At 71.6% G+C, this 56,870-nt stretch carries 47 protein-coding genes and 1 pseudogene (1 of these 48 running past the window's edge); 13 read left to right on the top strand and 35 right to left on the bottom strand.

All coding sequences use genetic code 11. The features are described from left to right. Together ACZ5VC_RS09185 and ACZ5VC_RS09180 are read right to left on the bottom strand one after the other, a co-directional pair. A protein-coding gene (locus tag ACZ5VC_RS09185) for an endo-alpha-N-acetylgalactosaminidase family protein (protein ID WP_469119437.1) crosses the window boundary here: on the bottom strand, positions 1–519 show its beginning. The gene continues 3,360 nt to the left of window position 1, outside the view; only the first 519 of its 3,879 coding nucleotides appear in the window; it begins with the start codon at positions 517–519; its stop codon lies off the left edge, out of view. A 140-nt stretch (positions 520–659) separates the two neighbouring features. Continuing rightward, entirely contained in the window at positions 660–1,169 is a 510-nt protein-coding gene (locus tag ACZ5VC_RS09180) for a hypothetical protein (protein ID WP_469119436.1), read from the bottom strand. A 229-nt stretch (positions 1,170–1,398) separates the two neighbouring features. Between ACZ5VC_RS09180 and ACZ5VC_RS09175 the strand changes: the two genes are divergently transcribed. Further along, on the top strand, positions 1,399–2,022 hold the full coding sequence (locus ACZ5VC_RS09175) for a YceI family protein (protein ID WP_469119435.1): 624 nt from the start codon (positions 1,399–1,401) through the stop codon (positions 2,020–2,022). Between the two features lie 196 nt (positions 2,023–2,218). Further along, positions 2,219–3,316, top strand: coding sequence for a DNA polymerase III subunit beta (gene dnaN / locus ACZ5VC_RS09170; protein WP_469119434.1), 1,098 nt, complete (start codon positions 2,219–2,221; stop codon positions 3,314–3,316). Positions 3,317–3,364: 48 nt separating this feature from the next. Here dnaN and ACZ5VC_RS09165 read toward each other — a convergent pair whose 3' ends face one another. Both ACZ5VC_RS09165 and cimA read right to left on the bottom strand, forming a co-directional pair. Continuing rightward, positions 3,365–4,723, bottom strand: a complete 1,359-nt coding sequence (locus tag ACZ5VC_RS09165; RefSeq protein ID WP_469119433.1) for a hypothetical protein — start codon at positions 4,721–4,723, stop codon at positions 3,365–3,367. 559 nt (positions 4,724–5,282) lie between these two features. Then, the gene (gene cimA / locus ACZ5VC_RS09160; RefSeq protein ID WP_469119432.1) at positions 5,283–6,881 is read right to left on the bottom strand and encodes a citramalate synthase; all 1,599 of its coding nucleotides are present in this window, start codon (positions 6,879–6,881) and stop codon (positions 5,283–5,285) included. A gap of 320 nt (positions 6,882–7,201) precedes the next feature. Here cimA and ACZ5VC_RS09155 point away from each other — a divergent pair, with 320 nt between their 5' ends. Beyond that, positions 7,202–8,077: a hypothetical protein gene (locus ACZ5VC_RS09155; protein ID WP_469119431.1), complete on the top strand. Its 876-nt coding sequence runs from the start codon at positions 7,202–7,204 to the stop codon at positions 8,075–8,077. Positions 8,078–8,111: 34 nt separating this feature from the next. Here the strand turns inward: ACZ5VC_RS09155 and ACZ5VC_RS09150 are convergent, their stop codons facing one another. From ACZ5VC_RS09150 to ureA, 6 genes are all read right to left on the bottom strand, one after another. Beyond that, a complete protein-coding gene (locus tag ACZ5VC_RS09150) occupies positions 8,112–9,440 on the bottom strand; it encodes an MFS transporter (RefSeq protein ID WP_469119430.1) in 1,329 nt (442 codons plus the stop codon). Between the two features lie 80 nt (positions 9,441–9,520). Next, positions 9,521–10,123: a TetR/AcrR family transcriptional regulator gene (locus ACZ5VC_RS09145; RefSeq protein WP_469119429.1), complete on the bottom strand. Its 603-nt coding sequence runs from the start codon at positions 10,121–10,123 to the stop codon at positions 9,521–9,523. Between the two features lie 9 nt (positions 10,124–10,132). Then, on the bottom strand, positions 10,133–10,636 hold the full coding sequence (locus ACZ5VC_RS09140; RefSeq protein WP_469119428.1) for a hypothetical protein: 504 nt from the start codon (positions 10,634–10,636) through the stop codon (positions 10,133–10,135). A gap of 56 nt (positions 10,637–10,692) precedes the next feature. Further along, a complete protein-coding gene (locus tag ACZ5VC_RS09135) occupies positions 10,693–11,706 on the bottom strand; it encodes an agmatine deiminase family protein (protein ID WP_469119427.1) in 1,014 nt (337 codons plus the stop codon). An 8-nt stretch (positions 11,707–11,714) separates the two neighbouring features. After that, positions 11,715–13,397 (bottom strand): urease subunit alpha, encoded by a 1,683-nt coding sequence (locus tag ACZ5VC_RS09130; RefSeq protein WP_469119426.1) that lies wholly within the window; start codon positions 13,395–13,397, stop codon positions 11,715–11,717. Next, entirely contained in the window at positions 13,397–14,092 is a 696-nt protein-coding gene (gene ureA / locus ACZ5VC_RS09125) for an urease subunit gamma (protein ID WP_469119425.1), read from the bottom strand. The genes ACZ5VC_RS09130 and ureA overlap by 1 nt, the downstream gene beginning before the upstream one ends. A gap of 131 nt (positions 14,093–14,223) precedes the next feature. Here ureA and ACZ5VC_RS09120 point away from each other — a divergent pair, with 131 nt between their 5' ends. Beyond that, positions 14,224–15,675 carry a cytosine permease gene (locus tag ACZ5VC_RS09120; RefSeq protein WP_469119424.1) on the top strand — a complete coding sequence of 484 codons (1,452 nt, stop codon included), beginning with the start codon at positions 14,224–14,226 and terminating at the stop codon, positions 15,673–15,675. On the opposite strand, the gene ACZ5VC_RS09115 is transcribed toward ACZ5VC_RS09120, so the two are convergent. The 3 genes from ACZ5VC_RS09115 to ACZ5VC_RS09105 form a co-directional block, all read right to left on the bottom strand. Further along, a complete protein-coding gene (locus ACZ5VC_RS09115) occupies positions 15,645–16,142 on the bottom strand; it encodes a tetratricopeptide repeat protein (protein WP_469119423.1) in 498 nt (165 codons plus the stop codon). The two genes, ACZ5VC_RS09120 and ACZ5VC_RS09115, sit on opposite strands and share 31 nt — an antisense overlap. Before the next feature lie 94 nt (positions 16,143–16,236). Beyond that, positions 16,237–17,343 (bottom strand): branched-chain amino acid aminotransferase, encoded by a 1,107-nt coding sequence (locus ACZ5VC_RS09110; RefSeq protein WP_469119422.1) that lies wholly within the window; start codon positions 17,341–17,343, stop codon positions 16,237–16,239. A 241-nt stretch (positions 17,344–17,584) separates the two neighbouring features. Continuing rightward, on the bottom strand, positions 17,585–18,625 hold the full coding sequence (locus ACZ5VC_RS09105; RefSeq protein ID WP_468706698.1) for a 3-isopropylmalate dehydrogenase: 1,041 nt from the start codon (positions 18,623–18,625) through the stop codon (positions 17,585–17,587). Positions 18,626–18,702: 77 nt separating this feature from the next. Here ACZ5VC_RS09105 and ACZ5VC_RS09100 point away from each other — a divergent pair. After that, positions 18,703–19,563, top strand: a pseudogene (locus tag ACZ5VC_RS09100) (metallophosphoesterase); the annotation flags it as partial. A gap of 18 nt (positions 19,564–19,581) precedes the next feature. Here ACZ5VC_RS09100 and ACZ5VC_RS09095 read toward each other — a convergent pair. After that, positions 19,582–19,710 (bottom strand): hypothetical protein, encoded by a 129-nt coding sequence (locus tag ACZ5VC_RS09095; protein ID WP_468706700.1) that lies wholly within the window; start codon positions 19,708–19,710, stop codon positions 19,582–19,584. Positions 19,711–20,019: 309 nt separating this feature from the next. On the opposite strand from ACZ5VC_RS09095, the gene ACZ5VC_RS09090 reads away from it, so the two are divergent. Then, positions 20,020–20,358, top strand: a complete 339-nt coding sequence (locus tag ACZ5VC_RS09090) for a PadR family transcriptional regulator (RefSeq protein ID WP_469119421.1) — start codon at positions 20,020–20,022, stop codon at positions 20,356–20,358. Further along, positions 20,355–21,098 carry a hypothetical protein gene (locus tag ACZ5VC_RS09085; RefSeq protein ID WP_469119420.1) on the top strand — a complete coding sequence of 248 codons (744 nt, stop codon included), beginning with the start codon at positions 20,355–20,357 and terminating at the stop codon, positions 21,096–21,098. Before ACZ5VC_RS09090 ends, ACZ5VC_RS09085 begins: the two co-directional genes overlap by 4 nt. Before the next feature lie 45 nt (positions 21,099–21,143). Here the strand turns inward: ACZ5VC_RS09085 and ACZ5VC_RS09080 are convergent, their stop codons facing one another. Further along, positions 21,144–21,689: a GNAT family N-acetyltransferase gene (locus ACZ5VC_RS09080; protein WP_469119419.1), complete on the bottom strand. Its 546-nt coding sequence runs from the start codon at positions 21,687–21,689 to the stop codon at positions 21,144–21,146. A 110-nt stretch (positions 21,690–21,799) separates the two neighbouring features. Here ACZ5VC_RS09080 and ACZ5VC_RS09075 point away from each other — a divergent pair, with 110 nt between their 5' ends. Next, entirely contained in the window at positions 21,800–22,690 is an 891-nt protein-coding gene (locus tag ACZ5VC_RS09075; RefSeq protein ID WP_469119418.1) for an alpha/beta fold hydrolase, read from the top strand. Between the two features lie 68 nt (positions 22,691–22,758). Then, positions 22,759–23,598, top strand: a complete 840-nt coding sequence (locus ACZ5VC_RS09070; protein WP_469119417.1) for a DUF1206 domain-containing protein — start codon at positions 22,759–22,761, stop codon at positions 23,596–23,598. A gap of 12 nt (positions 23,599–23,610) precedes the next feature. On the opposite strand, the gene ACZ5VC_RS09065 is transcribed toward ACZ5VC_RS09070, so the two are convergent. From ACZ5VC_RS09065 to ACZ5VC_RS09055, 3 genes are all read right to left on the bottom strand, one after another. Then, a complete protein-coding gene (locus ACZ5VC_RS09065) occupies positions 23,611–23,850 on the bottom strand; it encodes a hypothetical protein (RefSeq protein ID WP_469119416.1) in 240 nt (79 codons plus the stop codon). A gap of 109 nt (positions 23,851–23,959) precedes the next feature. Beyond that, positions 23,960–25,591 carry an L-glutamate gamma-semialdehyde dehydrogenase gene (gene pruA / locus ACZ5VC_RS09060; RefSeq protein ID WP_469119415.1) on the bottom strand — a complete coding sequence of 544 codons (1,632 nt, stop codon included), beginning with the start codon at positions 25,589–25,591 and terminating at the stop codon, positions 23,960–23,962. A gap of 36 nt (positions 25,592–25,627) precedes the next feature. Continuing rightward, positions 25,628–26,554 carry a proline dehydrogenase family protein gene (locus tag ACZ5VC_RS09055; RefSeq protein WP_469119414.1) on the bottom strand — a complete coding sequence of 309 codons (927 nt, stop codon included), beginning with the start codon at positions 26,552–26,554 and terminating at the stop codon, positions 25,628–25,630. A 173-nt stretch (positions 26,555–26,727) separates the two neighbouring features. Here ACZ5VC_RS09055 and ACZ5VC_RS09050 point away from each other — a divergent pair, with 173 nt between their 5' ends. Beyond that, positions 26,728–27,963: a PucR family transcriptional regulator gene (locus ACZ5VC_RS09050; protein ID WP_469119413.1), complete on the top strand. Its 1,236-nt coding sequence runs from the start codon at positions 26,728–26,730 to the stop codon at positions 27,961–27,963. 3 nt (positions 27,964–27,966) lie between these two features. On the opposite strand, the gene ACZ5VC_RS09045 is transcribed toward ACZ5VC_RS09050, so the two are convergent. The 9 genes from ACZ5VC_RS09045 to ACZ5VC_RS09005 all read right to left on the bottom strand — a co-directional run bounded on the left by ACZ5VC_RS09045 (position 27,967) and on the right by ACZ5VC_RS09005 (position 41,064). Further along, the gene (locus ACZ5VC_RS09045; protein ID WP_469119412.1) at positions 27,967–29,919 is read right to left on the bottom strand and encodes a nucleic acid/nucleotide deaminase domain-containing protein; all 1,953 of its coding nucleotides are present in this window, start codon (positions 29,917–29,919) and stop codon (positions 27,967–27,969) included. Further along, on the bottom strand, positions 29,916–30,443 hold the full coding sequence (locus ACZ5VC_RS09040) for an SUKH-4 family immunity protein (protein ID WP_469119411.1): 528 nt from the start codon (positions 30,441–30,443) through the stop codon (positions 29,916–29,918). Before ACZ5VC_RS09040 ends, ACZ5VC_RS09045 begins: the two co-directional genes overlap by 4 nt. 135 nt (positions 30,444–30,578) lie before the next feature. Beyond that, positions 30,579–31,154 carry a TetR/AcrR family transcriptional regulator gene (locus ACZ5VC_RS09035; RefSeq protein ID WP_469119410.1) on the bottom strand — a complete coding sequence of 192 codons (576 nt, stop codon included), beginning with the start codon at positions 31,152–31,154 and terminating at the stop codon, positions 30,579–30,581. A gap of 98 nt (positions 31,155–31,252) precedes the next feature. Continuing rightward, a complete protein-coding gene (serA, locus tag ACZ5VC_RS09030) occupies positions 31,253–32,845 on the bottom strand; it encodes a phosphoglycerate dehydrogenase (RefSeq protein ID WP_469119409.1) in 1,593 nt (530 codons plus the stop codon). Positions 32,846–33,071: 226 nt separating this feature from the next. Next, positions 33,072–34,073 carry a ketol-acid reductoisomerase gene (gene ilvC / locus ACZ5VC_RS09025; protein WP_468706728.1) on the bottom strand — a complete coding sequence of 334 codons (1,002 nt, stop codon included), beginning with the start codon at positions 34,071–34,073 and terminating at the stop codon, positions 33,072–33,074. Positions 34,074–34,193: 120 nt separating this feature from the next. Next, on the bottom strand, positions 34,194–34,718 hold the full coding sequence (ilvN, locus tag ACZ5VC_RS09020) for an acetolactate synthase small subunit (RefSeq protein WP_469119408.1): 525 nt from the start codon (positions 34,716–34,718) through the stop codon (positions 34,194–34,196). Positions 34,719–34,744: 26 nt separating this feature from the next. Continuing rightward, complete coding sequence (locus ACZ5VC_RS09015) at positions 34,745–36,625, bottom strand: acetolactate synthase large subunit (protein ID WP_469119407.1); 1,881 nt, start codon at positions 36,623–36,625, stop codon at positions 34,745–34,747. A 221-nt stretch (positions 36,626–36,846) separates the two neighbouring features. Beyond that, a complete protein-coding gene (locus tag ACZ5VC_RS09010) occupies positions 36,847–39,798 on the bottom strand; it encodes a putative bifunctional diguanylate cyclase/phosphodiesterase (protein ID WP_469119406.1) in 2,952 nt (983 codons plus the stop codon). A gap of 315 nt (positions 39,799–40,113) precedes the next feature. Then, a complete protein-coding gene (locus tag ACZ5VC_RS09005) occupies positions 40,114–41,064 on the bottom strand; it encodes a 2-hydroxyacid dehydrogenase (RefSeq protein WP_469119405.1) in 951 nt (316 codons plus the stop codon). A 47-nt stretch (positions 41,065–41,111) separates the two neighbouring features. Here ACZ5VC_RS09005 and ACZ5VC_RS09000 point away from each other — a divergent pair, with 47 nt between their 5' ends. From ACZ5VC_RS09000 to ACZ5VC_RS08990, 3 genes are all read left to right on the top strand, one after another. After that, positions 41,112–42,110, top strand: a complete 999-nt coding sequence (locus ACZ5VC_RS09000) for an aldo/keto reductase (RefSeq protein WP_469119404.1) — start codon at positions 41,112–41,114, stop codon at positions 42,108–42,110. 152 nt (positions 42,111–42,262) lie between these two features. Next, positions 42,263–43,393 carry a PQQ-dependent sugar dehydrogenase gene (locus tag ACZ5VC_RS08995; RefSeq protein ID WP_469119596.1) on the top strand — a complete coding sequence of 377 codons (1,131 nt, stop codon included), beginning with the start codon at positions 42,263–42,265 and terminating at the stop codon, positions 43,391–43,393. A gap of 292 nt (positions 43,394–43,685) precedes the next feature. Next, positions 43,686–44,768: a tetratricopeptide repeat protein gene (locus tag ACZ5VC_RS08990; protein WP_469119403.1), complete on the top strand. Its 1,083-nt coding sequence runs from the start codon at positions 43,686–43,688 to the stop codon at positions 44,766–44,768. Positions 44,769–44,797: 29 nt separating this feature from the next. Here the strand turns inward: ACZ5VC_RS08990 and ACZ5VC_RS08985 are convergent, their stop codons facing one another. The 8 genes from ACZ5VC_RS08985 to ACZ5VC_RS08950 form a co-directional block, all read right to left on the bottom strand. Then, entirely contained in the window at positions 44,798–48,349 is a 3,552-nt protein-coding gene (locus ACZ5VC_RS08985) for a CHAT domain-containing protein (RefSeq protein WP_469119402.1), read from the bottom strand. A 168-nt stretch (positions 48,350–48,517) separates the two neighbouring features. Beyond that, a complete protein-coding gene (locus tag ACZ5VC_RS08980; RefSeq protein WP_469119401.1) occupies positions 48,518–49,474 on the bottom strand; it encodes a hypothetical protein in 957 nt (318 codons plus the stop codon). Between the two features lie 7 nt (positions 49,475–49,481). Beyond that, positions 49,482–49,874, bottom strand: coding sequence for a hypothetical protein (locus tag ACZ5VC_RS08975; RefSeq protein WP_469119400.1), 393 nt, complete (start codon positions 49,872–49,874; stop codon positions 49,482–49,484). Between the two features lie 21 nt (positions 49,875–49,895). Next, on the bottom strand, positions 49,896–53,012 hold the full coding sequence (locus ACZ5VC_RS08970) for a helix-turn-helix transcriptional regulator (RefSeq protein ID WP_469119399.1): 3,117 nt from the start codon (positions 53,010–53,012) through the stop codon (positions 49,896–49,898). Between the two features lie 7 nt (positions 53,013–53,019). Then, positions 53,020–53,193, bottom strand: coding sequence for a hypothetical protein (locus ACZ5VC_RS08965; RefSeq protein ID WP_469119398.1), 174 nt, complete (start codon positions 53,191–53,193; stop codon positions 53,020–53,022). A gap of 175 nt (positions 53,194–53,368) precedes the next feature. Beyond that, entirely contained in the window at positions 53,369–53,917 is a 549-nt protein-coding gene (locus ACZ5VC_RS08960; protein WP_469119397.1) for a hypothetical protein, read from the bottom strand. A gap of 117 nt (positions 53,918–54,034) precedes the next feature. Further along, positions 54,035–56,293, bottom strand: a complete 2,259-nt coding sequence (locus ACZ5VC_RS08955) for an MMPL family transporter (protein WP_469119396.1) — start codon at positions 56,291–56,293, stop codon at positions 54,035–54,037. Between the two features lie 121 nt (positions 56,294–56,414). Continuing rightward, the gene (locus ACZ5VC_RS08950; RefSeq protein ID WP_469119395.1) at positions 56,415–56,693 is read right to left on the bottom strand and encodes a hypothetical protein; all 279 of its coding nucleotides are present in this window, start codon (positions 56,691–56,693) and stop codon (positions 56,415–56,417) included. Positions 56,694–56,870 lie beyond the last annotated feature (177 nt).

Raw genomic sequence — 56,870 nt, 5'->3', positions numbered from 1 at the left:
GGACGAGCCCACCGAGACCAGGTCGTGGCCGGGTATGTCGAGGGTGGAGAGCCGGAAGGCGTCGGTGTCCCGGACCGCGGTGACCCTGAAGGTGGTGGTCCGGCCGGTGACGGTGAGGGAGGCGTCGATCTCGACGCCCGGCAGGTCCGGGAAGAGCAGGGTGTAGGCGGCCCGGCTCGCGGTGACCGTGGGCGCGGCCTTGGCCCGTACGGCATACGGCGCGCCGTTCAGGACGACCTCGGTGACCGGGCGGGTACTGCCGAGGAGGCGGGCGCCGCCCGCGCGCTCGGTGTACGACACGACGCGCGGAAAGTCCTTGGCGACGGCGACCGAGAGCTGCGGGGAACCGATGAGGGCGGTGGTGGCGGGATCGTCCGCGGCGGCGGAACCGGCCGGTCCGGCGGCCTCGGCGGCTCCGGCCGGGGGCGCGGCTGCGGCCGGCAGGGCGGGCCCGGCCAGGGCGAATACGGCGGTGGAGGCGGCGATGAGGGCGCACCCCGTACGGATTCTTCGCGACATGGGGACTGAGTAGTCCCTGGCGCGGGGCACGGTCAACGAGATCGCGCGGCAGCGGCCGCGCCAGTCCAACAACCCCCTTCGGTTAGTCCAAGTCGCTCCGGGACCGGGCCGAAGGGGGCGTCGCGAGGGCGGCTGCGAGGTCAGCAGCCGCCGCAGTTGTAGTACGTGACGTCCCAGTGGTTGCCCTCGTCGGCGTAGACGTTGCCCGAACCGGACTTCCACTGCGGGGCACCGTCACCACGCGGCCCGATGTACGTGAACGTGTTCTTGATGTAGTTCCCGACGCAGGTGTACTTGCTGAAGTCGAGCTTGTAGCCGTTCCAGTGCGAGTACGTGCCGCCCGCGTGGCCCGTCTCCGTGCCGCCGGTGATGTTGAGCGCGCAGCCGCTGGCGCTCCGGAGGGTCTGGGCGCCCTTCGCGGTGGCGAGGTTGAGCTGCTCGAAGGACGTACAGCTGGGGTTGTTGCGATCGGAGCAGCCGCCGGACGAGGACCAGGTGATCCCGGACGAGCGGAACATCGAGGTCGCGGTGGCGTGGCTGATCTTGGTGACGGCGTGGGCGTCGGTCGCGCCGCTGATGACGCCGAACCCGGGGGCGAACAGGGCGCCGAGGACGAGGGCGAGCGCGCTGAGGACGGAGCGGAGCTTCATGGGGATTCCCTCCTGCTGTGAACCGTGGTGGGGCCGTGCAGGTGGAGCAGGGAGATGGTGCCTGAGTTCTACGCGCGTCCGCCAGAGGGGCCGCGCGCCTTTCGGATGAACGGAGACCAAAGAAGTTGAATTTTGAACGGAATGGACTTAGAGTCGATGTCGTTGAAGGTTCAACAAGAGCCGATCAGCCGCAGCGGCGCCATCCCGGCGCCCGTCCCAAGGAGCAGTCATGGGCCTCTTCACCCGCAAGAACGACGTCACCGGCACCACCGCGACCGCCACCGCCACGCTTCCCGCCGTGGCCCCGGCGCTGGCCGCCCTGACCGGCGACTACACCATCGACCCGGCGCACAGCAGCATCGGATTCACCGTCCGCCACGCCATGGTCACCAATGTGCGCGGCACCTTCGGTGAGCACGAGGGCACGCTGCGGCTCGACGGCGCCGACCCGGCCGCGTCCGCCGCGTCGATCGACGTCAGGATCGCCAGCGTCGACACCGGCATCGCGGACCGCGACGGCCACCTGCGCGGCGCCGACTTCTTCGACGCCGAGCGGTTCCCGCTGATGACCTTCCGCTCCACCGGCGCCGAGCAGCTGGGCGGGGACGACTACCGCATCACCGGTGACCTGACGATCAAGGACGTCACCCGTCCGCTCTCCATCGACCTGGAGTTCAACGGCTCCGCCACCGACGTGTACGGCAACGAGCGCGTGGGCTTCGAGGGCAGTGCCGAGATCCTGCGCTCCGAGTGGGGCCTGACCTGGAACGCGGCGCTGGAGACCGGCGGTGTGATGGTCAGCGACAAGGTGAAGCTGAACTTCGACATCTCCGCCATCAGGTCCGCCGCCTGAGCCGACAACCGAGCGCGCCCGCCCTCCGTCCCCCGGACGGAAGAGCGGGCGCTCGGCGTATCCGGTCACAACCCCGCTGTGAACGGTCACCTGTCGGCCGTCGGCGGCCGCTCGCAGCACGGCCTGCCCGGTGGCGGAGGGCCGGTATGCCAGTGGTGGCCCGTGCGTTGTCAGTGGTGGCCCGTACGGTCGGCCCATGGAATTCCGTATCGACAGCGGCGAGTTCGGCGATGCCGTCGCCTGGGCCGCCCGCGTGCTGCCCGCCCGCTCCCCCGTCCCCGTGCTCGGCGGTCTGCTCCTGGAGGCTGAGGACGGTCTGCTGCGGATCTCGGGGCTCGACTACGAGGCCTCGGCGCGGATCGAGGTGGAGGCGCAGACCGCGCGGCCCGGCAGGGTGCTGGTCATGGGGCGGCGGCTGCTCGACATCTGCCGGGTGCTGCCGAAGGCGCCGGTGGAGTGCGCGGTGGAGGGCTCGCGGTTCGCGGTGGTGGGCGGGGAGGCCCGTTTCGGTCTGTCCGTACTGCCGCTGGACGACTACCCGGCCCAGCCTCCGCTGCCCGGCTTCCTGGGCGTCGTGGACGGGACCGCGTTCGCCTCGGCCGTGGCGGCGGTGGCCGTCGCGGCGGGCCGTGACGACGCGCTGCCCGTACTGACCGGGATCCGGCTGGCGCTCGACGGCGACGCGATGACGCTGGCCGCGACCGACCGCTACCGCTATGCGGTCCGTACGCTCGACTGGAAGCCAACGTCCGCGGGCGCCCGTGCCGACGTGGTGGTCCCCGCCCGCCGTCTCACCGAGATCGCCCGCTCCCTGGCGGCGGCCGGGCCGCTGCGCATCGCGCTGGACGGCGGATCGATCGGCTTCGAGAGCGCCGGGATGCGTACCTCGACCCGTCTCCTCGACGGCCGGCTGCCGCGCCACGACAAGCTGTTCGCCCTGGACGGTCCGGCCACCGCCGTGACCGACCGGGCTCCGCTCGTCGAGGCCGTCAAGCGCGTCGCGGTGGTCGCGGAGGGCGACAGCCCGCTCCAACTGGCCTTCTCCGCCGACTCGGTGCATCTGCGCGCGGGGTACGAGGACGATGTCGCCTCCCAGCGGCTGCCTGCGGCGCTGGAGGGCGGCGAGGCTCTGACGGTCGCCTTCAACCCCGCGTATCTGATGGACGCGCTGGGGTCCTTCCAGTCGTCCGCCGTGCGCTTCCATCTGCTGGGGCCGGGGCAGCGCGCGCTGATCACCGAGTTGTCGGGCCGGGCGCACGAACATCTGTTGATGTCGGTGAAGCCCCTGATGTGAGCGGTGGGGCGGATACGCCGACGGCACCGGCCTCACGGCCCGCTCGGCCTAGAAGCCGCCACCGCCGTCGAAGCCGCCGCCACCGCCGAAGTCGCCGCCTCCGCCGAACCCGCCGGAGTCGCCGCCCCCGAAGTCCCCGGAATTGAAGTCGGCGCCGGAGTAGTCGCCGCCCTGGAAGTCCTGGTAGTCGGCGCCGCCGTAGTCCGCCGCGTAGGCGGGGGTGGAGAGCATCGAGCCGAGCATCGTGCCCACCAGCAGGCCCGGCAGCATGCCGCCGCCGAAGTAGCCGCCGGCCCAGGGCCCGTAGGCCGGACCCGCCTCCCAGTACGGGCGGCGCCCGGTCTCCGTGTCGACGGTGCGGGCCACGGGGTCGAGGCCGTCCTGGATCCGGGTCGCGTCCGCCGCGCAGACCGGGACCTCGCGGGCCGAGCCCCCGGCCGGGGTCCAGGTGACGTCGGCGTCGGAGGGGCCGTGGCGCGGGTCGAAGAAGCAGGGAGGACGGCGCTCCGGCAGCGGGCGGCCCTCGCGGCGGGCGGCGAGGACGGCGAGGGAGAAGCGGCCGTCCTCGAGCGCCTGGGTCACCGCGCGCACATCACCGGGGTGTTGGGCGGCGCCCATCCTGGACTTGGCGGTGTCGTAGGCGTCGAGGGCGCGTTCGTAGTCACCGCGCATGGCGTCGTCGGCGCCGGCCTCGGCGGGGTGGAAGTCGAGCCGGTCCAGCTCCTCGCCGAAGGCGGTGATGTCCTCGTCGACGACGACGCGGAGCCTGTCGAGCGCGGCCCGCTCCTCGGCCTGCTTGCGGCCGCGGTTGCGGCGGACCACGGCGTAGGCGCCCGCGCCACCAGCGGCCACGACCGCGCCGAGGGTGATCAGGGCGCCGGTGGAGGCGCCGCCCTCGTCCGCGCCGCCGCCGCTCCAGGAGGCGGGGGCGGAGCCGCGGGTCTGCGGCAGGGCCTGGTCGACGAAGTTGTTCAGCTCGGTCGCGGTGTCCACGCCGGGCTGGCGTACCGCGTTCACCAGGTTGCGCACGGCCTGGTTCGGCATGACCACCGCGTCGGCGCCGGCGTTGAACCCGCCCCCGAGGCGGACGGCGTAGAGGCCGGTGATGCCGGTCTCGGTGCGCAGATTGCGCAGCAGGTTGTCCGGCGGGAAGGCCGAGGTCGCGGGGAGCACCGCGACGAAGACCGGCTTGTCCGCGTCCTTGATCTTCCGGGCGAGGGCGTCCGCCTCGGCCCCGGAGAGTTGGGAGGACGCGCCGGGGTCGACATAGACCGGGCCCTGCTTGAAGGCCTGGGCCACGTCCGAGAGACCCGTGGCCTTGGCGGATACGCCAGGAGCCAGAGCCAGGAGCAGCAGGAGCGCCAGCCCGGCGAGGGCCGACAGAAGGGAAAGCGGCCTGGTCCTCATACTTCGACGCTACCCGAAAGCGGCCAAAGCAGACCATGGAGACGAGAGGGACCGGGGAGGCGGGGGAGACGGCGCCCCGGTCTCGCAAGCCCGCCCGGCCTCCGGAACCTGCCCCGCCTGCGCCGCCGGCCCCGCCTTTCCCGTCCAGCCCCGCCTGCCCCGCCTGCGCCGCCGGCCCCGCCTTTCCCGTCCAGCCCCGCCCGCCCCGCCTGCGCCGCCGGCCCCGCCTTTCCCGTCCAGCCCCGCCCGCCCCGTCTGCGGCCTCCGAGTCCGCCTCGGCTCCCCTCCCCCGGGGCGGGAATCGCTCAGCCCGCCGCTCGCCTCGGCGAAGGGCTTCGACAGGGCCGGCGCCATGGCCTGCGCTCCCCGCTGCTGGTCCTCTCCTGCGTCAGCCCCGGAGCTCGAAGTACGCGCCGGGCTCCCGCTCGGCGGTGCGGTGAGGCACCCGGTGAGCACGACGGCGGCCACGCCGGCCGCCGTCGTCCCGCGGGTTCTGATCAACGTCCTGCCCATATCCCCCACGCTGGGGCGTACGGGGGCTACAGGCCGGTACGACGCGCTACTCGGCCGGGTCGATCCCCGCCCGCAGCAGCCCGTACGTGTAAGCGTCCTCCAGCGCCTGCCACGACGCGGCGATGACGTTCTCGCCGACACCGACCGTCGACCACTCTGCATTGCCGTCGCCCGTGGTGATCAGGACCCGGGTGGTGGACTCGGTGCCGTGGCGGCCCTCCAGGATGCGGACCTTGTAGTCGACCAGCTCGAACTTGGCCAGCTGCGGGTAGATCCGCTCCAGCGCGACCCGCATCGCCCGGTCCAGGGCGTTGACGGGGCCGTTGCCCTCGGCGGTGGCGACGATGCGCTCGCCCTTGGCCCAGAGCTTCACGGTCGCCTCGTTGGCGTGGGTGCCGTCCGGGCGGTCCTCGACGATCGCCCGCCAGGACTCCGTACGGAAGTACCCGCGGGCGCGCCCCTCGGCCTCGGCGCGCAGCAGCAGCTCGAAGGAGGCGTCGGCGGCCTCGTAGGTGTAGCCCCGGAGCTCGCGCTCCTTGACCCGCTCGACGACCCGGCCGACCAGCTCACGGTCGTTGCCCAGGTCGACGCCGAGCTCCTTGCCCTTGAGCTCGATGGAGGCGCGGCCCGCCATGTCGGAGACGAGCATCCGCATGGTGTTTCCGACCCGCTCGGGGTCGATGTGCTGGTACAGGTCCGGGTCGACCTTGATCGCGGAGGCGTGGAGCCCGGCCTTGTGCGCGAACGCGGAGACACCGACATAGGGCTGGTGCGTGGAGGGCGTCAGGTTGACGACCTCGGCGATGGCGTGCGAGATGCGGGTCATCTCGGCCAGCGCGCCGTCGGGCAGCACACGCTTGCCGTACTTGAGCTCCAGCGCGGCGACGACAGGGAAGAGGTTGGCGTTGCCGACCCGCTCTCCGTAGCCGTTGGCGGTGCACTGGACGTGCGTGGCGCCCGCGTCGACGGCGGCGAGGGTGTTGGCGACGGCGCAGCCGGTGTCGTCCTGGGCGTGGATGCCGAGGCGGGCGCCGGTGTCGGCGAGGACGGTGGCGACGACGGCCTGGATCTGGGCGGGAAGCATGCCGCCGTTGGTGTCGCAGAGGATGACGACATCGGCGCCGGCCTCGGAGGCGGCCCGGACGACGGCCTTGGCGTACTCGGGGTTGGCCTTGTAGCCGTCGAAGAAGTGCTCGCAGTCCACGAAGACCCGGCGGCCCTGCTCGCACAGGAAGGAGACGGTGTCGCGCACCATCTCCACGTTCTCGTCCAGGGTGGTCCGCAGCGCCAGTTCGACATGGCGGTCGTGCGACTTGGCGACCAGGGTGATGACCGGGGCCCCCGACTCCAGGAGCGCCCTGACCTGCGGGTCTTCGGCGGCCTTGCCACCGGCCCGACGGGTGGAGCCGAACGCGACGAGCTGGGCGTGCTTGAAGTCGATCTCCTGCTGGGCGCGGGCGAAGAACTCCGTGTCACGCGGGTTTGCGCCCGGCCAGCCGCCCTCGATGAAGCCGACGCCGAAGTCGTCCAGGTGGCGGGCGATGGTCAGCTTGTCGGCGACGGTGAGGTTGATGCCCTCGCGCTGGGCTCCGTCGCGGAGCGTGGTGTCGAAGACATGGAAACTGTCGTCGGTCTCCGTGGTCATGGCTGTGTTGGCTCCTGTCGGATGTGGCTCCGGAAGGTCTGGATCCACTTGCCCCCATTTTCGCGCGCGTTCCGTGTCCGGTCTGGGTGGGTCCGGAAAATGAAAAAACCCCTCGCGGGTGCGAGAGGTCTGCGCGCGGGTCTGAGGCACGGTGTCCACTGCCGCGGGGGTCCTGCCGCGGGTCAGTGGTCACTGCGGACCGGCGCGCTACTGCCCATAATCATGGTGGTAGCAAGCACGGCGGCAGTCTGCCACATCTGTACGGGTGACGGGACCGCGGTCTCACGATGCGGGCGGACCTCCGGTGGTAGGTCACTGGTGTGAGTTCCCAGCCGCCCTCAGGGCCACCCACAGGACCACCCACAGGACCACCGCGCGGACCGGTCTCCCATCCACCGGGACCCGGCCCCGAACCGCCCCCCGGGCGGGGTTCGACACCGGGCACCCCCACCGGCCCGGCCGGCGGACGCTCCCCCCGCACGCTCGCCCTCGTCGTCGGCGGCGCGGTGGTGGTGGTGGGCCTGGCCGTCCTCCTGGTGTTCCTGCTCCGGGGGGACGACAAGGGCAGCGACCGGGCGACGGGTGACGCCTCGGCGTCGGCCCCCGGCGACACCGCGTCGGCGAAGGCAGAGGCCCTGGTCCTCGCCAAGCGGGTGGCACTGACCCCGGCGGACTGGGGGCCCGGCTACGAGAAGGCCCCGACGTACGAGATCACGCCCGTCGACGAGTCCGATGTGCTGAGCAGCTGCGAGTTGACCGGGAAGGGAAGCCGCACCGGCACGCTGGCCTCCCTCTCCCGCACGGCCGTCCACAATCCGTCCCAGATCACGGGCTACTCCGAGGTCCGGGTGTACGCCGACGAGCCCACGGCACGGATGTACCTGGACGAGGTCGCGGACGCCATCCACCGCTGCCCCAGCCAGCACAGCGGCAAGAGCCGCTGGACCGGCGTCCGGGAGGCGACCGCGCCGACGGTGACCGGGTTCGACGCGATCGTGTCCGAGGAGGGACGGCAGGTGGTCGACGAGAACGGGAAGAAGGTGAACTCGCTCTACGTCCTCCTCACGGGCCGGGCCGGCGAGCACGTCCTGAGCGCGAGCACGATCGGGGACCCCAAGAAGGAGGCGCGGCTGCGCGAGCAGGCGGCCACCGCCCTGCAGAAGCTCCAGCAGCGGATGGCCGCCGAGGGGCGGTGACCACCCGCGTCGGCCCCTCGCGTCGGCCCCCGTGTCACCGCGCCTCGGCGGACTCCCGGGTCCTGGGGGTCTGCGCGGATGCAGGCGGGGCGCCGACGCGGCCCAGATCGATGTCCCGGGTCTCGCGCATCGTGAGGTAGACGACCAGGGAGACGGCGGCGCAGCCGGCCACGTACCAGTAGTAGCCGGACTCCAGGCCTGCGTCCTTGAACCACAGGGCGACGTACTCCGCCGTGCCGCCGAAGAGCGCGTTGGCGATGGCGTACGGCAGGGCGACGCCCAGCGCGCGGATGCCGGTCGGAAAGAGCTCGGCCTTCACGCACGCGTTGATCGAGGTGTAGCCGGTGATCACTACCAGGGCCAGCAAGGAGAGGCCCAGCGCCGGCCAGAACGAGCCCGCGTGCCGGAGCAGCGTCATGATCGGGACGGTCAGGAAGGTCGAGCCGACCGCGAAGGTGATCAGCAGCGGGCGGCGGCCGATCCGGTCGGAGAGGCGCCCGGCGAGCGGCTGCAGACAGGCGAAGACGATCAGCGCACAGAAGGAGACCAGCGTCGCGGTCTGCTTGGAGAGCCCGGCGGAGTTGGACAGGTACTTCGTCAGATAGGTGGTGTACGTGTAGTACGCGACGGTGCCGCCCATGGTCAGCGCGATCACCAGGAACGCCTCGCGCTTGTGTGCCCACAGCGCCTTCAGGGTGCCCTTGGCCTCGGCGGGGGTGTCGTCGGCCGTCTTCTCGTACACCTCCGTCTCCAGCATCGTGCGCCGCAGATAGAAGACGACGGCCGCGCCGAGCGCGCCGACGATGAACGGGATGCGCCATCCCCAGCTGTGCAGGGCGTCGGCGGACATGGTGCGCTGGAGGATGATCTGCAGGCCCAGGCCGAGGATCTGACCGGCGGTCATCGAGACGTACTGGAAGCTGGAGGCGAAGCCCCGGTGCTCGGGTGCGGAGGCCTCGGTGAGGTAGGTGGCGCTGGCGGCGTACTCGCCGCCGACCGACAGGCCCTGGAGCAGCCGGGCGACGAGCAGCACGGCCGCGCCGCCGTATCCCGCGACCGCGTAGGTCGGCGCGACGGCGATGAGGACGGCCGACGCGGACATGAGGGTGACGGTGAGGGTCAGCGCCGCCTTGCGGCCCCTGCGGTCGCCGACGCGTCCGAGGAGCCAGCCGCCGACGGGCCGCATGAAGAAGCCGACGGCGAAGATGCCGGCGGTGTTCATGAGCTTGGCGGTGTCGTTGCCCTCGGGGAAGAAGGCCCCCGCGAAGTACGTGGCGAAGCTCGCGTAGACGAACCAGTCGAACCACTCGACCATGTTGCCGGCCGAGCCGACCCAGATCTTTTTCCAGTGCTCTCGTCCCATGAGCCGAACCGTGCCAACAGGCCCGCCGGCCGGACAAGGGTGAACTCGGCAACGATCGGGAGTACTTGCGTGCGTTACGGTCACGGGATCAGCGTTTGCTTGAGGAACTCCCTCACGTGGCCGAGGACTTGTTCGCGTCCGGTGCCCGGTATCCCCACCGCGACATGGACGCTGAAGCCGTCGAGGAGGGCGCGCAGACGGGCGGCGTAGCGGTCCGGGTCGACGGTGAGGAGCTCGCCGCGCGAGATGCCCTCCGCCAGCAGGGCGACCAGGTCGCGGTGCCATGCGCCCTCGATGGCCGCCTGCCGGGCCCGAGCGTCGGCGTCCGCGTTCTGCGAGCGGTTCCAGACCTCCAGCCAGAGGGTCCAGTGCGGGTCGCGGGGACCGTCGGGGACGTACAGATCGACGTAGGCGGTCAGCCGCTCCCGTACCGGAGCCTGCCGGGACAGCAGCGCGCTGCGCTCGGCGCCGAGCTGCGCCTCGCTCCACTCCAGGGTCTGCAGCAGCAGTTCGTCCTTGGTGCGGAAGTAGTAGAGCAGGTGCCCGCTGCTCATCCCCACCTCGCGCCCGAGCCCGGCCATGGTGAGCCCGTCGAGGCCGCGCTCGGCGATGGTGGCCATGGCGGCGGCGAGGAGCTCCTCGCGGGGCGGGGCGGTGTTGCGGCGGCGATGATTGCTGGTCACTCGTACGTTTTACCCGATCGTCCAGCCGTCCTCGGCCATGCGGTCCCGCAGGGCCGTGACCTGCTGCGGGGTGGGTTCGGCGAGCACCCCGAGGTCTGCCCCGAAGGCGCCTTCGACGACCGTGTCGAGGTCCTCCGGCGGGACCGAGGCGCGCAGCAGCGCGAGGAGGGCGGGGAAGTCGTCACGGATCACGCCGTCCTGGTGCATCTCCCGCAACGCGCGGATGATCCGCACCAGTTCGGGACGGAGGTCCATCCAGCCGCGGCTCGCGCGGATCTCCCGGTCGACCTCGTCCATGAACCAGCGCATGACGTCGTACGGGACGTGATGGTGGGTCTCGGCCTCGATCAGGCAGACGGCCGGCTCGCGGTCGGGGTCCTCGTCGGGCACGATCCCGATCGCGAGGGTCGCGTCCCGGGCGAGGTCGTTCAGCTCCAGGTACCAGGCGTCGTCCGGCAGCGCGTACATCAGCCGGATCGCGTAGTCGCCGCCGGAGTGTTCGATCAGGGGCATGGCCGCAGGCTGTCACACCGCCCGCGGCCGCCCCCACCCGATATCCGCCTCGGGGATCAGACCTTCGGCTGCTGCTGGGTGATGCAGTGGATGCCGCCACCGCCCGCGAAGATCGCCCTCGCGTCGACCAGCGTCACCGTGCGGTCCGGGAAGAGCCGGCGGAAGATGCCCGCCGCTATCTCGTCGCGCGGGTCGTCGAAGCCGCACAGCACCACTCCGCCGTTGCAGATGTAGTGGTTGATGTACGAGTAGTCGACCCATTCGCCGTCCTCTTCGAGGACGGTCGGCGCCGGGATCTCCACGACCTCCAGGCGGCGGCCCCTGGCGTCCGTCTGGGCCCGCAGGATGGCCGCGTACTCCTTGGAGCGCTCGTAGTCCGGGTGCGCCGGGTCCTGCTGTGCATGGACGACGACGACACCGGGCCGGGCGAAGGCCGCGACGATGTCGACATGGCCCTGGGTGCCGTAGGTGCCGTAGTCGCCGGCCAGGCCGTGCGGGAGCCAGATCGCCTTGGTGGTGCCGAGCTTGGCGTGGATCTCCGCCTCGACCTGCTCACGGGTCCAGTCGGGGTTGCGGCCGGCGCCGAGCTGGACCGTGTCGGTCAGCAGGACCGTGCCCTCGCCGTCGACGTGGATGGCGCCGCCCTCGTTCACCAGGTCACTGCTCAGGACCGGGACGCCCGCGAGATCGGCGACATGGCGCGCGATCTTGGAGTCGTGCTCCCAGCGCGCCCAGTCCTGGGCTCCCCAGCCGTTGAACACCCAGTCCACCGCGGCGAGCTGTGTGCCGTCGGTGACGAAGGTCGGGCCGATGTCCCGCATCCAGGCGTCGTCCAGGTCCCGCTCGACCAGGTCGATGCCGTCGCCGAGGAGCGCGCGGGCGGAGTCGCCCTGACCGGGGCCGTGGACCACGGTCACCGGCTCGAAGCGGCGTACGGCGCGGGCGACGGACGCCCACGCGGCACGGGCCTCGGCCAGCTCCTCGTCGTTGGTGAAGGTGGGGTTGGGGCCGGGCCAGGCCATCCACGTGCGCTCGTGCGGCGCCCACTCGGGCGGCATACGGAAGGTCATGTCGTTCCTCAGAGGAAGTAGAGGCGGTTGAGGGAGATGGAGTCGGCGGGCTCGGAGCGGATCGGATCGCCGTCGAGGGTGACCAGTCCGGTCCTGCCGTCCACGGACACATCGCCGATGCGGGAGTTGAGCAGCAGGTTCCCGGGGCCGATGCCGCGGGTGCCGCGGACGGCGACCCGGCGGCGGCGCGTCGGCATGTGGTCGGAGCCGAGGTCGACGGCCGCCTGGGCCACGAAGGCGACGGAGATGTCGGCCGGGGTGGCGCCGTACGCGCCGAACTGCGGGCCGAGGACGAGCGGCTCGCAGGTGTCGGTGGCCGCGTTGGGGTCGCCGACGACTCCGTAGGCGGGGAAGCCCGACTTGAGCACGAGCTGCGGCTTGGCGCCGAAGTACTGCGGCTGCCACAGCACGACGTCGGCCATCTTGCCGACCTCGATCGATCCGATCTCGTGCGCCAGGCCGTGGGCGATCGCGGGGTTGATCGTCAGCTTGGCCATGTAGCGCAGCACGCGCGCGTTGTCGTCGTGCGCGCCGTCGCCGTCCATCGGGCCCAGCTCGGCCTTCATCTTGCCGGCCATGGCGAAGGTCCGGCGTACGGTCTCGCCGGCCCTTCCCATGCCCTGTGCGTCCGACGACGTGATGCCGATCGCACCGAGGTCGTGCAGGACGTCCTCGGCTCCCATCGTTCCGGAGCGGATCCGGTCGCGGGCCATGGCGGCGTCGCCGGGCAGGTCCGTCTTCAGGTCGTGGACGGAGACGATCATGCCGTAGTGCTCGGCGACCGCGTCCCGGCCGAAGGGGAGGGTGGGGTTGGTGGAGGAGCCGATGACGTTCGGCACGCCCGCCATCTTCAGGACGTTCGGTACGTGACCGCCGCCGCAGCCCTCGATGTGGAAGGCGTGGATGGTCCGGCCGTCGAGGACGCGCAGGGTGTCCTCGACGGAGAGGCATTCGTTGAGGCCGTCGCTGTGCAGCGCGACCTGGACGTCGTGCTCCTCGGCGACCCGCAGGGCGGTGTCCAGGGCCCGGGTGTGGGCGCCCATGTCCTCGTGCACCTTGAAGCCGGACGCTCCGCCCTCGGCGAGCGCCTCGACCAGCGGCGCGGCGTCGGAGGACGAGCCGCGGCCGAGGAAGCCGATGTTGACGGGCCAGGCGTCGAAGGCGTTGAAGGCGTGCCTGAGCGCCCACGGGGAGTTCACGCCGACGCCCCAGACCGGGCCGAACTCCTGGCCGATGACCGTCGTCACACCGGAGGCGAGCGAGGCCTCCATGATCCGCGGCGAGAGCAGGTGGACATGGGTGTCGACGGCTCCGGCGGTGGCGATCAGGCCCTCGCCGGACACGATGGACGTGCCCGTGCCGACGACGACGTCCACGCCGTCGAGGGTGTCGGGGTTGCCGGCCCGGCCGATCGCGTGGATCCGGCCCTCGCGAATGCCGATGGACACCTTCCGGATGCCCTGGACGGCGTCGATGACCAGCACGTTGCTGATGACGACGTCGCAGGTCTCGCGGACGGCGGCGGCCTTCAGATGCAGTCCGTCGCGCGCGGTCTTGCCGAAGCCGGCGAGGAATTCGTCGCCGGGCTTCTGGGCGTCGGACTCGACGCGGACGACGAGTCCGGAGTCACCGAGGACCACCCGGTCGCCCGCGCGCGGGCCGTGCACCGACGCGTACTCGTACGGATCCATCAGTTGCCCTCCTTCTCGGGTCCCGCTCCGAGGTAGCCACAGGCCGCCGCACGCCGCAGGGCCTCCTCCTTCGCGCCCGGCGCGTCCAGCGGGCCGTCGACCAGACCGGCGAAGCCGATCGCGATCCGCTCGCCGCCGATGGGGACGAGCCCGACCTCGGACGAGCCGCCCGGGTCGAAGCGGACCGAGGAACCGGCGGGGACGCACAGCCGCATGCCGTAGGCGGCGGCGCGGTCGAAGTCGAGGCGCGGGTTGGCCTCGAAGAAGTGGAAGTGGGAGGTGACGCTGACCGGCACCGTCGCCGTGTTGTGCACACGCAGCGTGACGACCGGCCGCGGCTCGTCGTGCGCGGGCGCGGGCAACAGCGCTCCCGGCGCCCGCGCGCCGGAGCCCTCGCCGATCGGCTGCGAGACCACGGCGAGCCGCGATCCGTCGTCGAACACGGCTTCCACATGGACCTCGGTGACCACGTCGGCCACACCGGGAAGGACGTCGTCGGGGCCGAGGACGGACCGGGCCGCCTCGATCGCCTCGGCGAGCCGTCGCCCGTCACGGGCCGCCTCGCAGACCGTGTCCGCGATCAGCGCGGTCGCCTCGGGGACATTGAGCCGCAGGCCCCTGGCCCGGCGGGCCCTGGCCAGTTCGGCGGCGCCGAACAGCAGCAGCCGGTCCCGCTCCGTGGGGGTCAGTCGCACGTCACCACACCTCCTGTTTGAACAACACTCTAACCGCGAGTTTCCCGTACTCAAAGCATTGACGGACGAGGGGGGCATGGGTCACATTGAGCGTCACTCAAAACGTCGTCCGAGGAGCAGGGAGAGCCCTTATGCCGATTGAACAGCGCGGAGTCGACACGATCCCGGAGGCAGAACGCACCAGCGGGCCACGGGACCTCATGGCGATCCTGCTGGGGTCGAACCTCTGCCTCGGCGTGATCATCTTCGGCTGGCTGCCGGTCTCCTTCGGCCTCGGTCTGTGGCCCGCGGTCACCTCGGTGGTCGCCGGTACGGTCGTCGGCGTCGTCGTGACCGCACCGCTCGCCCTGGTGTCACTCCGCACGGCGACCAACCTCTCCACGTCCAGCGGCGCCTTCTTCGGGGTACGCGGCCGGCTGGTCGGATCGATCGTCGGCCTGCTGCTCGCGCTCGGTTACACCGCGTTGACGCTGTGGATCGGGGGTGACGTCATGCTCGGCACCCTGGACCGGCTGATCGGCCTGCCCACCGGCGGACTGCCCCATGCCCTCGTCTACACCGTGCTCGCGGCCTGCACCGTCGTCGGCGCGGTCTACGGCTACAAGCTGCTGCTGAAGCTGAGCAAGGCACTCGCCCTCGGCATGACCGTGCTGCTCGCTCTCGGCATCTTCGCCTACGCGGGCGACTTCACCACCGCTGCCCCGCCCGACACCCCGTACCTGCTGGGCTCGTTCTGGCCCACCTGGGTGCTCTCCGCGGTGGCCGCCGGGCTCAGCGGCCCGATCGCGTTCATCACGCTGCTCGGTGACTACACCCGCTACATCTCCCCCGAGCGTTACAGCTCCCGGACCGTCTGGCGGGCCACCTGTCTGGGCCTCGTCGCGGGTCTGCTGGTCCCTCAGCTCTTCGGTACGTACACGGCGTTGGCCGCGCGCGGCTCCCTCGACTACGCGGGCCCGCTGGTCGACGCCTCTCCCGTCTGGTACCTGGTGCCGCTGCTGATCGCCGCGACCGCCGGCTCGGTCGGCAACGCCGGACTGATGCTCTACTCGATGGGCCTGGACCTCGACGCGATCCTGCCGCGCGCCACCCGTGCCCGGGCCACCCTGGTCGTCGCGGTCGTCGCCACGGGATTCGTCTTCCTGGGGCACTTCGTCTGGGACGCGCAGTCGGTGATGACCTCGTTCGTCCTGCTGCTCACCGCGATCGGCACACCCTGGGCGGTCATCACGCTGATCGGCCACTTCCGCTGCGGCGGCGCGTACGAGCCGGACGCCCTCCAGGTCTACAACCGCCGCGCGCAGGGCGGGATCTACTGGTTCCGGGCCGGCTGGCACCCGCGCGCCGTCGTCGCCTGGGCGCTGGGCGCGGTGGTGGGACTCGCCGGCGTCTCCACCCCGATCTACGAGGGCCCGCTGCTCAGCCTGACGGGCGGGATCGACTGCAGCTTCGTCCTGTCGGGCCTCGTCGGCGGCGCCCTGTACCTGGTGCTCACGCCCGGGCGGGCCGCGACCACGGACGACGTCACGGGCGCCGGCCCGGAGGCGGACGACTACTCGGTCGCCGAGAGGTCCTTGGCGTAGTACTCGATCGCCTTGCGGTAGCGCGCGATCGCCGGGTCCGTGCTGGTGGCGGCGAGCAGTTCCAGGAGGGTGCGCATCGCCTCCTGGTGGCTTCCGGTGTTGAACAGCGCCATCGCCAGGAAGGTCCGCAGGGCGGCGTCGTCGGGAAACTCCTCCACACCCCGGCGCAGCGTCTCCTCCGCCCGCGCGTACCGGCCGAGCACCCGGTACGTACTGCCGAGGCCGAGCAGCGCGCCGCGCCGGTCCTCCTCGCCGAGACCGGCGGCGGCCAGAGCCCGCTCGTAGTGCGGGACGGCCTCCTCCTCCAGACCGAGGACGTCATGGGCCCAGGCGGTCTGATAGGCGATCTCGCGGTCCTCGGGAAGCGCGGCGGAGAGGGCCAGCAGCCGTCGGCGCGCCTCTTCGGCCCCACCCCGTTCGCGCAGCCGTACCGCCTGCGCCAGTAGCCGGTCGCGTTCCTCGATCATGCCGTGATCCTCGCACGGGGCCGAACGGCGACGGCCCCGGTCCGGCGTACGGACCGGGGCCATCGGTGTGCCTCGGGGGCAGCGCCGGGACCGACTAGGCCAGCGCGTGCGTCCAGCCGTGGACGTCCTGCGCCTTGCCCGTCTGGATGTCCAGGAGCGCCTTGCGGAGCTTCATCGTGACCTCGCCCGGCCGGCCGCCGGACTGCTGCCACTCACCACCGGCCGACTTGACCGTGCCGATCGGGGTGATCACCGCGGCCGTGCCGCAGGCGAAGACCTCCTTGAGCGTGCCGTTGGCGGTGTCGGCCTTCCACTGGTCGATGGAGACGCGGCCCTCCTCGGCGGCGTAGCCGAGGTCCTTGGCGAGCGTGAGGAGCGAGTCACGGGTGATACCGGCGAGCAGCGAGCCCGTGAGCTCGGGCGTGACGATCTTGAGCGGCTCGTCGGGCCCGGTCTCGTACACGAAGTAGAGGTTCATGCCGCCCAGCTCCTCGACCCACTTGTGCTCGACGGCGTCGAGGTAGGCGACCTGGTCGCAGCCCTTGGACGCGGCCTCGGCCTGGGCGAGCAGGGACGCGGCGTAGTTGCCGCCGGTCTTGGCGTCGCCCATGCCGCCCGGGACGGCGCGGACGCGGTCCTCGGAGAGCCAGATCGAGACCGGCTTGACGCCCCCGGGGAAGTAGGCGCCGGCGGGCGAGGCGATGACCAGGAAGAGGTACTCGTTGGCCGGCCGGACGCCCAGGCCCACCTCAGTCGCGATCATGAACGGGCGCAGGTAGAGCGACTCCTCGCCGCCGTGCGCCGGGACCCATGCCTTGTCCTGCTGGACCAGGGCGTCACAGGCCGCGATGAACGTCTCGACCGGCAGCTCCGGCATGGCGAGGCGGCGGGCGGAGGCCTGGAAGCGGAGCGCGTTGGCCTCGGGGCGGAAGGTGGCGACGGAGCCGTCGGGGCGGCGGTAGGCCTTGAGCCCCTCGAAGATCTCCTGGGCGTAGTGCAGGGTCATGTTGGCCGGGTCGATCGACAGCGGCGCGTAGGGGGTGAGCTGCGCGTCGTGCCACCCGCGCCCGTCGGTCCACTTGATCGTCACCATGTGGTCGGTGAAGTGGCGGCCGAATCCGGGGCTGGCCAGGATCGCCTCCCGCTCCGCGTCGGACAGCGGGCTGGAGGAGGGCTTGAGCTCGATCGTGGGCGTCGTCATGAGTGCGTGTCCTTCACCGGTTGTTTGTGACGGACCGCGCTCACGCCGCTGCTGCTAGGACGTCCGAGCTTTCCCGCATGCCGCGGCCCCACGTTCGATTATCGCTCGCGTGGGCCCGTGGGTGAAACGGTGTGATTGCGGTCCAGGGTCTGATGGTGGCACCCCGCGACCGCATAGGAGAAGCCGCCGGGTGCGGATGCGACCCGGCGGCTGTGCCTCTAGGAGGTGTTCAGTCGGCGGGCTAGCTCGCTACTCGTACCGCGAGCGCGTCGCCGATTTCGCCGGTCGTCCGGGCGGAGCCGTCCCTGGCCGCGAGGTCGGCGGCGACGGCCTCCTCGATGCGGGCGGCCTCGGCGTCGAAGCCGAGGTGACGCAGGAGCAGCGCGACGGAGAGGATCGTCGCGGTGGGGTCCGCCTTGCCCTGGCCCGCGATGTCGGGCGCGGAGCCGTGGACGGGCTCGAACATGGACGGGAAGGTCCGGTCCGGGTTGATGTTGGCCGACGCGGCCAGGCCGATGCCGCCGGTCACGGCAGCGGCGAGGTCGGTGAGGATGTCACCGAAGAGGTTGTCGGTGACGATGACGTCGAAGCGCTCGGGCTGGGTGACGAAGAAGATCGTCGCAGCATCGACGTGCAGGTAGTCGGTGGTGACCTCGGGGTATTCCTGGCCGACCTTGTCGAAGATGTTCTTCCACATGTGGCCGGCGTAGACGAGGACGTTGTTCTTGTGGACCAGCGTCAGCTTCTTGCGGGGGCGGGCGTTGGCCCGCTCGTACGCGTCGCGGACGACGCGCTCGACGCCGTACGCCGTGTTGAGGCTGACCTCGGTGGCGACCTCGGCGGGCGTGCCGGTGCGCAGCGAACCGCCGTTGCCGGTGTACGGGCCCTCGGTGCCCTCACGGACGACGACGAAGTCGATCTCGGGGCGGCCGGCCAGCGGGGTCGCGGTGTTCGGGAAGAGCTTCGACGGACGCAGGTTGACGTAGTGGTCGAAGGCGAAGCGGAGCTTGAGGAGCAGGCCCCGCTCCAGGACGCCGGACGGCACGGACGGGTCGCCGATCGCGCCGAGCAGGATGGCGTCGTGGGTCTTGAGGGAGTCGAGCTCCGCGTCGGGGAGGGTCTCTCCGGTGCGGTGCCAGCGCTGGGCGCCGAGGTCGTACTCCTTGGTCTCCAGCTTCACATCCTGCGGAAGGACAGCCGAGAGGACCTTCAGGCCCTGGGCCACGACCTCCTGGCCGATGCCGTCACCGGGGATCACTGCGAGATTGATGCTGCGAGACATGTCGGCACCCTACTCCCCGTCCCATCCGCTGACACCCGTTGTCCGCCATTCGGACGTGCCACGGATATCGCAGTCTCAAGTCCGACACCTACGACGCGCGGGTGTGGGACCAGTTCCTGGCGCAGACCGAGAGCGTGGCGTCCCGGGTGCCGTGGATGGTGACCACCGGCAACCACGACATGGAGGCCTGGTACTCCCCCGACGGCTACGGCGGCCAGTCGGCCCGCTGGTCACTGCCGGACAACGGCCCGGACCCGGCCGGGGCGCCCGGCGTCTACTCGTTCACGTACGGCAACGTCGGGGTGGTCGCGCTGGACGCCAACGACGTCTCGTACGAGATCCCGGCGAACAGGGGGTATACGGACGGCAGGCAGACCGCCTGGCTCGACCGGCGGCTCGGGGAGCTGCGGGCCAGACCCGAGATCGACTTCGTGGTGGTCTTCTTCCACCACTGCGCATACTCCACCTCCACGCACGCCTCGGACGGCGGGGTGCGCGACGCCTGGGTGCCCCTGTTCGCCGAGCACCAGGTGGATCTGGTGATCAACGGGCACAACCACGTCTACGAGCGCACCAACGCCGTCAAGGGCGGCGAGGTGGGAAGGCCGGTGCCCATCGGGGCGACGACCGACCCGACGCGCGACGGCATCGTGTACGTCACGGCCGGCGGCGCGGGCAAGGAGCTCTACGGCTTCGGCCTCGGCGTGAAGGACAGTTACGAGGGGCACGTCCACGACCACGAACACATCGTGACGTTCCACTGGACGAAGCTGCGGCTGCCCGACCCGGGCACCGTGGAGTGGTCGCGGGTGCGGTACACCGGCTTCTCGTTCCTCGCGGTGGAGGCCGAGGCCGGCGCGTCGCCGGTACTGAGGGTCTCCGCGCTCGCCGAGAGCGGCGAGCGCATCGACCATTTCGAGGTCAGGCGCTCTTCCTAGCGGCTCGAGCGAGCCGGCTCAGTGGCCGGTCGCGCCGCCGTTGTCCCTGCGGTCGAGAGCTCGCTGCAGGGCGGCGGCGGCATTCTTGCGGTCGGCCTCGCTCGTGCGGGCGGAGTGGCGGACGCGGCGGACGGTTCCAGCGGCCATGATGATCGACTCCTTGGATCACAACCACGCGGCGGAGCCGCGTGATGTCTCGTGAAGGCGCCGGAAGGGGCGGGGAGCGGTGCCGCAGGGGTTGCCTGCCTGGGGGCACTGCGCTCGCGACCGCCATTCGCTGATGGAGCGAGACGTTCGGCTTCTACCAAGCTAAGGGAGCCCCGGCTGTCTGTCTGCACAGTTACTCGGACTTCCTACTATCTGAGACGGTCGACACCGCCAGCCAGATGGCACCCCGACCCAGATCGATCGGCTAGATAGGTTGCATTCCTATCTAGGTGGTGCTGGAATACAGCCATGGCCGCAGACCGCAGATCCAGTTGGCTCAAGGGAGTTCTCGATCTCCTGGTGCTCTCCTCCCTGACCGAGGGCGAGAGCTACGGGTACGAGATCTCCAAGTCGCTCGCCGAGGCGGGCCTCGGGGAGATCAAGGGGGGCACGCTCTACCCCGTACTCAACCGGCTCGAGGAAGCGGGTCTCGCCGAGGGCGAGTTCCGGGCCGCCGAGCGCGGGCCGGGGCGCCGCTACTACCACCTCACGGACGAGGGGCGGCGTCATCTCGCCGCCGAGACCGACGCCTGGCTGGACTTCCACACCGCCGTCAAGACCGCACTGCACGCAGGGGGAGCACGATGAACACGCCGCACACGCCGCACACCGAGCAGACGACCTACTTCGAGACGCTCGCCGCGGCACTCCGCACCGCCGGGGTCCCGCAGGAGCAGATCACCGCGACCGTCGCCGAGCTCACCGGCCACCTCGCCGAGACGGGCACGGACCCGGAGGACGAGTTCGGTCCGGCCGAGGCGTTCGCCGCGCAGCTGGGCGGCTCGGCCCCCTCGACCGTGAAGCCGGCCGAAGAGGCGCAGACCTGGACCTGGACGGCGGACATCTACAACGACCGCAAGCAGCTCGCCCACTTCGGCGACCAGGGCTGGGAGGTCGAAAGGCTGGACGGGCTCGGCCGGTTCGTCTGCCGCCGGGTGCCGGGCGCGGCCCTGCGCTGGGAGTACCGCCGCGAGGTGATATCCGGCAAGCGCCGCGCCGAGGTGCTGGAGCGGCTGACGCCCGAGGGCTGGGAGATCTGCGGGGAGTGGATGGTCTACGCCTACTTCAAGCGGACCAAGGCGGCCAGCGAGGGCCCGGCGGCGGCGCTCGACACCCTGCCCGAGAGGCCGAAGGGCCGGCTCTTCCTGAGCGACAAGGGACGGTGGATGCTGGCCGCCTGGGCGGCGCTCACGCTGGCACTGGTCGCGCTGTCCCTGGCGGGGGCGATCGACCTTCCCGGGTACGCCGTCGCCTGCGCGATGGCGGGCGGCATGGCCGGTGCGGCGTACGGCATCAAGAGGGACATCGACAAGGGCTGCGAGGGCTGAGGAGCACGGCGGACCGGTCACGGAAGACCGGCGTCGCGCGGGGGGTCACATCACGTCGCCGTCGCGCCAGTCGAAGAGCAGGGCGCCGGCCGCCGGCTGCGGGAGGGGGCGTCCGGCCGCCGGCCACAGAAAGATGGAGCCCTCCTCGCCGGGGAGACGGGTGACCCCGTGGGGCGCGAGCGTGTCGATCCGGCCGCGCCACAGGCGCCACCCCCGGGAGGCGTACATCGCGGCGCCCTGGTCCGACGCGGAGAGCGCGCCCAGGTCGTACGCCCCGTCGATGACCTTCTCCAGCTCCGCCATCACGCGACCGCCCAGGCCCTGCCCGCGGCGGTCCGCGCGCACCGCGACCGCCTCGACGTAGCCGACGCGGTGGGAACGGCCGGCGTGCACGACCCGCCGCATGATGACGCTGCCGTGGGCGGCGAGACCGCGGTCGTCCGCGAGGTACGCGTGGACGCCGCCGAGACCGTGGTCCCAGTCCTCGTCCCCGAAGTCCCCTTCGAAGGCGTCGTCGAGGAAGGCGCGGATCCCGGCGAGACGTGCCGCGGTCAGTTCGTAGGTGTGGGCGAGGTGCGGCAGATCGCTCATGCGCCCATGATGCACCGACACCCTTCTAACCCTTGAACATTTATTGACAGGTTAGATGGCGTGTGGTTGTCTCACCTCATAACCAGTCACGATCACATGAGGGGTTAGCCATGACGCCGGAACCGCAGGTCCATCACCGCACGACCACCGTCCGCGGCCACGAGATCTTCTACCGGGAGGCCGGACCCGCGGACGCGCCGGTGCTGCTCCTGCTGCACGGCTTCCCGACGAGCTCGTACATGTTCCGCGACCTGATCCCGCGGCTCGCCCGGCGGTACCGCGTCATCGCCCCCGACCACCTCGGCTTCGGCCACTCGGCGGCCCCCTTGGCACAGGACTTCCCGTACACCTTCGCCGAACTGGCCGCCCTGACCGAGGAATTCACCGAGCAGCTCGGCCTCGGCCGGTTCGCGCTCTACATCCAGGACTACGGCGCCCCGATCGGCCTGCGCCTCGCCCTCGCCCACCCCGAGCGCATCACCGCGATCATCAGCCAGAACGGCAACGCCTACGAGGAGGGGCTCGGCGCCGACGCGTGGGCGCCGGTGCTCGCGCTGATCGCCGAACGGACACCCGGGACCGAGGAGCCCGTGCGGGCGATCCGCTCGCTCGACGGCATCAGATGGCAGTACGAGACGGGCGTCCCGCAGGCGTACCGCTCCCTGCTGAACCCCGACGCCTGGCACCACGACGCGGCCCTGATGGCCCGGGAGGGGCAGGACGACATCCAGCTCGGCCTGATCGCCGACTACGGCTCCAACTTCGCGCTGTACCCGGCCTTCCAGGAGTACTTCCGCACCGGCCGGGTCCCGCTGCTCGCGGTCTGGGGAGAGGGCGATCAGGTCTTCGTCCCGGCGGGCGCCGAGGCCTTCCGCCGCGACCTGCCGGATGCGGAGATCCACCTCCTGCCCACGGGCCACTTCGCCCTGGAGACCCACGCGCCCCGGATCGCGTCGCTGATCGACGACTTCCTCGGCCGCGTCGTTCCCCGCGTCTCCTGAGCCGCCTCGGGACCTCCCGTCGTTTCCTCCCGGAGGCCGGGGGAAACCGCCAAGGGGGAGGTACGCCGATGAACACGTACAGGATGACGCTTCGTGGACACGCCAGTGCCCGCAAGGCCGCTCACAGTTCGGCCACCCACGCGGCGGCGCGGTGCGGGTTCGCGGCGCGGGGGGTGATCTACGTACTCGTCGGGCTGCTGGCCCTGCAGGTGGCCTTCGGCGAAACGGGGCAACAGGCGGACCGGGGCGGAGCGCTCGCCGAGTTGGCCGAGAAACCGATGGGCTCCGTCCTGCTGTGGGCCCTCGGGGCCGGCTTGGTCGGCATGGCGCTGTGGAGGCTGACCGAAGCCCTCTTCGGGGCCGCCGGTCCCGACGGCCACAAGACGACCAAACGGCTGTCGTCCGCGGCCCGCTGCGTCTTCTACGCCTTCGTCGCCTACTCCGTCCTGGCCTTCGCCGCCGGTGACCGCGGCAGCGGAAGCGGCTCCAGCGACCAGCAGTCGCAGGATGTGACGACGAAGGTGCTGGATCTGCCCGCCGGACAGTGGCTCGTCGGCGCCGCGGGCATCGGCATCGCGATCGCGGGCGTCGTGATCGGCGCCCGCGCCGTGGCCCGGTCGTTCCACAAGCATCTGCGGCTGGGAGAGATGACCCGCAGGACCCGGCAGGTCGTGGACATCACGGGCGTCGCGGGCGGCGCGGCGCGCGGCATCGTCTTCACGGCCGTCGGGGTGTTCATCGTGCGGGCGGCCGTCACCTACCGGCCGGAGGAGGCCAAGGGCGTGGACGACACCCTGCGCGCCTTCGCCGACACGCCCGTCGGCCCGTGGCTGCTCGTCGTGGTCGCCGTGGGCCTCGCCCTGTTCGGCGTCTTCTCCTTCGCGATGGCGCGCTGGCGCCGGCTCTGACCGGAGGATCCGCTACGCCGACACCTTCGCGGTCAGATCTTTCGCGAGCCCGGCGACCCACTCCGTGAACTCCTGCCGATCCCGGGGGTGCTCCGCGCACAGGGCGCCGGCCTGCGCGTCGGTGAGCCGGTCGGGTCCGTCGACCGCCAGCAGCCCGCTCAGCCGGCGGAGCACGGAGGCGAGCCGTACGGCGTCGGTGTGCTCGATCCAGTCGATGGGGTGCCCGTGGCCCAGCGTGGTGGAACCAGGCATCGCTCTCTCCTTCCCACGCCCCCTTCTCGCAGGGTAGACCCGCCGGACGTGGACCGCCCCCGTCCAGGCGTGGGGGCCGGGGCGGGGGCGGGTCTGGGGAGGGCGGAGATCAGCCCATGTGGGGGTAGCCGTAGTCGGTCGGCGGGACCAGCGTCTCCTTGATCGCGCGGGTCAGCGTCCAGCGCATCAGGTTCTGCGGGGCGCCGGCCTTGTCGTTCGTGCCGGACGCGCGGCCGCCGCCGAAGGGCTGCTGGCCGACGACGGCGCCGGTCGACTTGTCGTTGATGTAGAAGTTGCCCGCCGCGTAGCGCAGCTTCTCCATCGTGTGCGCGGCCGCGGCGCGGTCGTTCGCGATGACGGCGCCGGTCAGCGCGTAGTCGGAGACCGACTCCATCTGCTCCAGCATCTCGTCGTACTTGGCGTCCTCGTAGACGTGCACCGCGAGGAACGGGCCGAAGTACTCGGTCGTGAAGACCTCGTTGGCCGGGTCGGAGCACTCGACGACCGTCGGGCGGACGAAGTAGCCGACCGAGTCGTCGTAGGTGCCGCCCGCGACGATCGTGCAGGTCGGGTCCTGCTTCGCCCGGTCGATCGCCGCCTTGTTCTTGGCGAAGGCACGCTCGTCGATGACGGCGCCGATGAAGTTCGACAGGTCGGTGACGTCACCCATCCTGATGCCGTCGACCTCGGCCGCGAACTCCTCCTTGAAGCCCGAGTTCCAGATGGAGGCCGGGATGTACGCACGCGAGGACGCGGAGCACTTCTGGCCCTGGAACTCGAAGGAGCCGCGGGTCAGCGCGGTCTTCAGCACCGCGCGGTCGGCGCTCGGGTGCGCGACGACGAAGTCCTTGCCGCCCGTCTCGCCGACGATGCGCGGGTAGGAGCGGTACTTCTCGATGTTGTTGCCGACCGTCTTCCACAGGTGCTGGAAGGTCTTGGTCGAACCGGTGAAGTGGATACCGGCGAGCTCCGGGTGGTTCAGCGCCACCTCGGAGACGGCGATGCCGTCGCCCGTCACCAGGTTGATGACGCCCTTCGGCAGGCCGGCCTCCTCCAGCAGCTCCATGAGGAGCACAGCGGCGTGCGTCTGCGTCGGGGACGGCTTCCAGACCACCACGTTGCCCATGAGGGCGGGGGCGGTGGGCAGGTTGCCGGCGATGGCCGTGAAGTTGAACGGCGTGATCGCGTAGACGAAGCCCTCGAGCGGGCGGTGGTCGAGCCGGTTCCAGACGCCCGGGGAGTTCGCCGGCGGCTGCTCGGCGAGCAGGTCGCGGGCGTACTTCACATTGAAGCGCCAGAAGTCGACGAGCTCGCACGGGGTGTCGATCTCGGCCTGCTGGGCGGTCTTCGACTGGCCCAGCATGGTGGAGGCGGCCAGCGTCTCGCGCCAGGGGCCGGCCAGCAGCTCGGCGGCGCGCAGGATGATCGCGGCGCGGTCGTCGAAGGACATCGCGCGCCATGCCGGGGCGGCGGCGAGGGCGGCGTCGATCGCGTCCTGGGCGTCCGCCTGCGTGGCGGCCGCGAAGGTGCCGATGACGGCCTGGTGGTTGTGCGGCTGGACGACGTCGAAACGCTCGCCGCCACCCATGCGCTTCTCACCGTTGATGGTCATCGGGAGGTCGATGGGGTTCTCGGCCAGCTCCTTGAGCTTGGCCTCCAGACGGGCGCGCTCGGGCGAACCGGGGGCGTAACCGTGCACCGGCTCGTTGACCGGGGCGGGGACCTGGGTCACAGCGTCCATGAGTTCCGTAACTCCTTAGGGGTGTCGGGTGGGAGCTCAGCCCTTGGTGAGAATGGAGCGGGCGAAGAAGAGGAGGTTCGCGGGCTTCTCCGCGAGGCGCCGCATGAAGTAGCCGTACCAGTCGGTGCCGTACGCCGTGTAGACGCGCATCCGGTGGCCCTCGGCCGCGAGCCGGACGTGCTCCTCGCCGCGGATGCCGTACAGCATCTGGAATTCGTACTCATCCAGTTTGCGCCCGGCGCGGCGGGCGAGCTCCTGCGTGATGGAGATCAGGCGCGGGTCGTGGGACCCGATCATCGGGTAGCCCTTGCCCTCCATCAGGATCTTCAGGATGCGGACGTACGCCTTGTCGATCTCGGACTTGTCCTGGATGGCGACGGAGGCGGGCTCCTTGTAGGCGCCCTTGACGATACGGACGCGGCTGCCGGCGGCGGCGAGACGGCGGGCGTCGTCCTCGGTGCGGAAGAGGTACGCCTGGATCACACAGCCGGTCTGCGGGAAGTCCTTCCGCAGCTCCTCGTGGATGGCGAACATCGAGTCGAGGGTGGTGTGGTCCTCGGCGTCGAGGGTGACCGTGGTGCCGATCGCGGCGGCGGCCTCGACGACCGGGCGGACGTTGGCGAGGGCGAGCTCGTGGCCGCCCTCCAGCGCTTGGCCGAACATGGAGAGCTTGATGGACATCTCGGCCTTGGTGCCGAAGCCGAGGGCACCCAGGTGCTCGATGAGTTCCAGGTACGCGTCGCGCGCGGCGAAGGCCTGCTCGCGGGTGGTGATGTCCTCGCCCACGACGTCCAGGGTGACCTCGAGGCCCTTGGCGACGGTGTCCTTCACGATCGGGATCACCTGTTCGACCGTCTCACCGGCGATGAACCGGGCGACGACCTGCTTGGTCCCCGGGGCGGCCGACACGAAACGGCGCATCTTGTCGCTGCGGGACGCGGCGAGGATCACGGGACCCAGCACGGGGCACCTCCACGGAACAGGGGTTGAAGGAGGCCGTACCCGAACATTCCGGGAACAGCACGGAGAACCACCGTGAAACCTAAGGATCGCTCCGATCCTCGGCCATCGACAGCTGTCACGCATCCGTGGCCGGCATCTCAGACATCTGTCTGAAGGGGTGCGAGAATGTCCGGGTGAAGGGCGATTACCAGGACCTGGTCGACGAGATCTCGGCGCTGCTCGGCGCCCCCGCCACCCTGGAGAACCGTGATTTCGGGCTGATCGCCTTCGGCGCCCACGACAGCGACGACGACTCGGCCATGGACCCGGTCCGCACCCGGTCGATCCTCACCAGGAAGTCCACGCCCGCGGTGCGCGCCTGGTTCGAGGGCTTCGGCATCACCCGGGCCACCGCCCCGGTCCGTATCCCGGCCGCCCCGGACGCCGGTGTCTTCCGCGGCCGGATCTGTCTGCCCGTACGCCACCGGGGCGTCGCCCTCGGATACGTCTGGCTTCTCGACGCCGAGCCCGGCCCCCCGCCCGCCCAGCTGGCCGCGGCGATGGAGGTGGCCTCCCGGATCGGTGCCCTGCTCGCGGACGAGGAGCGTGCCGGGGCGGATCTCTCACGGGAGCTGCGGGCGGCGCTGACCGCGGAGCGCGGCTGGCAGTACGACATGGCCCTGGCCGCGCTGCGCACGGCCCTGGGGCCCGGGGCGGAGGGGCTGCACGCGCTGGTGTGCGTGGCTCCGTGGACGGGCGACGAAAGCCCCTCGGTGCGCACGGCTCCGGGCGCGGCCGCGCTGTGTACGGTGCCGTGGCCCTGGGCCGGCCCGGGACCGGCCGGGGCCGGCGGGTCCCGGTCGCACGCCTCGGGCTCACCCGGGTCCGGCTCCGGACCCGGGTCGAACAGGAACGGACGGCCGGGCGCTCATGCCCTCGCGGCGCTGGTCCGGCTGCGCTCGCCCGGCGCTCTGTCCCCCGCCGTCACGGCGGCCACCCGGCTGCGGGCCGCCGCGGGAGCGGCCGCCACCGCCGGTGTCGCCACCCCCCGGCACGGCCTCGCCGAACTGGACGTCTCCTGGCGCGAGGCCACCGCCGCGGTCCGCGCGTCCGCCGCCCAGCCCCTCCTCGGCGAGGTGGCCCAGTGGGCGGACATCGGTCCGTACCGTCTGCTCACCGCCCTTCCGACGGCACACGACGATCCGGCGGTCCGCCCTCTGCTGCAGCCGGCGCACGCGGAACTGGCCCGCACGGTCGAGGTGTTCCTCGACCACGCGGGCCAGGCGGGCCGCACGGCGGCGGCCCTGGGGATCCACCGGCAGACGCTGTACTACCGGCTGTCGCGGGTGGAACAGCTGACGGGCCTGGACCTGGGCGAGGGCGAGGACCGTCTGCTGCTCCACATGGCGCTGAAGGCGGCGAAGCTGTAGGACCTAGATCCGCCGCCGTCTGCGCCGGCCGGCCCACAGCACCGCCACCGCCACCGCCAGCGCCGCACCGGCGGCCACCGGCAGCCATGGCGGTGACGAGGTGGAGGACGCCTTTTCCCCCGCGGCTTCGGGCTCGGGGGCGGCCGCGGGCGAGGAACCGAGCCAGATGCCGCCGCGACCGTCCGAGGTGGGCCGGCTCACTGAGCCGTCCACCACCTTGGAGAGGTCGCCCCAGCGCTTCCGGAACGCGGTGGCGTCGACCTTGACGAACGGAACGCTGCTGAAATCGACCCCACCGTAGACATAGGTGTGGGTGTAGATGTACTGGCCGTCCCGACGTTTCCGGGTGACGTTGAACTCGCCGTTCTTGTACGAGTCGACGTACTGGTCGAACACCTGCCGCGACGACCACGTGGCGCGGGCCGGCCAGCGGCGTACGTCATTGCGGTCGATCAGATCGCCGTAGGTGGTCTGCTGACGGGCGCTGCGCTGCCGGTACCACTCGGCCGCCACCCTGCTCAGATACACCCTGCGCAGGTCGGCGTAGTCCGGCGCGGTGTTCACCGCCTGCTGGACCCTCGGCAGAATCAGCGTGCGGAACACCCGCTCGTTGTTGCTCTCGATCGTCTTGTCCGGCGCGGGACAGGCTCGGCTGTTGCCGGAGATCCCGTGTTTGGCGAGATAGTCCGACTCCAGTTTCACCTCCAGCGGCGCATCCATGATGTAGAGGCTCTCGCCGTCCTGCCGGACGGTCGCCGGTGCGGGCACGATCCACTGCCGGAACGAAAGGCAGATCCGGTTGCCACTGGACTTCAGCTGCCCCCAGAACTGCTTGCCCAGCTTGCTGTCCGGATGGATCAGTTTGCCCACCGTCTTCTTCATCCGAAGATCCGCCTGCAACAGGATGCGTCCGGCGTCGGTACTGCCCAGCTTCGGGTCGACGATCCGGTCCGGCTCCGACGGGTTGAGGTTCACCCAGAACTTGTCCGGGGTGAGCTCCAGCCACACGAAGAAGGCGTCCGAGGACTGCAGCGCCGCGGTGCGCCCGACCGCCGGGTCCGGGTTTCCTCCGGGAGCCGTACTGAAGGCGTAACGCAGCCCTTTCCCCTCTCCGGGAGGCGCGTCCGAGAGGTAACGCAACTGCAGCGCGGAGAAGTCGATGCCACCGGGCGGCGGTACACCGAGTCCTGTGAGCAAATTGGCCAGTTCTCCTGCCGCCACGGGGTTCTTGGTGTCGCGGAACATCACCTGGAGTTCGTCGATTTCCTCGTACAACTCCCGTACGTCCGACACCAGATCCTTCACGCCCTGCTTTCTGGTGGCGGCATCGTGGTAGTCGTGGTTGTAACTGACGGCAGCGTTCTTGTACTTGGGGATCACTCGCACCGAGCAGTTGTTCGCACGCAGGTTGCAGGGCTCCAGTTCGGTGAAGATCTCCTTCACCCGGTCCGGGTGGATGCCCCACTTTTCCAGGACCATGTCGATGAGTTGTTCGGAGTGCTTCCCGCTCACCGTCTGCCGGGTGTCCTTCTCGTCCGGCCCGACCTGTTGGGTTTCGTTCTTCACCCGGAATTCGTCGCGCAGTGTGCCGTCCCCGTCTGGTAACCGCACCAGCCTTCCCTGGGCGTCCCGGACGTTGAACACCGCGACCTTCGGACCCTTGCCCAGTGACGACACCGACGCCACCGTCACGTAGTAGGTCCTGCCGTCCTTGATGTACTGGAACGTGGCCACGTTCCGGGCCGGTTCGATGCGATAGCGCGCCCGGTACATGTTGTTGATCTTGGCGATGAAGGTGCTGCCGAAGGGCACCTTGGTGGGCGTTCCCGGAGCCGGCTGGGCCGTCGGGGCCGAGGAGACGGGGTGGGCCGGGGCCGGCAGCGCGCCTGTCGCGCCGAGCAGTACGGCGATCAGGCCGACGAGGCCGATGAACGCCAGGCGGGCTAATCGGCTCACAGGTATCCCTCCCTTGCTTCCGCCAGGACGGTTGGCCACCAGCTGTCCGGGTCGGCGAGCGCGGCGGCGTCATGCGCGGCGAACCGTGCCGTGACCTCGTCCAGCCGTGCGTCGACCTCGGCGGGTTCCCGGTCACGCAGCTCGTCGACCAGTGGCAGCAGAATGCCGACGAACAGCACCAGGAACCCTGGGTGGCTGTTGACGAACAGCGGCTGGTCGCGGTCGTCGGCGGCCGGTACCCACACCTCGTCGGTGCGTGCCTTCAGCGCGACCGGCCCTCCGGATTCCTCGGCCAGCGTGAGGTACTCCACGCCCGCCACCGTGACGGGCCGCAGCAGCCGTTCGTCCTGGGGGAAGGTGATCAGTTCGCTGTACCGGGTCGGCAGACCGACCTCGGTCAGCAACGCCCTGGCGGTGGGTGAGACGGTGTCGGCCGGAACCCGTTCCGGCGGTACCGGTGCCAGCCCGCCGTCGCTCCACGCCTCTTTGATCTCCTGGCGTAGCGCATCAGTCAGCACATCCATGGTCGACGTGTCCTTGTCGCCGTTTGCCGATGGTCTTTCTCGGACTGCGCGGCGAACCGTTCCGGTTCCCGTACCGGAAGTATGTCGGGCCGGACGGTGCGGAGGGACGTCTTCAGGCAGACATCGGATCCACCGTCAGTTCCCCTGCCCCATCAGCACCTTCAGCCCCTCCGTGAGGTCCTCCGCCGAGGGCGCCGTCTCCGGGTCGACCATCCACTGGATCATCACGCCGGCCGAGAGCGCCTGGCAGAGCAGCCCCGCCACCCGCGCCTTCTCCGGGTCCTTCGCCGGGTCCAGGCCGAGGAAGGCCTCGGCCATGCCCAGCCGCCCCTCGCGCTGAGGCTCCTTGATCGCGTCCCGCAGGCTCTCGTCGTCGTCGAGACGGGCGACGATCTCCAACTGGAGCTTCCAGACGGCGCGGCTCGCCTCGGCGGCGGCGATGACCTGCTCCCAGATGCCCTTGAACCGCTCGTACGGGTCGGCCGGGGACGTGGGCGCGTCCTTCCCGGAGCCGCCGACCGCATTGCCCCACTCCTCGGTCACCGCCAGGAAGGCCTGGTTGAGCAGCGCCTCCTTGGAACCGTAGTGGTAGCCGATGGAGGCGAGATTGGTGCCGGACGCGGCCACGATGTCCCGGGCGGTCGTCCGGGCGTAGCCCTTCTCCAACAGGCAGCGCTTGGCGCCTTCGAGCAGATCTTCACGGTGTCCCATGACAGCACTGTACCCGGCTCTTAGACGTCCGTGTAAGACGGTCGTCTAAGGAACCGGGTACGGGTGCTGGTACTGGGTACTGGTGCTGATGCTCCGCGTCAGTCGGTGAGGTTCACCGAACGGGCCGAGCGGGCGCCGATCTCCTCGGAGATGTCCGCGAGCACGGCCGGCGGGACGGTGTCGTCCACGGTCAGCACGACGAGCGCCTCGCCGCCCTCCTCGGCGCGGGAAACCTGCATGCCCGCGATGTTGAGCCCGGCCTCCCCGAGGATCCGGCCGACGGTGCCGACGACACCGGGACGGTCCTCGTAGCGCAGGACGACCATGTGCTCGGCGAGCGCGAGGTCCACGTCGTAGTCACCGATGGCGACGATCTTCTGGAGGTGCTTGGGGCCGGCCAGCGTGCCGGAGACCGCGACCTCCTCGCCGCCCGAGAGCGTGCCGCGGACGGTGACGACGTTGCGGTGGTCGGGCGACTCGGAGCTGGTGGTCAGCCGGACCTCGACGCCGCGCTCCTGCGCGAACAGCGGTGCGTTGACGTAGCTCACGGTCTCGTCGACCACGTCCTCGAACACGCCCTTGAGCGCGGAGAGTTCGAGCACCTTGACGTCGTGCTGGGTGATCTCGCCGTAGACCTCGACGTCGAGCCGGACGGCGACCTCGCCCGCCAACGCGGTGAAGATGCGGCCGAGGCGCTCGGCGAGCGGCAGACCCGGCTTCACGTCCTCGGCGATGACACCGCCCTGGACGTTGACCGCGTCCGGGACCAGCTCACCGGCGAGCGCGAGACGCACCGAGCGGGCGACGGCGACACCGGCCTTCTCCTGGGCCTCGTCCGTGGACGCGCCGAGGTGCGGGGTGCAGACGACCTGGTCGAGCTCGAACAGCGGGGAGTCCGTGCAGGGCTCCTTCGCGTACACGTCCAGGCCCGCGCCGGCGACCCGGCCCTCCTTGAGCGCCGAGTACAGCGCGGCCTCGTCCACGATCCCGCCGCGGGCGGCGTTGACGATACGGACGCTGGGCTTGACCTTGTGCAGCGCCTCGTCGCCGATGAGACCGACCGTCTCCGGCGTCTTGGGCAGGTGCACGGTGATGAAGTCCGCGGCCTCGAGCAGCTCGTCCAGGGAAAGCAGCTTCACGCCCATCTGGGCGGCGCGCGCGGGCTGCACGTAGGGGTCGTACGCCACGATCTTCATGCCGAAGGCGGACATCCGCTGGGCGACGAGGACACCGATGCGGCCGAGGCCGACGACACCGAGGGTCTTCTCGCTCAGCTCGACGCCGGTGTACTTCGAGCGCTTCCACTCGCCGTTCTTCAGGGCGGTGTTGGCCTGGGGGATGTTGCGCGCGGTGGCGACCAGGAGGCCGCAGGCGAGCTCGGCGGCGGTGACGATGTTGGAGGTCGGGGCGTTCACGACCATCACGCCGGCCTTGGTGGCGGCGGAGACGTCGACGTTGTCCAGACCGACACCGGCACGGGCGACGACGCGCAGCTTGCGGGCGGCGGCGATGGCCTCGGCGTCGACCTTGGTCGCGGATCGGACCAGGATCGCGTCGACGTCGGTGATCGCCGGGAGCAGCTCGGCGCGGTCCGCGCCGTTGCAGTGCCGGATCTCGAAGTCCGGGCCCAGCGCGTCGACGGTGGCGGGCGACAGCTCTTCAGCGATGAGTACGACAGGTTTCGAGCTCACGTGAGTCCTCACAGATCCAGTGCGGACGGCCGTCCCGACGGCCGCAGGCGGTGGAGGGGCTTGCCGCGTGGAAGACGCACGACGCTGTGGGCCTGACGCGAATGTTGTTGAGCAGTCTAGTGCTGCCACTACGTCCATCATGCGCCTCGGTGGAGGGTTCACCCACACGAGGATGGACGCGGTGGACAAGCGGGGCGGGCCCCGAAGGACCCGCCCCGTCCGAGGCTTACGCCTCTTCGTCGTTCACCCAGCTCATGAGCTTGCGCAGCTCCTTGCCGGTGGTCTCGAGCAGGTGCTCGGAGTCCTGCGTCTTGTACTCGTTGTACTTCTTCAGACCGCCGTGGTACTCGTCCATCCAGTTCTTGGCGAACGTGCCGTCCTGGATCTCGGCGAGGACCTTCTTCATCTCGGCCTTGGTGGTGTCCGTGATGACACGCGGGCCGGTGATGTAGTCGCCCCACTCGGCGGTCTCGGAGACCGACCAGCGCATCTTCTCCAGGCCGCCCTCGTACATGAGGTCCACGATCAGCTTCAGCTCGTGGAGGCACTCGAAGTAGGCGATCTCCGGCTGGTAGCCGGCCTCGACCAGGGTCTCGAAGCCCGCCTTGACCAGCGCCGAGGCACCGCCGCAGAGCACGGCCTGCTCGCCGAACAGGTCGGTCTCGGTCTCCTCGGTGAAGGTCGTCTTGATGACACCCGCGCGGGTGCCGCCAATGGCCTTGGCGTACGAGAGGGCCAGCGCGAAGGCGTTGCCGGTGGCGTCCTGCTCGACGGCGGCGATCGCCGGAACGCCGCGGCCCTCCTCGTACTGACGGCGGACCAGGTGGCCCGGGCCCTTCGGGGCGACCAGGGCGACGTCGACGCCGGCCGGGGGCTTGATGAAGCCGAAGCGGATGTTGAAGCCGTGGGCGAAGAACAGCGCGTCGCCGTCCTTCAGGTTGTCCTTGATGGACTCCTCGTACACCTGGGCCTGGATCGGGTCCGGGATGAGGATCATGATGACGTCGGCCTCGGCGGCGGCCTCGGCGGGCGTCACGACGCGCAGGCCCTGCTCCTCGGCCTTCGCCTTGGACTTGGAGCCCTCGTGCAGACCGACGCGGACGTCGACACCCGAGTCACGGAGCGACAGCGCGTGGGCGTGGCCCTGGCTGCCGTAACCGATCACCGCGACCTTGCGGCCCTGGATGATGGACAGGTCGGCGTCGTCGTCGTAGAACAGCTCGGCCACTGGGATTCTCCTTGGTTCATGCCGGTCTTGCTGGCTTTGCATCCCACCGTACGGCGGGAGGGGTGAGGGAAGTGTTCGGGTCTCGCCTGGCGGACCGCAGGACGGGGCCGGCGGCCGACGTCAGGCGCTGCGGTCGAGCGACCGCAGCGAGCGGTCGGTGATCGACCGGCTGCCACGCCCTATGGCGATCGTGCCGGACTGGACGAGCTCCTTGATACCGAACTGCTCGAGCATCTTCAGCATCGCGTCGAGCTTGTCGCTCGATCCGGTGGCCTCGATGGTGACCGCCTCGGGCGAAACGTCCACGGTCTTGGCGCGGAACAGCTGGACGATCTCGACGATCTGGGAGCGGGTCTCGTTGTCGGCGCGGACCTTCACCAGAACGAGTTCACGCTGGATCGCGGCGCTGGGCTCCAGCTCGACGATCTTCAGGACGTTGACCAGCTTGTTGAGCTGCTTGGTCACCTGCTCCAGCGGCAGGTCCTCGACGTTGACCACGATGGTGATGCGGGAGATGTCGGGGTGCTCGGTGACACCGACCGCGAGCGAGTCGATGTTGAAGCCGCGGCGGGAGAACAGCGCGGCGATCCGGGCCAGGATGCCGGGGGTGTTCTCCACCAGGACGGAGAGCGTGTGCTTGGACATGTGCGTCGTTCCTCTTCCTACGGCTCTCAGTCGTCTTCGTTGTCGCCGAAGTCCGGGCGGACGCCACGGGCGGCCATGACCTCGTCGTTGGAGGTGCCGGCGGCGACCATCGGCCACACCTGGGCGTCCTCGTGGACGATGAAGTCGATCACGACGGGGCGGTCGTTGATCGCGTTGGCCTCGGCGATGACCTTGTCCAGGTCGTCGGGGCTCTCGCAGCGCAGGGCGACACAGCCCATGGCCTCGGAGAGCTTCACGAAGTCCGGGATGCGGGTTCCCTTGCGGGGCGCGGTGCTGGCGCCGACCTGCGAGCCGGCCGTGTGGTGGCCGGTGTCGTCGGCGTGCAGGACCGTGCTGGAGTACCGCTGGTTGTAGAAGAGGGTCTGCCACTGGCGGACCATCCCGAGCGCGCCGTTGTTGATGATCGCGACCTTGATCGGGATGTTGTTCAGCGCGCAGGTGACCAGCTCCTGATTGGTCATCTGGAAGCAGCCGTCGCCGTCGATCGCCCAGACCGTACGGTCCGGCCGGCCGGCCTTCGCGCCCATGGCGGCCGGGACCGCGTACCCCATCGTTCCGGCGCCACCGGAGTTCAGCCAGGTGGCCGGCTGCTCGTAGTTGATGAAGTGGGCGGCCCACATCTGGTGCTGGCCGACGCCGGCCGCGTAGATGGTGTCGGCCGGGGCGAGCTGGCCGATGCGCTGGATGACCTGCTGCGGCGAGAGGCTGCCGTCCTCCGGCTGGTCGTAGCCGAGGGGGTAGGTCTCGCGCCAGCGGTTGAGGTCCTTCCACCAGGCGGTGTAGTCGCCCTTGTTGCCCTCGCTGTACTCGGCCTGGACGGCCTGGACCAGGTCGGCGATGACCTCGCGGGCGTCACCGACGATCGGGACGTCGGCCGTGCGGTTCTTGCCGATCTCGGCCGGGTCGATGTCCGCGTGGACGATCTTGGCGAACGGCGCGAAGCTGTCCAGCTTGCCGGTGACGCGGTCGTCGAAGCGGGCTCCGAGGGCGACGATCAGGTCGGCCTTCTGCAGCGCGGTGACGGCGGTGACCGCACCGTGCATGCCCGGCATTCCCACGTGCAGCGGGTGGCTGTCGGGGAACGCGCCCAGCGCCATCAGGGTGGTGGTGACGGGGGCGCCGGTCAGCTCGGCGAGGACCTTCAGCTCGGCGGTGGCGCCGGCCTTCAGGACGCCGCCGCCGACGTACAGGACGGGGCGCTTGGCCTGGGTGATGAGCTTGGCGGCCTCGCGGATCTGCTTGGCGTGCGGCTTGGTCACCGGGCGGTAGCCGGGCAGGTCGGTCTGCGGCGGCCAGCTGAAGGTGGTCTTCGCCTGCAGGGCGTCCTTGGCGATGTCGACCAGGACCGGGCCGGGGCGGCCGGTGGAGGCGATGTGGAACGCCTCGGCGATCGTCCTCGGGATGTCCTCGGCCTTGGTGACCAGGAAGTTGTGCTTGGTGATCGGCATCGTGATGCCGCAGATGTCCGCCTCCTGGAAGGCGTCCGTGCCGATGGCCTTCGAGGCGACCTGGCCGGTGATCGCGACCAGCGGCACGGAGTCCATGTGCGCGTCGGCGATCGGGGTGACCAGGTTGGTGGCGCCGGGGCCGGAGGTGGCCATGCAGACGCCCACCTTGCCGGTGGCCTGGGCGTAGCCGGTCGCGGCGTGGCCGGCGCCCTGCTCGTGGCGGACCAGGATGTGGCGGACCCGCTTCGAGTCCATCATCGGGTCGTAGGCCGGAAGGATGGCGCCGCCGGGGATGCCGAAGACCGTGTCGGCCCCCACTTCCTCGAGAGAACGGATGAGGGACTGCGCACCCGTGACGTGCTCAACGGAGGCGGAGGACTGTCCGCCGTTACGGGACCGCGGCTGCGGATGGTGGGCCCCGGTGGCCTGCTCGGTCATCGGCATTCTCTTCTCGAAGCTGAGGGTTTTCGCGAGGGTTTTAGCTGGTTTTGACTGGTACCAGTGCAACAAAAAACCCCTCGTGCCGTGAGGCAAGCGAGGGGAGCGCGTCGGGTGCTTTCAAGCCGGGCCGTCGTGGCCCTGCTTCAGCCGACGCGCTTTCCAAGTACGAGAATTCGGGTGCGCATGGCAATGACCCTCCCCCCGGCGCACTACCACTGTCAAGTGGGTGGGACGGGCGTCTCAGTATTTGAGCGGATTGGGGGAAGGGATCGGCCACTCAGAACGGGCAGCGCGGCACCCGTCGACGCACCCGCCGGACCGCCTCCCGGAAGGGCCGAAGAGGCGTCCGGCCGGGCAGGTCCGGGGACCGGGTACTCGTCGCGGACCAGGGCGCGCCGCAGCCGGTACTCGTCGAGCGGCCCGGAGAAGGCCATGCCCTGACCGTGGGTGCACCCCATCGCGCGCAGGGCCAGCACCTGCTCGGGCACGTCGACACCGTCCGCCACCGACTGCATACCCAGGTCGCAGGCGATACGGAGGAGCCCGCTCGTGATCTTGTGGAGCCGGGCGGACTCGACGACGCCCTCGACCAGACCTCTGTCCAGTTTCAGTACGTCCACAGGGAGCCGGCGCAGCGCGTTGATGGCCGCGTAACCGCTGCCGAAACCGTCCAGGGCGATGCGTACACCGAGTCTGCGCAGCGCCACCAGACGGTGCTCCAGCTCGTCGAAGGAGGTGCGCGGGTCGCTGTCGGCCAGCTCGATGATCAGCGCGCCGGACGGCAGACCGTGCCGGGTGAGCAGGGCCTCGACAGTGGCGAGCGGCAGCGACCTGTCCAGCAGCCGGCGGGCCGACAGGCGTACCGAGACCGGGACGTGGTGGCCGAGGCCGCGCCGCTCGGCCGCCTGCTCGACGGCTTCCTCGAGCAGCCAGCGGCCGAGCTCCCCGGTGCGGTCGCCGTCCTGGGACGGCGTCTCGGCGACCCTCAGGAACTCGGCGGGGGTGAAGAGGACGCCCTGGGCGGAGCGCCAGCGGGCCTGGGCGGCGACGGAGGAGACGCGGCCGGTGCCGAGGTCGACCACCGGCTGGTGGAGCAGCACGAACTCGCCGTCGTGCAGGGCGGTGCGCAGGCGGGCCGCCAGTTCGGTCCTGCGCACGACCTCTGCCTGCATCTGCGGAGCGTACATCTCGACCCGGTTCTTGCCGCCCGCTTTGGCGCGGTACATGGCCAGGTCGGCGTTGCGCAGCAGATCTCCCGCGCTCAGACCGGGGTCGGCGAACGCGACGCCGATGGAGGCGGCGACCCGGACATCGTTGCCCTCGATGCGGTACGGCTGGGAGAGCGTGAGGCGCAGCCGCTCGGCGATCTCGTGGACCTGGTACTCGCGGGCGCCCCGGTCGCGGCCGCCGTCGCCGAGGATCAGCGCGGCGAACTCGTCGCCGCCGAGGCGGGCCGCGGTGTCCCCGGCCCGCACCGAGTCCTGGAGGCGGCGGGCGGCCTGGATCAGCAGCTCGTCACCGGCCTGGTGGCCGAGGCGGTCGTTGACACCCTTGAAACCGTCGAGGTCGATGAAGAGCACGGCGGTGCCGGGGTCACCGGCCCGACGGCCGCCGAGCGCCTTGCGGACCCGCTCGGTGAACAGGGCTCGGTTGGGCAGTTCGGTGAGTGGGTCGTGTTCGGCGTTGTGGCGCAACTGGGCCTGGAGACGGACCCGTTCGGTGACGTCCCGGCTGTTGAAGATCAGGCCGCCCTGGTGGCGGTTGACGGTGGACTCGACGTTGAGCCACTCCCCCGTGCCGGACCGGAAGCGGCATTCGATGCGGGTGGTGGGCTCCTCCGAAGGAGGAGCGGCCAGAAACCGCCGCACTTCGTGGACCACGCCGCCGAGATCCTCGGGATGGATGAGCGAGGCCAGCTCGGAGCCGACCAGGTCCTCGGCGTCGCGTCCGTAGACCCCCGAGGCGGCGGGGCTCACATAGCGCAGTATGCCGGTGGGTGCGGCGATCATGATGACATCGCTGGAGCCCTGCACCAGGGACCTGAAGTGGTTCTCCTTCTGGGCCAGTTCGTGGGTGAGGGCGATGTTGTCGAGCAGCATGATGCCCTGCCGCACGACCAGGGCGAGCACGACCGTACAGCCGGTGAAGACCACGACGCGGTCCACTCTGCGCCCCTCGACGACGTTGTAGAGGATGCCGAGCGTGCAGACGGCGGCGGCGAGGTACGGGGTGAGGGCGGCCAGGGAGCCCGCGATCGGGCGGCTGGTGAGGCGGGTCCCGAGGGGCGCCCCCGCGCTCTCGGCGACGCGGCGCACGCCCCAGGGGGCGTAGGCCAGGATCAGCGAGCCGGCGAACCAGCCGGCGTCGAGCAACTGGCCCGACCGGTAGTTCTCGCGCAGCAGCGGCGAGGTGAAGAGGGCGTCGCACAGAACCGTCAGGGCGAGCCCCGCGATGGCGGTGTTGATCGCCGACCGGTGGGTGTTGGAGCGGCGGAAGTGCAGCGCGAGCACCATGCTGACGAGAACGATGTCAAGCAGCGGATAGGCCAGCGAGAGCGCGGCCCTGGCGACGGTTTCGCCCTGGAAGTGGGCGGTGTGCGCGAGGGCGAGGCTCCAGGAGAGCGTCAGCAGCGAGCCGCCGATCAGCCATGCGTCGAGAGCGAGGCAGACCCAGCCCGCCCGGGTCACGGGCCTCTTCGCGAGGACGAGGAGGCCGATGATGGCCGGCGGGGCGAAGAGCAGGAAGAAGAGGTCGGCGACGGAAGGGCTCGGCACGGAACGCTCGAGCACGACTTCGTACCACCCCCAGACCGCGTTCCCTGCGGCGGCCATGGCGGACGAGAACGAGAACAGCAGCCACGCGGGGACGAAGCGGCTGCCTCGCGCGCGGGCGTAGAGGAGGCACGAGCCGGAGGCGATGAGGGCGGCCGCGCTGAGCCCGAAGTCCCCCATGATCAGGCTCACTTGCCGGGAGCCCCAGCCGAAGAGCGCCCCCAGCGCGTACCCCGCGCAGACCAGGGCGAGAAGCAGCTGCGAGAGGGAGCCGCCGAGCACGCCGCCCGAACCCCCGGTCCCGCCTCCGCCCCGCGCACCCCAGCCCGGCCCGCCGCTCGGGCCCGCACCGGCGCCCGGGACGCGCGGGCGGCCGATGAGCGCGCCCGGGGCGCTCACCGGAACGCCCCGGTGAGCGACTTCGGATGGCTCGATCGGCTCGCTCGCTCGCGGCGGCGCAGTGGAGCGCGGGAGGGTCGCCGACCCAGCTCCCGCCGCGTCGGATCTCCGGTCCTTCGGCCGTACTTCACCCGTCGCCCCCCTCGGAATCTGATGGCCCGTCACATCGCTCCCCGGCGTCATCTCGCACCCGACGCAGTCCCCCGTTCGGGACGATACACCAGGACCGTCACTCAGCGACAGGGCACCTCTACGCTCCGTGACCAGCAGGGGTGTTGTGTGTACGCAGCGCGCGCGGGCGGCTCCGGAGCGTGCCTATCCCGTGGTGAGCACGACGTTGCGCAGCGGCTCGTCAGCGGCGAACGCTGTGAGCTGTCCGGCCAGCAGACGCTTGGCCCGGGGCATGAAGGCGGAGGTCGAGCCGCCCACGTGCGGGCTGATGAGCACGCCTGGAGCGTGCCACAGCGGGTGGCCGGAAGGCAGCGGTTCCGGGTCGGTGACGTCCAGGGCGGCGGTCAGACGTCCGCTTTCGGCCTCCGCCAGCAGCGCCTTGGTGTCGACCACCGGGCCGCGCGCCACGTTCACCAGGAGGGCGCCGTCCTTCATCCGCGCCAGGAAACCGGCGTCAGCGAGGTGACGGGTGTCCGCGGTCAAAGGAGTGGAGAGCACGACCACGTCGGCCTGCGGGAGCAGGGCGGGCAGATCGGCGAGTGCGTGCACGGGACCGCGCTCCGTAGTGCGGGCGGAGCGCGCGACGCGTACCACCCGCGCGCACTCGAAGGCCGCGAGCCGGTCCTCGATGGCGGCACCGATCGATCCGTACCCCACGATCAGCACGGACTTGTCGGCGAGCGCCGGATAGAAGCCCGCACGCCACTCCTCCGCGTCCTGGCCACGCACGAAGCCCGGGATGCCGCGCAGCGAGGCGAGGATCAGCGCGAGGGTGAGCTCGGCGGTACTGGCCTCGTGGACGCCCTTGGCGTTGCAGAGCCGTACCCCCGCCGGGAGCGAGCCGAGCCCAGGCGTCACATGGTCCATCCCCGCGGAGAGGGTCTGCACGACCCGCACGGAGGTCATGGCGCCGAGCGGCCGGACCGCGATCTCCGGGCCCTTCATGTACGGGACGACGTAGAAGGCGCAGTCGGCGGGATCGGCCGGGAAGTCGGGGCCGCCGTCCCAGAACCGGTAGGTCAGCCCCGCCGCGGCGGGGTCCGGGAGTCCGTCGATCTCGTCGGCCGGAATGGGGAGCCACACATCAGCAGTCATGGTCAGGAGGTTAGTTTGGGGAACGGCACAAGGAGGGGTACGGGGAGTTGGAGCGCAGGACAATCGGGGCGACGGCGCTCGAAGTGGGAGCGATCGGCCTGGGGTGTATGCCGATGAGCTGGGGCTACAGCGGTTCGCAGCAGCGCGGCGACCGGTCCTTGCGCACGGTGCACGCCGCGCTCGACGCCGGTGCGACCCTGCTCGACACGGCCGACATGTACGGGCCGTTCACCAACGAACTGCTGCTGGGCCGGGTGCTGAAGGAGCGCCGGGCGGACGCCTTCGTCGCCACCAAGTGCGGGCTGCTCGTCGGCGAGCAGCACATCGTCGCCAATGGGCGCCCCGGGTACGTGCGGCGCGCCTGCGACGCCTCCCTGCGCCGGCTCCAGACGGACGTCATCGACCTCTACCAGCTGCACCGCGCCGACCCCGAAGTGCCGGTCGAGGAGACCTGGGGGGCGATGGCGGAGCTGGTGTCCGCCGGGAAGGTGCGGGCGCTGGGGCTGTGCGCGGTGGGGGCGCGGGCCTCGCGCCGCTCGGGGGCGGGGATGCATGACGGAACGATCCGCCAGCTGGAGCGCGTACAGCAGGTCTTTCCCGTGAGCGCGGTCCAGGCCGAGCTGTCGGTGTGGGCGCGGGAAGCGCTGGATCGGCTCCTTCCGTGGTGCGAGGCGCGGGGGGTGGGCGTCCTGGCCGCGATGCCGCTGGGCAACGGCTTCCTGACCGGGACCCTGACCCCGGGCGGCGGCTTCGAGCCGGACGACCTGCGGGCCCGGCACCCGCGGTTCACGGCCGAGATGATGGCGGCGAACCAGCCGGTCGTGGCGGGTCTGCGGCGCGTGGCGGCGCGCCACGGGGAGCGGGTGACCCCGGCGCAGGTGGCGCTGGCGTGGGCGCTCGGGCGGGGGCGGCACGTGGTGCCGATCCCGGGGACGAAGCAGGAGCGGTGGGCCGTGGAGAACGCGGCGGCGGCCGGTCTGGAGCTGACGGCCGAGGACCTGGCGGAGATCGCGGCACTGCCGGCGGCGCGGGGTTCCTGGGACTGACACCCGGGCGGGCGGGCGGTTACCGGACCCGTCGAGGAGATCGGGAACCTGATCCGGGCGAGCGGTGTATGAAGGGGAGAGGTGCGCGAGACGCGGCTCCCACCGCCGTTGGGAAAGGGATCAGAACTGTGCGACGTCCTGCAGTGACGGCCATGCTGGCCACCGCCGTGCTGGTGCTGTCGGCCGGGTGCTCGTCCGGTGACGCCCCGGCGCCGACGGGTGGTTCGAGCTCCGCGCCGCGTCCGTCCGGCTCGGTGCCGGCCGCTCCTTCGCGTACGGCTCCGCCCGCGAAGGGGTCGGTGACCGTGGTGGCCACGCTCACCGAGGGCCTGAAGTCGCCCTGGGGCCTCGCGGCCCTGCCCGACGGCGACTTCCTGGTCTCCTCGCGCGACGAGGGCACGATCACCCGCGTCGACGCGGAGAGCGGGCGGAAGACCGAGCTCGGGTCGGTGCCGGGGGTGGCGCCGGCGGGCGAGGGCGGGTTGCTGGGACTCGCGGTGTCGCCGTCGTTCGCCACGGACAACATGGTCTATGCCTACTTCACCACCGCGTCGGACAACCGCATCGCGCGGCTGCTGTACGACGAGAGGAAGCCGGCCGGCCAGCAGCTCGGGGCGCCGGACACGGTGCTGAGGGGCATCCCCAAGGGGACCGTGCACAACGGCGGTCGGATCGCGTTCGGGCCGGACAAGATGCTCTACGCCGGTACGGGAGAGACCGGCGAGACGGGGCTCGCCCAGGACAGGAAGTCACTGGGCGGGAAGATCCTGCGGATGACGCCCGACGGACAACCGGTCCACGGCAATCCCTCGGCGGACTCGGTCGTCTACTCGTACGGCCACCGGAACGTGCAGGGGCTGGCCTGGGACGCCGACAAGCGTCTGTGGGCGGCCGAGTTCGGGCAGAACACCTGGGACGAACTGAATCTGATCGAGCCGGGCGGGAACTACGGCTGGCCGGAGGTGGAGGGCAAGGGCTCCAAGGCCGGGTTCGTGGACCCGGTGGCCCAGTGGAGGACGTCCGAGGCCTCGCCGAGCGGGATCGCGTACGCCGAGGGCTCGATCTGGATGGCGGGTCTGAAGGGAGAACGGCTCTGGCGCATCCCGCTCTCCGGGCCGCGCCGGTCCGCCGATCCGCAGGCCTTTCTGGAGGGGAAGCACGGCCGGCTGAGGACCCTTCTCGCCGCCGGTGGTGACAAGGTCTGGCTGGTGACCAGCGAGACGGACACCCGGGGCACGCCCGGGCCCGGCGACGACAAGATCCTCCAGCTGCGGGTGAGGTAGCGGGCGGGCGAGGCAGCGGGCGGACGACGGCGAAGGAGCCGGCATGGCCGATCGGAACACGTCGGGACGGAGCCGGTGGCCCTTCCGCAGGCGCGGGGCGACTCCCCCGACCGGGGCGACTCCTCCGACGGGAGGGGCGAGCGGACCGGGGGACGGCGCGGCCGGGGAGAGCCCACGGGAGTCGGGGGCGCCTCAGGAGGGGGCCCGGCAGGAGAGGGCTGAGGAGAGGGCCCCGAAGGAGAGGGCCCCGAAGCAGCGAGCGCCTCGGGAACCGTCCTACAGCGAGGGCGAGTTGCCGTCCCTCGGGTCCTACCGCTCCACCGTGCGCGACGGCGAGAACGGCATCCCCGTGGTGGAGATGCAGCTGCGGCTGACGCCGTCCGGTGCCATCCGCCTGAAGCTGGAGCACCTCGCCCGCGAGCACGGCGCGCACGACCCCCGGGTGGTGGACCTCTCGTTCGAGCTGGCCCGTGAGTTGCGCGCCGAGGGGCAGTTGGAGGAGGCGGAGGAGGTGTACCGCTGGGTCCTGGCCGAGCGCAGGGCGGACCTGGGGCCCGTGCACCAGGACACCCTCGCCGCGGAGCGAGCCCTCGCGGCCCTCCTGGAAGTGCGCGGGAGGCCGCAGGAGGCCGAGCGGCTGCACCGCTCCCTGCTGACGCGGCGTGAGCGGGTGCTGGGCGCCGATCATCCGGACACACTGGGCTCGATGGCGGACGTGGCCCGGGTCACCCGGGCCCTCGGGCGGCTCGACGAGGCCGAGGAGTTGTGGCGTGCTGTCCTCGCGGGGCGGACACGCGTCCTTGGCGCGGAGCATCCGGACACGCTCGTCGGCCGCGGGCACATGGCCGGACTGTTACGCAGCCGCGGCCGGCTGGAGGAAGCCGAGGACGCCTACCTGTCGTTGCTGCGCGACGCCGAGCGCGTGCTGGGCCCCGACGCCCCGTTGACCCTGAGTTCGCGGGCCAATCACGCGGCCGTGCTGTTCCACCGCGGCCGTGTCGCCGAGGCCGCCTCGGTGATGCGGACCGTCGCGCGTCGCTTGGAGGAGATCAACGGGCCCGACCACATGGACACGCTGGAGGCACGCGCCAACCTGGGGGCCGCCCTTCAGGCGCTGGGCGAGGGCCAGGAGGCCCTGGAACACCTGCGGGCGGCGACCGAGGGACTCGCGCGGATCCTCGGTGCCGACCATCCCGCCGTGCTGGAGCGCAGGACCAGCCTCGGTGCCACCTTCCACCACGCGGGCCGGCACGAGGAGGCCGAGCGGGAGTGCCGTACGGTCCTCGCCGCGTACGAGCGGCTCTACGGGCCCGGGGACGCGCGGACGGCGGAGGCACGGGGCAACCTGCGGCTGGTGCGGGCCGCACGGGGATAGGGGCGCCCGGGGGGCGGCGGGCCGGAGGGTCAGGGGCCGACGTGGACGTGCGCCCCCCACAGCGACGGCAGCAGGGGGAACTCGGCGTGGGCCTCACGGACCGCGGCGTGGAGCGCGTGCGCGGCACCGTCCGGGAGGGCGGCGTAGAAGCGGCGGGCGATGCGCGGGGCGATCTCGTCCGCGACGGGCCACAGGGTGCCCACGACATGGCGGTACCCGGCGAGTTGGAAGGCGTTGGTGATGTGGATCGCCTCGTCCGCCAGCTCGTGCCGGGTCCGGGAGGTGGAGCAGCTGGACAGATAGGCCAGGTCCGCCCCCGAGGGCCGCAGGGCCGAGATGTCGGCGACGGTGAGCGAGCGTTCCAGGTGGTCGTGGGTGAGGATCCGGGAGGCGGACGGGTCGTCCGGGTCGGTCAGGGCGTGACAGACGAGGTGCGCGGAGGCGCTGGTGCGCAGGGCGTCCCGTACGCGCTCCCGGGTGGCCTCCTCGTCGGCCAGCAGCCGGGCGGCGGTCGCGCCCGGCAGAAGGGGCGCGACCGCTTCGGCCTCGTCCAGGGCGTTCGGCAGGGGTGCGGCGCCCGGGGTGTTCCGTATGGCCACGAGCAGCGGCGTGCCTGGACCCATGGTGCCGGGCTCCGGCCGGCGGCGGGCGTGGTGCAGGGCGCCGATGGTCGGGGTGTAGGAGGAGACCGCCAGGTCGAGCGCGCAGCGCGGGTGGTCCGGGTCGGCGCGGGTGCCGTGATAGCCCGCGGCGTGCAGGGGCAGGAAGGCCAACTGGCCCTGCGGGCACCACCAGATCCGGCGTGGAGCGGTTCCCGTCGCCGCGGGTTCGGTGTAGCCGAGACGCTGGAGCACCGGTCCGGTGATCGTGTCCCAGAGCCATTCGAGGACCCCGGAGACGGCCTCCTGCGCGGACCAGATGTCCTCCAGCGAGGCGCCCTTGCGGGAGGCGTCGCGGGTGGCGGCGAGGAAGGTGGCGACCTTCTCCGTCACGGCCTCGGAGACCGTACGCAACGGCAGGACGTCGATCGTGCCGCCGGCCACGATGAGGGCGTCGCAGCGGATGCTGATGTTGACGAGGACGACGGGGCCCTCGCCGGCCTGGCGCAGGATCTCCTGGGCCGACGGCGGGAGCAGGAAGTCGTCGAATCCCGGCAGTGCCCGGATGTGGTGCAGCAGCCCCTGCCATTGGGCGGCCCGGGCGCGTCGGCGCTCGGCGGCCTGGGCAGGGCCACCGGGGAGCGGCGGAGCGGAGGGCGCGGCCGGCCCCTCGTCGTTCTCGTCGCGCAGTCGGAGGAAGTGGTCGGCGAGATCGGGCGCCGCCGTGCGCAGCCGTTCCACGTCGAGTTCGCGGGTGCGCAGCAGCCGGCCGAGGAGGACGCCCCGGCCGTGCTCCAGGACTTCCAGGGCCTGTTCGTACCGGCCGGCCTGGACGGCGTACGCGGCGGCTTCCGCGGCCAGACCGGGCCGCTTGGCGAGGGCGTACTGCTGGTCGCTGCGGGTCAGGCTGCGGGTCGCCAGTTCGGGCAGGAGGGCGGTCGCCGCGCACAGCTCACGCGTGGCCGTCTCCCAGTCCTCCATCACGCCGGACACCTGGCCCCGGGTGACATGGGTGCGGAGCCGGTCGAGCACCGGCGCGCCGGGGACCGCCGCGGCGTCGCGGGCGGCGCCGGCCGCCTCGGTCAGCAGATCCCGGTCCCCGGTGCGCAGATGCAGTTGATGCAGGCATTCGGCGAGAGCCAGGCAGGGGCTGATCCGGTCGGGGTGGTCCGCGGGGCGGGAGCGCACGACGCCGCGCAGCAGCTCGACGGACTCCTCGAGGTCGGTGAGGTCCTGGCCGATCTCATAGCGGGAGCGCAGGGACTGGGCGAGGTTGTAGCCGCTGGTCTCCTGGTCGGCGGGGAGCAGGGCCCGGGCGCGGCGCTGGAGTCCGATGGCCTCGTCGAGGTCGGCCGCCGCGCCGCCCGCGTGCTCGAAGCGGACGAGGAGCGCGGAGGCGAGGTTGCCCAGGAGGGCTCCTTGCTGGTCGCCCCGGTCGGTGGAGACGGCCTGCCGGTAGGCGTCGAGCGCCGCGTCCAGGGCTTCCCCGCGCCCGGTGTGGCGGTACCTGGCCAGATGGGTGTCGCCCAGGTGGACGAGCACGGCCGCGCGGTTGACGTGTCCTTCGGGGAGGACGAGGAGGGCCTGCCGGCAGAGCTCGGCGCTCTGGTCGAGATCGGCCGTGTCGCCGTGGAATTCGAAGCGCTGCTTCAGGCAGGCGGCCAGGCCGGCCTGGTGCACGGCCCGGTCGACGGCGTATGTGTCGTCGGCGTCCGTGCCGTCGGCGTCCGTGCCGTCGGGGTCCATGCCGTCGGTGCCCTGACCGGCCAGGGCCGTCCGGTGCACGGCGATCGCCTCGTCCAGGTCAGCCGCGCCGCCCCGTTCGTGGTGCCGGTGGCGCAGGGCGTCGGCGAGCATCGAGCGCAGGGCGGAGAGGTTGTGGGCGGTGGGCCGGGGGGTCTCCACGGCCGCGCGGAGCAGGGCGACGGCCCGGTCCCGGTCGCCGGGCTCCCCGGTCAGGTCGTGCCGGACGCCGTATGCCGTCGCCAGGGATCCCAGCAGCGCGCCGCGGTTGAGGCCGTCGGGCGGCTCCGCCGCGACGGCGCCCTCCAGCAGGGCGATCGCCTGGCTCGCGCGATGGGGGTCCGCGGTCGTCCGGGCGCGTCCCAGCAGAGCCTCGCCGGCCTGGTCGGCGGCCGCGGCGTGCTCGAAGGTGCCCGGGCGGGTGGCCGCGGCGAACCGCTGGAGCAGCGCGATCGCGGTGTCCAGGTCGTCGAGGCCGCCTCCGTCCTCGTACCGCTCCCGCAGCGCCGATGCCAACGCCTCCAGCAGGGGCAGGCGTTCGGGACGGTCCCGCGGCAGCAGGGCCAGCGCCTCCGCGTAGGCGTCGATGTGCTCGTCGCGCCGGGCCGGGTCACCGGTCAGCCGGTACTGGGCGCCCAGCGCCGAGCCCAGATTGACCAGCCGGGCGGCGCGGTCCGGATCGTCCGCGGGGGCCAGGCTCAGTGCGTGGCGGTACAGCCGTACGCACTCCGCCAGGTCGGCCGGGTCGGCGCCGGCTTCGTAGCGGTCGAGTAAGGACTCGGCGAGGCCGCCGAGTTGGGTGGGCAGTTCCGCCGTCGCTCCGGACAGCTCCTCGGGCAGTGCCCGGTACTGCCAGGCGATGGCTTCGTCCAGATGGGCGGGGTCGCCGGTCGCCTGGTGCAACTGCCGCAGGGCGCGGCCCAGTCCGTACGCGTACGCGGGCCGGTACTCGTGCCCGGGCGGGGCGGCGTCGAGGGCCCTGCGGTAGAGGACGACGGCGTCCCGGAGCGGGGCGAGTGCGCCGGAGCGCTCGTGGGTCATCACCTCGGTCAGGGCGAGGTTCCTGAGGTGCACATGGCCGTGAGGGGTGAGGGGGGTCATGGCGGACACGGTCTGGCGGAAGAACGTCCGGGCGCGTTCCAGGGCGGCGGGGTCGCCGGTGCGCAGATGGACGTCCAGTTCGCGCATTCCGAAGGTGTGCAGGACGGTGACGCGGTCGTCGCTGGTGTGAGCGCCCATGGCGTCCACGGTAGAGCGCCGGGCGCCGCCTCGGGGGCGAGTGAGCCGAAGTGGTGCTCCCCGGTCCGCAGAACCGAGCCCTGAGCGGGATCGGGGTGTTCGTAGCGGTCCGCAGAACCGAGCCCTAAGCGGGATCGGGGTGTTCGTAGCGGTCCGCAGAACCGAGCCCTAAGCGGGATCGGGGTGTTCGTAGCGGTCCGGCGGCGGCAGGCCCTGGCGCCAGGAGGCGCACAGGGCCCGGGCGAGGGTCCGTTCCTCGGCGAGGTTCGCCGGCAGCGGCAGGTGCAGGCCGCTCAGGAGGTCGAAGCGGTGCAGGTCGAAGGCGGTGCGTACGGCGTCCCCATAGGCGAGGGCAGCCTGGACGGCGCCGTGGTAGGCGAGGCAGGCGACGGCCAGCGGGATCAGCGCCAGCGTCAGCCACCAGCCGCTGGAGCGCAGCAGGATCGCCGCGGTCAGCGCGGTGACGCCACCGGTCACGCTGAGCCGTACCGCGGCGTCGAGGGAGTCGCGGGCGTCGTCGACGAGTGCCCGTGACCGCTCGCCGAGTACGAGATAGAGCCGGGGCCAGGCGATGGCCGCGTCCCAGCCGTGGTCGCGGCCGGCGGTGTCGAACGTCGCCGTGAGCACATTGCCGAGGGCGGTGGGCCTCACGAGGTGGTCGGGCAGCGGGTAGCGGCGGCGCAGCCGGGCGGCCGCGGCTCCGGCCCGCTGTACGTCCTCGGCGCTCACGGCGTCCGCCCCGCCGTCGGCCGCCGCCCCGGGCAGGCGCGTACGGCGCTCCAGCCGGGCCTTGCGCCGGCGCTGCAGGGCGAGGCCCACGCCGGCGCCCAGAAGGCCGGGCCGGCCGCCCTCCAGGAGTCGCACCATGGCCAGTTGGAGGGGCTGGAAGACGACGGCGACGACGGTGATGCCCGCCGCGATGAGCAGTGCCTCGCCGATACCGAGGCCGGCGGCGGTGTCCCAGGCCCGGCGCATCGACAGCGGCCCGCCGGGGGCGCCGGCCCACACCAGCCACAGCAGGCTCAACGCGCCCGCGTACGTGGGCAGATAGGAGACCAGGAAGAACCGCCCGGAGGCGAGTTGGGACGGCGCGCCGGCGGCCGCGCCGAGGCTGATCTGGCTCACCGGCGGCTCACCGCAGGTCCATGGGGCCGTGGCCGGGTGTCTCGCAGAGCGGCCGGTAGCGCTCGTCGTAGAAGGCCGTGGCGGCCGTCCGTTCGCACGAGGCGCAGCGGAACATCAGCAGGGTGTACTGGGTGGACTCGGCCGGCTGGTGCGCCCGGTCCTCCTCACCGGCGCTCCGTACGACTCCGAGCGCGCGCAGCGTGCGCAGGTGGTCCGGGCCGGTGGCGCCGACGGTCCGGCCGCCGACGACGAGCACCACGCCGGCCGGTGTGGGACGCGTCGCCAACAGCCGTTCCAGCACGGCCGCCACGTCGTCCAGGGAGACGCCGTCGGGCACCTCGAGCCGGGCGGCGTCGTCCGGCACCTCACGCCGCTGCTGGACCAGCATCGCGTACTTCATTCCAGGGCACTCCCCGCGTCCTCAGACCGCCTCCTCCAGGAGGTGGAGGCGGTGTGCCAGGGCCGCTGCCTCGCCCCGGCCGGCGACGCCCAGTTTGGCAAGGATGTTGGAGACGTGGACGCTCGCCGTCTTCGGGGAGATGAAGAGTTCCTCGGCGATCTGGCGATTGGTACGGCCGGCCGCGACATGGCGCAGGACGTCCTGCTCCCGGGGGGTGAGGCCGAAGCCGTCCTCGTCGGGGGCGGGGGCGGGTTCCGGGGCGGCCAGGGAGAGGCGCGCGCGGGTGGCGAGGAGTTCGACACTCTCGCGCAGCGGACGGGCGCCGAGGTCGACGGCCACGAGGTGGGCCTCGCGCAGCAGGGCCGCGGCCTCGTCGCGTCTGCCGCCCTCGACGAGGAGCGCGTCCGCCCAGCGGTGCCGGGCCCTGGCCAGGTCGTAGGGACGCTCCAGCGGTCCGAAGGCGACGGCCACCTCCGCCCAGCGGTCCGCCCTCTCCAGCCCCTCCGCGCGGGCCAGTTCGGCCGACACGAAGAGGGAGTGGGCCACCCACACCGCCTCCGGGGCCGCCAGGCTCCTGGCGATCGAGCGGATGAGGGCCAGCGCCTCGGCGCGGCCCTCCGCCGCGGCCGGGAGCCCCCGGGTGTCGGCCTCGGCGGTGACGGCGGCGAGGAGCAGCGGCCAGCCGTAACGCTGGGTGCCGGGCGGGAATCCGGCTTCGGCGGCCTCCGCCAGTATCGCGCGGGCGTCGGCGAGACGGCCCTCGGCGACGGCGATGGCGAGCGCGACCCCGGCCATGGGCAGGGTGTACTGCATCATCGGGTCGTGCTTGCCGTACGCCTCGCGGGCCAGCCGCAGATACTCCGTGGCGGCGGTCAGCTCGCCGCGCGCCACCGACAGTTGGGCCAGCCGCAGCGCCGCCGAGCCGCGCGGCTTGGCGCTGTAGGCGATGCGCTGGAGCCGGATGGCGCCGTCGTAGGCCTCGTCCCAGTGGCCCATCGACATCTGTGCCTCGGTGAGGTTGCCGAGGATCCAGCCCTCGGGGTCCAGGAGGCCCCAGCACTGGGCGAGCTCCAGACCCTCACGGGCGACGACGGCCGACTCCCGGGAGCGGCCGACGCTCTCCAGGCTGGAGGAGAGGTTGGTGTGGGCCCGGGCGGCCTCGCTGACCATGCCCAGCTCGACGGTCCGGTCCCGCACGGCGTACATCTCGGCGAGCCCGCGCTCGATGTCGCCGGAGTCGGTCATGAGGGCGCCGAGGGTGAGCCGGGCGTTGAGCTCCATCTCCTCGGCGTTGACCAGCCGCGCGTACTCGACGGCGCGCTCGGCGGCGGCGAGGGTCTCCAGGCCGGGCGCGTGCAGCATGCCCCAGCCGGCGGCGCTGGCCAGCACCTGGGCGTGGACGGCCGACGGCGGCAGGCCACGGACCAGTTCCTGGGCCGTGGCGAGCTCCGCCCAGCCGTCGCCCCGGGCCAGGCCCGCGACGAGCCGTGAGCGCTCGATCCAGAACCAGGCGGCGCGCGCCGGGTCGGCCTGGCCGTCCTTCTCGCGGCCGTCGCCCTCGATGAGCCGCAGGCCCGTCTTGACGATTTTCAGGGCTCGTTCGCGCTCTCCGCACAGCCGGGCGGCGACGGCCGCCTCGGCGAGCAGGTCGAGGTAGCGCAGCGGGGTGGTCTGGGGGTCGCAGCCGCACGGCGGGTAGGCGCCGGCGTAGTCCATGGGCCGCAGCGAGTCGCGCACTTCACCCGGGACCTCGTCCCACAGCTCCATGGCCCGCTCCAGCAGCCGGAGTTGCTCGGAGTAGGCGTGGCGCCGGCGGGCCTCGACGGAGGCGCGCAGCACGACGGGAAGGGCCTTGCTGGCGTCGTGTGCGTGGTACCAGTAGCTGGCGAGCCGGGTCGCGCGCTCGTCGGCGCGCACCAGCGCGGGGTCGGCCTCCAGCGCTTCGGCGTAGCGGCGGTTGAGCCGGGAGCGCTCACCGGGCAGCAGATCGTCGCTGACGGCCTCGCGGACCAGCGAGTGGCGGAAGCGGTATCCCTCGCCGTCGGGCACGGCGAGCAGGATGTTGGCGCCGACGGCGGCGCGCAGGGCCTCGATGAGGTCGTCGTCGGCCAGCCGCGCGACGGCGGCGAGCAGGTCGTACTCGACGGTGGAGCCGCCCTCGGCGACGATCCTGACGACCTTCTGGGCGTCCTCGGAGAGCGCCTCGACCCGCACGAGCAGGAGATCGCGCAGTGAGTCGCTCATGCCTCCGGAGACACAACCGCTCTCGTGGCAGACGACGAGTTCCTCGACGAAGAAGGCGTTGCCGTCGGAGCGGCCGAATATCTCGTCGACGAGCGCGGGCGCGGGTTCGGCGGCCAGGATGCCGGTGAGCTGGCGGTGGACTTCGGTGCGGTTGAACCGGGGCAGCTCGATCCGCCGCACGGTCCGCAGCCGGTCCAGCTCGGCCAGCAGGGGCCGCAGCGGGTGGCGCCGGTGGATGTCGTCGGCGCGGTAGGTGCCGACGACGACGAGCCGGCCGCGGCGCAGGGTGCGGAAGAGGTAGGCGAGCAGATGCCGGGTGGAGGCGTCGGCCCAGTGCAGGTCCTCCAGGGCGAGGACGATCGTACGGTCCGTGGCGAGGCGCTCCAGGAGCCGGACGGTGAGCTCGAAGAGCCGGGCCGTGCTGTCCTCGTGGTAGGCCTCCTGGCGGTTGGCGTCGCCCAGTTCGGGCAGCAGCCGGGCCAGTTCGCCCTCCTGGCCCGCGGCGGCGGCGGCCAGTTCGTCGGGCAGCCGCCGCCGCAGGGCGCGCAGGGCGGTCGAGAACGGCGCGAAGGGCAGCCCCTCGGCGCCGATCTCGACGCAGCCGCCGACCGCCACCACGGCGCCGCGCTCGGCGGCCTCGGCGAGGAACTCCTCGACGAGGCGCGTCTTGCCCACACCCGCCTCGCCGCCGATCAGCAGCGTCTGCGGCTCTCCCCCGGACCCCGAGGCCCCGGAGGCGCCGCCTGCGGAGGCGCGGGCGAGCGCGTCGGTGAGGGTGGTCAGTTCACCGGCTCTGCCGACGAACACCGGACTGACGGACGAGTTCTCCACGTCGCCGAGCATCGCACAGACCTCGGACAGTGCGGCACCCTTGATCGGGACCACCGTCGCCATGGGAAGGTCACGCGGCCCGGGCGAAGGAGTCCCGCAGTGAATTCACCGGCCCCTCTGGGGCGTTGTCACTGGACCGGCGGGCGGCGCGGCGGGCCTTGCGGGCCTCCTTGGCCAGGCGCTGGGCGGAGGCCTCGCGGATGAGCTCGGCGTGGCGCATCTGCTGGATCTCGTACTCGAACATCTCGTACTCCCTGGGTCTTTGAGGTATCGCCGTCTTGCGATGTCTCAACTCTCGCGTCCCAGGGGGTCTCCCCACATCGGGAGTGTGCCGCATGTTCGGGGCCGGGGGTGCCTTAGACGGCGGCCCGGGGTCTCGGGTACGCCCTAAGGCCCCGCCCGGACCGCGCCACCAGGCCTTAGCCGGCCGGGGTGGGCATCGGTACGAGCAGGTCGAAGTACATGACGGCGGACAGGAGCAGTCCCAGGGCGCCGAGTACGGTTCCTGCGACTGCGACGGCCCTGACCCACGCCGGGCGCTGCGGGCGGGCCGCCACGACCAGGCCGGCGATCACCGCGAGGAGCCCGAAGACTCCGTTGACGAGGGCGGTGCTGTGCCAGGCGTCGCCGTAGATCGCGGAGATCTGCTGGGCGGCGGTGCCGCTCCGGGAGGTGGTGATCTGGCCGATGAGCGTCTCGCGTTCGGCGACGACCCGTCCGAGCCAGGTGCCGGTGAGGGAGGCGAGGCCGAGGCCGGCCGCGACGACGGCGGAGGCTCCCGCGACGAGCCCGGAGGGGGTGGCGGCATCCTCGTCGTCGAGGGTGGCCATGAGGTCGTCGTCTGTGACGTCGAGGGCCTCGTCGTCGGTGGCGTCGAGGGCGACGGCGACCTGGTCGTTGACCACGTCGTCGGGCCGGGAGGGGACGGCGGGGACGTCTGCGGATGTGTCGGTCGTCGTACGGTTCATGCGTTGCACGCTAAGTGCCGAATCTGAGATTCCTCTTAACGGGACCGGCTCGGCAGGGCGCGTTCCCTCAAGTGGCCCGGACCGCCCGTATCCCGGGTCGTGGCCCCCGGGGCGGGGTCATGGGGTCCGGGTCTTCTGACGGTCGGACCCCTGCTCCTGGATCGTCACCCGCGGCCCGACGACGCCGGCTCGGGCGGTGACGGCCTCCCGGTACTCGGGCGGTTCGATGCTGATGCGCGGCAGACGCCGGTCGAGCCAGCGCGGCAGCCACCAGTTCGCGCCGCCCAGCATGTGCATCAGGGCCGGTACGAGGAGTGTGCGCAGCACGAACGCGTCCAGCGCGACGGCGGCCGCGAGCGCGATGCCGAACATGGCGATGACACGGTCCCCGGACAGGACGAAGGCGAGGAAGACGGAGATCATGATGACCGCCGCCGAGTTGATCACCCGGCTGGTCTCGGCGAGGCCGACCCGGACCGCGCGGCGGTTGTCGCCGGTCTCCAGCCACTCCTCGTACATCCGGCTGACCAGGAAGACCTGGTAGTCCATGGAGAGCCCGAAGAGCACCGAAACCATGATCACGGGCAGGAAGGGTTCGATCGGGCCCGCACTGCCGAGGCCCAGCAGCTCGCTGCCCCAGCCCCACTGGAACACCGCCACGACGATGCCGAAGGCGGAGGCGACGGCGGCCACGTTCATCAGGGCTGCCTTGAGGGGGATGCCCAGGGACCGGAAGGCGACCAGCAGCAGCAGACAGCCGAGCGCGATGACGACCCCGACGAAGAGCGGCAGCTTGCCGACGATGATCTCGGCGAAGTCGTCGTATCCGGCGGTGACACCTCCGACGTGCACCTCCAGGGAGGTGCCCTCCTCGGCGTCCGGCAGGACGTCCTCGCGGAGCCGGTCGACGAGGCCGCTGGTGTCCTGGGACTGCGGCGAGGACTCCGGTACGACGGTGAGAACGGCGGTGTCACCGGTGCTGTTGTACGTGACCGGGCCGACGGACGCGACACCCTTGGTGGCCCCGAGAGCGGCGGGCAGCTCGCCGAGCGCGAGCCGGTCGTCGGCGCCGTCGATCTGCGCGACCAGGGTGAGCGGCCCGTTGACCCCGGGCCCGAACCCCTCGCCGAGCAGGTCGTACGCCTGGCGGGTCGTCGCGGTGGCGGGCCCGTTGCCCTGGTCCGATGTGCCGAGATGGAGCGAGAACGTCGGCAGCGCCAGGATCAGCATCACGACGGCGGCGACCCCGCCGAGGAGCTTCGGGTGGCGCTCGACGAACACGGACCACCGGGCCGCAAACCCGGTGGGGAGCTCAGGCTGCGGGCCGTGCTCGGCGAGCCGGGCGCGCTCACGGCGGCTGAGTGCCCGCATCCCGATGAGGGAGAGCAGGGCGGGCAGCAGCGTCACGGACGCGGCGACGGTGAGGACGACGGTCAGGGACGCGGCGATGGCGACGCCGTTGAGGAAGCTGAGCCGCAGGATCAGCATGCCGAGCAGCGCGATGCAGACGGTGGCGCCGGCGAAGACGACGGCCCTGCCGGTGGTGGCGACGGCGTTCTGGGCTGCTTCGGGGACGCTCAGGCCGCGTTTGAGGCCCTTGCGGTGGCGGGTGACGATGAAGAGCGCGTAGTCGATGCCGACGCCCAGGCCGATGAGCAGGCCCAGCATGGGGGCGAAGTCGGCGACCGTCATGACATGGCCGAGCAGCACGATGGCGGAGTAGGCCGTGCCGACGCTGACGAGGGCGGTCGCGATGGGGAGGGCGCTGGCGGCGAGCGAGCCGAAGGCGAGGAGGAGGACGACGGCGGCGACCACGACGCCCACGATCTCGGCGAGGTGTCCGCCCGGGGCCTGGGTGAGGGCGACGGCGCTGCCGCCGAGCTCGACCTGGACGCCGTCGGTGGCGGCCGCCTTCGCGGTCCGGACGAGGGCCTCGGCCTGGGCCTCGGGGATGTCGTCGGCCTGCCGCTCGAAGGTGACGGTGGCGTACGCGGTGTGTCCGTCGGCGCTGATCCGGCCCTGGCCGTGGCCGATGGAGCCCTCGGAGCCGTAGGGGCCGACGACCGAGGCGATGCCGGGCAGACCGGCGACCTCGTCGAGCATCCGGGTCATGCGCTGTTCGACCGCGTCGGCCCGGACGCTGCCCGCGGCGGGCCCGGTGTGCCAGACGATGGTGTCGCTGTCGCCGCCCTGGCCGTGGAAGCCCCGTTCGAGAAGGGCGACGGCGCGGCCGGACTCGGTGCCGGGGACCTCGTAGTCGTTGGAGTAGGCGCTGCCTGCCACGGCCGCCGCGGTGGTCACCCCACCGAGGGTGGCGAGCCAGAGGAGTACGGCGACAAGACGGTGCCTGACGCACCATCGCGCGATAGCTGCCAACGGACGGGCTCCCTGGGTGGTTCGTGGATCTTTATCGGGAATAGCCCGCAAAGAACGCAAGACCTACGGAGCATCCATGGTCGCAGCCGAACGAGATCCTTTGCCCCATTCGTGGCGATACTCACAGGGATGCGCCGGGCCCGGCGCGGCGGCCCCGCTGGACGCGCCCGGGCCGGGTCAGCCGGAGACTCGTGGCGGTCGACGCGCGAGGACCTCCGCGCGGCCGTCGGAGCCCGTAACCGCGACGGGCGAGGGGCACGGCGACGAAGCCGCGACGGGCGAGGAGCGCGGCGGGGCGCGGCGTCCCGGCCGCGACCACCGAGGGGCCGGAGTCCAGCCGCAACCGCCGAGGGGTGGAGCGGCAGCCGGAACCGCCGAAGGGGGCGGCGGCAAGGCTCACCCCGGGACCGGAACCGACGGGACCCGCCGGAACCGCCGAGGGGGGGGGGGGGGGGGGGGGGGGGAGGGGGGGGAGGGGGTGGGGGGGGGGGGGGGGGGGGGGGGGGGGGGAGAAGGGGGGGGGGGGGGGGTCGCCTTCGAAGAGTGTTGCGAAGCCTGCTCCTTGGTAATGCGGGTC

The sequence above is a fragment of the Streptomyces sp. NPDC033174 genome (assembly GCF_055577795.1).
This window is presented reverse-complemented; position numbering and strand designations above follow the sequence as displayed.

Excerpts from the sequence above, each read along its gene's own strand:
- ACZ5VC_RS08975 (WP_469119400.1), bottom strand. The coding sequence starts at position 49,874 with ATGAAGTACGCGATGCTGGTCCAGCAGCGGCGTGAGGTGCCGGACGAC.
- ACZ5VC_RS09040 (WP_469119411.1), bottom strand. The coding sequence starts at position 30,443 with ATGGATGTGCTGACTGATGCGCTACGCCAGGAGATCAAAGAGGCGTGG.
- ACZ5VC_RS08970 (WP_469119399.1), bottom strand. The coding sequence starts at position 53,012 with ATGGCGACGGTGGTCCCGATCAAGGGTGCCGCACTGTCCGAGGTCTGT.
- ACZ5VC_RS08995 (WP_469119596.1), top strand. The coding sequence starts at position 42,263 with ATGCTGGCCACCGCCGTGCTGGTGCTGTCGGCCGGGTGCTCGTCCGGT.
- ACZ5VC_RS09115 (WP_469119423.1), bottom strand. The coding sequence starts at position 16,142 with ATGATCGAGGAACGCGACCGGCTACTGGCGCAGGCGGTACGGCTGCGC.
- ACZ5VC_RS09165 (WP_469119433.1), bottom strand. The coding sequence starts at position 4,723 with ATGAGGACCAGGCCGCTTTCCCTTCTGTCGGCCCTCGCCGGGCTGGCG.
- ACZ5VC_RS09105 (WP_468706698.1), bottom strand. The coding sequence starts at position 18,625 with ATGTCTCGCAGCATCAATCTCGCAGTGATCCCCGGTGACGGCATCGGC.
- ACZ5VC_RS08960 (WP_469119397.1), bottom strand. The coding sequence starts at position 53,917 with ATGAACCGTACGACGACCGACACATCCGCAGACGTCCCCGCCGTCCCC.
- dnaN (WP_469119434.1), top strand. The coding sequence starts at position 2,219 with ATGGAATTCCGTATCGACAGCGGCGAGTTCGGCGATGCCGTCGCCTGG.
- ACZ5VC_RS09075 (WP_469119418.1), top strand. The coding sequence starts at position 21,800 with ATGACGCCGGAACCGCAGGTCCATCACCGCACGACCACCGTCCGCGGC.
- ACZ5VC_RS09140 (WP_469119428.1), bottom strand. The coding sequence starts at position 10,636 with ATGCCCCTGATCGAACACTCCGGCGGCGACTACGCGATCCGGCTGATG.
- ACZ5VC_RS09015 (WP_469119407.1), bottom strand. The coding sequence starts at position 36,625 with ATGACCGAGCAGGCCACCGGGGCCCACCATCCGCAGCCGCGGTCCCGT.
- ACZ5VC_RS09120 (WP_469119424.1), top strand. The coding sequence starts at position 14,224 with ATGCCGATTGAACAGCGCGGAGTCGACACGATCCCGGAGGCAGAACGC.
- ACZ5VC_RS09150 (WP_469119430.1), bottom strand. The coding sequence starts at position 9,440 with ATGGGACGAGAGCACTGGAAAAAGATCTGGGTCGGCTCGGCCGGCAAC.
- ACZ5VC_RS09035 (WP_469119410.1), bottom strand. The coding sequence starts at position 31,154 with ATGGGACACCGTGAAGATCTGCTCGAAGGCGCCAAGCGCTGCCTGTTG.
- ACZ5VC_RS09130 (WP_469119426.1), bottom strand. The coding sequence starts at position 13,397 with ATGGATCCGTACGAGTACGCGTCGGTGCACGGCCCGCGCGCGGGCGAC.
- ACZ5VC_RS09110 (WP_469119422.1), bottom strand. The coding sequence starts at position 17,343 with ATGACGACGCCCACGATCGAGCTCAAGCCCTCCTCCAGCCCGCTGTCC.
- ACZ5VC_RS08985 (WP_469119402.1), bottom strand. The coding sequence starts at position 48,349 with ATGGGCGCTCACACCAGCGACGACCGCGTCACCGTCCTGCACACCTTC.
- ACZ5VC_RS09090 (WP_469119421.1), top strand. The coding sequence starts at position 20,020 with ATGGCCGCAGACCGCAGATCCAGTTGGCTCAAGGGAGTTCTCGATCTC.
- ACZ5VC_RS09085 (WP_469119420.1), top strand. The coding sequence starts at position 20,355 with ATGAACACGCCGCACACGCCGCACACCGAGCAGACGACCTACTTCGAG.
- ilvN (WP_469119408.1), bottom strand. The coding sequence starts at position 34,718 with ATGTCCAAGCACACGCTCTCCGTCCTGGTGGAGAACACCCCCGGCATC.
- ACZ5VC_RS09070 (WP_469119417.1), top strand. The coding sequence starts at position 22,759 with ATGAACACGTACAGGATGACGCTTCGTGGACACGCCAGTGCCCGCAAG.
- ACZ5VC_RS09175 (WP_469119435.1), top strand. The coding sequence starts at position 1,399 with ATGGGCCTCTTCACCCGCAAGAACGACGTCACCGGCACCACCGCGACC.
- pruA (WP_469119415.1), bottom strand. The coding sequence starts at position 25,591 with ATGGACGCTGTGACCCAGGTCCCCGCCCCGGTCAACGAGCCGGTGCAC.
- ACZ5VC_RS09180 (WP_469119436.1), bottom strand. The coding sequence starts at position 1,169 with ATGAAGCTCCGCTCCGTCCTCAGCGCGCTCGCCCTCGTCCTCGGCGCC.
- cimA (WP_469119432.1), bottom strand. The coding sequence starts at position 6,881 with ATGACCACGGAGACCGACGACAGTTTCCATGTCTTCGACACCACGCTC.
- ACZ5VC_RS09080 (WP_469119419.1), bottom strand. The coding sequence starts at position 21,689 with ATGAGCGATCTGCCGCACCTCGCCCACACCTACGAACTGACCGCGGCA.
- ACZ5VC_RS09095 (WP_468706700.1), bottom strand. The coding sequence starts at position 19,710 with ATGGCCGCTGGAACCGTCCGCCGCGTCCGCCACTCCGCCCGCACGAGC.
- ACZ5VC_RS09065 (WP_469119416.1), bottom strand. The coding sequence starts at position 23,850 with ATGCCTGGTTCCACCACGCTGGGCCACGGGCACCCCATCGACTGGATC.
- ACZ5VC_RS09005 (WP_469119405.1), bottom strand. The coding sequence starts at position 41,064 with ATGACTGCTGATGTGTGGCTCCCCATTCCGGCCGACGAGATCGACGGA.
- ACZ5VC_RS08965 (WP_469119398.1), bottom strand. The coding sequence starts at position 53,193 with ATGTTCGAGTACGAGATCCAGCAGATGCGCCACGCCGAGCTCATCCGC.
- ACZ5VC_RS09135 (WP_469119427.1), bottom strand. The coding sequence starts at position 11,706 with ATGACCTTCCGTATGCCGCCCGAGTGGGCGCCGCACGAGCGCACGTGG.